General features: G+C 61.7%; 48 protein-coding genes (2 of these 48 running past the window's edge). 32 read left to right on the top strand and 16 right to left on the bottom strand.

What is annotated here, in order from left to right; genetic code table 11:
* The 3 genes in view from mfd to BLL38_RS02960 are tightly spaced (at most 10 nt apart) and all read left to right on the top strand, a layout consistent with a single transcriptional unit that may run on beyond the window.
* Positions 1 to 2917: the 3' portion of a transcription-repair coupling factor gene (mfd, locus tag BLL38_RS02970; RefSeq protein ID WP_076961275.1), read on the top strand. It extends 533 nt beyond the left edge of the window; the window shows 2917 of its 3450 coding nt (coding positions 534–3450); its start codon lies off the left edge, out of view; its stop codon occupies positions 2915 to 2917.
* A gap of 10 nt (positions 2918 to 2927) precedes the next feature.
* Complete coding sequence (locus tag BLL38_RS02965) at positions 2928 to 3497, top strand: CsiV family protein (protein WP_076961274.1); 570 nt, start codon at positions 2928 to 2930, stop codon at positions 3495 to 3497.
* A gap of 9 nt (positions 3498 to 3506) precedes the next feature.
* The gene (locus BLL38_RS02960; RefSeq protein WP_076961273.1) at positions 3507 to 6200 is read left to right on the top strand and encodes a DEAD/DEAH box helicase; all 2694 of its coding nucleotides are present in this window, start codon (positions 3507 to 3509) and stop codon (positions 6198 to 6200) included.
* Between the two features lie 97 nt (positions 6201 to 6297).
* Here the strand turns inward: BLL38_RS02960 and nagZ are convergent, their stop codons facing one another.
* Together nagZ and BLL38_RS02950 are read right to left on the bottom strand one after the other, a co-directional pair.
* Positions 6298 to 7308 carry a beta-N-acetylhexosaminidase gene (gene nagZ / locus BLL38_RS02955; protein WP_076961272.1) on the bottom strand — a complete coding sequence of 337 codons (1011 nt, stop codon included), beginning with the start codon at positions 7306 to 7308 and terminating at the stop codon, positions 6298 to 6300.
* Between the two features lie 140 nt (positions 7309 to 7448).
* The gene (locus tag BLL38_RS02950) at positions 7449 to 8156 is read right to left on the bottom strand and encodes a TetR/AcrR family transcriptional regulator (RefSeq protein WP_076961271.1); all 708 of its coding nucleotides are present in this window, start codon (positions 8154 to 8156) and stop codon (positions 7449 to 7451) included.
* 263 nt (positions 8157 to 8419) lie between these two features.
* Between BLL38_RS02950 and lexA the strand changes: the two genes are divergently transcribed.
* Complete coding sequence (gene lexA, locus BLL38_RS02945; RefSeq protein ID WP_029300096.1) at positions 8420 to 9028, top strand: transcriptional repressor LexA; 609 nt, start codon at positions 8420 to 8422, stop codon at positions 9026 to 9028.
* A 10-nt stretch (positions 9029 to 9038) separates the two neighbouring features.
* A complete protein-coding gene (gene sulA, locus BLL38_RS02940; RefSeq protein WP_076961270.1) occupies positions 9039 to 9518 on the top strand; it encodes an SOS-induced cell division inhibitor SulA in 480 nt (159 codons plus the stop codon).
* 148 nt (positions 9519 to 9666) lie between these two features.
* On the opposite strand, the gene BLL38_RS02935 is transcribed toward sulA, so the two are convergent.
* The 7 genes from BLL38_RS02935 to BLL38_RS02905 form a co-directional block, all read right to left on the bottom strand.
* Positions 9667 to 9900 carry a hypothetical protein gene (locus BLL38_RS02935; protein WP_026136850.1) on the bottom strand — a complete coding sequence of 78 codons (234 nt, stop codon included), beginning with the start codon at positions 9898 to 9900 and terminating at the stop codon, positions 9667 to 9669.
* A 198-nt stretch (positions 9901 to 10098) separates the two neighbouring features.
* On the bottom strand, positions 10099 to 10620 hold the full coding sequence (locus BLL38_RS02930; RefSeq protein WP_076961269.1) for a DUF6586 family protein: 522 nt from the start codon (positions 10618 to 10620) through the stop codon (positions 10099 to 10101).
* 129 nt (positions 10621 to 10749) lie between these two features.
* Entirely contained in the window at positions 10750 to 13371 is a 2622-nt protein-coding gene (gene topA, locus BLL38_RS02925; RefSeq protein ID WP_076961268.1) for a type I DNA topoisomerase, read from the bottom strand.
* 114 nt (positions 13372 to 13485) lie between these two features.
* Positions 13486 to 13722, bottom strand: a complete 237-nt coding sequence (locus BLL38_RS02920; protein WP_076961267.1) for a DUF1653 domain-containing protein — start codon at positions 13720 to 13722, stop codon at positions 13486 to 13488.
* A 95-nt stretch (positions 13723 to 13817) separates the two neighbouring features.
* The gene (gene fadA, locus BLL38_RS02915) at positions 13818 to 14993 is read right to left on the bottom strand and encodes an acetyl-CoA C-acyltransferase FadA (protein WP_003172567.1); all 1176 of its coding nucleotides are present in this window, start codon (positions 14991 to 14993) and stop codon (positions 13818 to 13820) included.
* Positions 14994 to 15022: 29 nt separating this feature from the next.
* Positions 15023 to 17170: a fatty acid oxidation complex subunit alpha FadB gene (fadB, locus tag BLL38_RS02910; RefSeq protein WP_076961266.1), complete on the bottom strand. Its 2148-nt coding sequence runs from the start codon at positions 17168 to 17170 to the stop codon at positions 15023 to 15025.
* Positions 17171 to 17643: 473 nt separating this feature from the next.
* Positions 17644 to 18081 (bottom strand): hypothetical protein, encoded by a 438-nt coding sequence (locus BLL38_RS02905; protein ID WP_076961265.1) that lies wholly within the window; start codon positions 18079 to 18081, stop codon positions 17644 to 17646.
* A 105-nt stretch (positions 18082 to 18186) separates the two neighbouring features.
* On the opposite strand from BLL38_RS02905, the gene BLL38_RS02900 reads away from it, so the two are divergent.
* Entirely contained in the window at positions 18187 to 18624 is a 438-nt protein-coding gene (locus tag BLL38_RS02900; RefSeq protein WP_076961264.1) for a universal stress protein, read from the top strand.
* Between the two features lie 178 nt (positions 18625 to 18802).
* Here the strand turns inward: BLL38_RS02900 and BLL38_RS02895 are convergent, their stop codons facing one another.
* Positions 18803 to 20719: an ATP-binding cassette domain-containing protein gene (locus BLL38_RS02895; RefSeq protein ID WP_076961353.1), complete on the bottom strand. Its 1917-nt coding sequence runs from the start codon at positions 20717 to 20719 to the stop codon at positions 18803 to 18805.
* Positions 20720 to 20931: 212 nt separating this feature from the next.
* Between BLL38_RS02895 and BLL38_RS02890 the strand changes: the two genes are divergently transcribed.
* Entirely contained in the window at positions 20932 to 22860 is a 1929-nt protein-coding gene (locus BLL38_RS02890; RefSeq protein WP_076961263.1) for a transglycosylase SLT domain-containing protein, read from the top strand.
* Positions 22861 to 22923: 63 nt separating this feature from the next.
* On the opposite strand, the gene BLL38_RS02885 is transcribed toward BLL38_RS02890, so the two are convergent.
* Positions 22924 to 24699: an ABC transporter transmembrane domain-containing protein gene (locus BLL38_RS02885; protein WP_162493916.1), complete on the bottom strand. Its 1776-nt coding sequence runs from the start codon at positions 24697 to 24699 to the stop codon at positions 22924 to 22926.
* Positions 24700 to 24944: 245 nt separating this feature from the next.
* Between BLL38_RS02885 and BLL38_RS31075 the strand changes: the two genes are divergently transcribed.
* Positions 24945 to 25118, top strand: a complete 174-nt coding sequence (locus BLL38_RS31075) for a PA1571 family protein (RefSeq protein ID WP_162843708.1) — start codon at positions 24945 to 24947, stop codon at positions 25116 to 25118.
* Positions 25119 to 25171: 53 nt separating this feature from the next.
* Here BLL38_RS31075 and pdxB read toward each other — a convergent pair whose 3' ends face one another.
* The gene (gene pdxB / locus BLL38_RS02880) at positions 25172 to 26320 is read right to left on the bottom strand and encodes a 4-phosphoerythronate dehydrogenase PdxB (protein WP_076961261.1); all 1149 of its coding nucleotides are present in this window, start codon (positions 26318 to 26320) and stop codon (positions 25172 to 25174) included.
* 142 nt (positions 26321 to 26462) lie between these two features.
* Between pdxB and BLL38_RS02875 the strand changes: the two genes are divergently transcribed.
* On the top strand, positions 26463 to 27848 hold the full coding sequence (locus BLL38_RS02875; protein ID WP_076961260.1) for an MATE family efflux transporter: 1386 nt from the start codon (positions 26463 to 26465) through the stop codon (positions 27846 to 27848).
* Here the strand turns inward: BLL38_RS02875 and tusA are convergent.
* Positions 27845 to 28096: a sulfurtransferase TusA gene (gene tusA / locus BLL38_RS02870; RefSeq protein WP_076961259.1), complete on the bottom strand. Its 252-nt coding sequence runs from the start codon at positions 28094 to 28096 to the stop codon at positions 27845 to 27847. The genes BLL38_RS02875 and tusA overlap by 4 nt on opposite strands.
* A 143-nt stretch (positions 28097 to 28239) precedes the next feature.
* Positions 28240 to 29313 (bottom strand): 23S rRNA (cytidine(2498)-2'-O)-methyltransferase RlmM, encoded by a 1074-nt coding sequence (rlmM, locus tag BLL38_RS02865; RefSeq protein WP_076961258.1) that lies wholly within the window; start codon positions 29311 to 29313, stop codon positions 28240 to 28242.
* Positions 29314 to 29503: 190 nt separating this feature from the next.
* Here rlmM and acnA point away from each other — a divergent pair, with 190 nt between their 5' ends.
* The 9 genes from acnA (at position 29504) to BLL38_RS02820 (ending at position 44238) form a co-directional block, all read left to right on the top strand.
* Positions 29504 to 32245: an aconitate hydratase AcnA gene (gene acnA / locus BLL38_RS02860; RefSeq protein ID WP_076961257.1), complete on the top strand. Its 2742-nt coding sequence runs from the start codon at positions 29504 to 29506 to the stop codon at positions 32243 to 32245.
* A gap of 141 nt (positions 32246 to 32386) precedes the next feature.
* Positions 32387 to 33178 carry a CPBP family intramembrane glutamic endopeptidase gene (locus tag BLL38_RS02855; protein WP_076961256.1) on the top strand — a complete coding sequence of 264 codons (792 nt, stop codon included), beginning with the start codon at positions 32387 to 32389 and terminating at the stop codon, positions 33176 to 33178.
* Positions 33179 to 33397: 219 nt separating this feature from the next.
* Positions 33398 to 34537 carry a non-hydrolyzing UDP-N-acetylglucosamine 2-epimerase gene (wecB, locus tag BLL38_RS02850; RefSeq protein WP_076961255.1) on the top strand — a complete coding sequence of 380 codons (1140 nt, stop codon included), beginning with the start codon at positions 33398 to 33400 and terminating at the stop codon, positions 34535 to 34537.
* A complete protein-coding gene (gene wecC, locus BLL38_RS02845) occupies positions 34534 to 35796 on the top strand; it encodes a UDP-N-acetyl-D-mannosamine dehydrogenase (RefSeq protein WP_076961254.1) in 1263 nt (420 codons plus the stop codon). The genes wecB and wecC overlap by 4 nt, the downstream gene beginning before the upstream one ends.
* Positions 35797 to 35809: 13 nt before the next feature.
* A complete protein-coding gene (locus BLL38_RS02840) occupies positions 35810 to 39442 on the top strand; it encodes a glycosyltransferase family protein (RefSeq protein ID WP_076961253.1) in 3633 nt (1210 codons plus the stop codon).
* Entirely contained in the window at positions 39366 to 40178 is an 813-nt protein-coding gene (locus BLL38_RS02835; protein ID WP_130898189.1) for a hypothetical protein, read from the top strand. Before BLL38_RS02840 ends, BLL38_RS02835 begins: the two co-directional genes overlap by 77 nt.
* 31 nt (positions 40179 to 40209) lie before the next feature.
* On the top strand, positions 40210 to 41418 hold the full coding sequence (locus BLL38_RS02830; RefSeq protein ID WP_076961251.1) for a glycosyltransferase family 4 protein: 1209 nt from the start codon (positions 40210 to 40212) through the stop codon (positions 41416 to 41418).
* Entirely contained in the window at positions 41415 to 42587 is a 1173-nt protein-coding gene (locus BLL38_RS02825) for a glycosyltransferase family 4 protein (RefSeq protein WP_076961250.1), read from the top strand. The genes BLL38_RS02830 and BLL38_RS02825 overlap by 4 nt, the downstream gene beginning before the upstream one ends.
* An 85-nt stretch (positions 42588 to 42672) precedes the next feature.
* Complete coding sequence (locus BLL38_RS02820; RefSeq protein ID WP_076961249.1) at positions 42673 to 44238, top strand: methyl-accepting chemotaxis protein; 1566 nt, start codon at positions 42673 to 42675, stop codon at positions 44236 to 44238.
* Between the two features lie 85 nt (positions 44239 to 44323).
* Here the strand turns inward: BLL38_RS02820 and BLL38_RS02815 are convergent, their stop codons facing one another.
* On the bottom strand, positions 44324 to 45016 hold the full coding sequence (locus BLL38_RS02815; protein ID WP_076961248.1) for an alpha/beta family hydrolase: 693 nt from the start codon (positions 45014 to 45016) through the stop codon (positions 44324 to 44326).
* 79 nt (positions 45017 to 45095) lie between these two features.
* On the opposite strand from BLL38_RS02815, the gene ccoN (BLL38_RS02810) reads away from it, so the two are divergent.
* Genes ccoN (BLL38_RS02810) through ccoP (BLL38_RS02795) form a run of 4 tightly spaced genes read left to right on the top strand, consistent with a single transcriptional unit; the run spans position 45096 to position 48281 of the window.
* Positions 45096 to 46520, top strand: a complete 1425-nt coding sequence (gene ccoN, locus BLL38_RS02810; protein WP_076961247.1) for a cytochrome-c oxidase, cbb3-type subunit I — start codon at positions 45096 to 45098, stop codon at positions 46518 to 46520.
* Between the two features lie 10 nt (positions 46521 to 46530).
* Positions 46531 to 47139: a cytochrome-c oxidase, cbb3-type subunit II gene (gene ccoO, locus BLL38_RS02805; RefSeq protein ID WP_029300055.1), complete on the top strand. Its 609-nt coding sequence runs from the start codon at positions 46531 to 46533 to the stop codon at positions 47137 to 47139.
* 3 nt (positions 47140 to 47142) lie between these two features.
* Entirely contained in the window at positions 47143 to 47361 is a 219-nt protein-coding gene (locus BLL38_RS02800) for a cbb3-type cytochrome oxidase subunit 3 (protein ID WP_076961246.1), read from the top strand.
* Entirely contained in the window at positions 47358 to 48281 is a 924-nt protein-coding gene (gene ccoP / locus BLL38_RS02795; RefSeq protein WP_076961245.1) for a cytochrome-c oxidase, cbb3-type subunit III, read from the top strand. Before BLL38_RS02800 ends, ccoP (BLL38_RS02795) begins: the two co-directional genes overlap by 4 nt.
* A 164-nt stretch (positions 48282 to 48445) precedes the next feature.
* On the opposite strand, the gene BLL38_RS31625 is transcribed toward ccoP (BLL38_RS02795), so the two are convergent.
* Positions 48446 to 48577, bottom strand: coding sequence for a hypothetical protein (locus BLL38_RS31625; protein ID WP_262382965.1), 132 nt, complete (start codon positions 48575 to 48577; stop codon positions 48446 to 48448).
* Positions 48578 to 48817: 240 nt separating this feature from the next.
* On the opposite strand from BLL38_RS31625, the gene ccoN (BLL38_RS02790) reads away from it, so the two are divergent.
* The 10 genes from ccoN (BLL38_RS02790) to ccoS form a co-directional block, all read left to right on the top strand.
* Complete coding sequence (gene ccoN / locus BLL38_RS02790) at positions 48818 to 50260, top strand: cytochrome-c oxidase, cbb3-type subunit I (RefSeq protein WP_076961244.1); 1443 nt, start codon at positions 48818 to 48820, stop codon at positions 50258 to 50260.
* A complete protein-coding gene (gene ccoO / locus BLL38_RS02785; protein ID WP_076961243.1) occupies positions 50260 to 50868 on the top strand; it encodes a cytochrome-c oxidase, cbb3-type subunit II in 609 nt (202 codons plus the stop codon). The genes ccoN (BLL38_RS02790) and ccoO (BLL38_RS02785) overlap by 1 nt, the downstream gene beginning before the upstream one ends.
* 5 nt (positions 50869 to 50873) lie before the next feature.
* Positions 50874 to 51059, top strand: a complete 186-nt coding sequence (locus BLL38_RS02780) for a CcoQ/FixQ family Cbb3-type cytochrome c oxidase assembly chaperone (protein WP_003175465.1) — start codon at positions 50874 to 50876, stop codon at positions 51057 to 51059.
* A complete protein-coding gene (gene ccoP / locus BLL38_RS02775) occupies positions 51056 to 52030 on the top strand; it encodes a cytochrome-c oxidase, cbb3-type subunit III (RefSeq protein WP_076961242.1) in 975 nt (324 codons plus the stop codon). The genes BLL38_RS02780 and ccoP (BLL38_RS02775) overlap by 4 nt, the downstream gene beginning before the upstream one ends.
* 149 nt (positions 52031 to 52179) lie before the next feature.
* Positions 52180 to 52434, top strand: a complete 255-nt coding sequence (locus BLL38_RS02770) for a type II toxin-antitoxin system Phd/YefM family antitoxin (RefSeq protein WP_076961241.1) — start codon at positions 52180 to 52182, stop codon at positions 52432 to 52434.
* On the top strand, positions 52434 to 52844 hold the full coding sequence (locus BLL38_RS02765) for a type II toxin-antitoxin system VapC family toxin (RefSeq protein WP_076961240.1): 411 nt from the start codon (positions 52434 to 52436) through the stop codon (positions 52842 to 52844). Before BLL38_RS02770 ends, BLL38_RS02765 begins: the two co-directional genes overlap by 1 nt.
* Positions 52845 to 53051: 207 nt before the next feature.
* Complete coding sequence (ccoG, locus tag BLL38_RS02760; RefSeq protein ID WP_076961239.1) at positions 53052 to 54467, top strand: cytochrome c oxidase accessory protein CcoG; 1416 nt, start codon at positions 53052 to 53054, stop codon at positions 54465 to 54467.
* A 14-nt stretch (positions 54468 to 54481) separates the two neighbouring features.
* Positions 54482 to 55021, top strand: a complete 540-nt coding sequence (locus BLL38_RS02755; protein ID WP_076961238.1) for a FixH family protein — start codon at positions 54482 to 54484, stop codon at positions 55019 to 55021.
* Between the two features lie 142 nt (positions 55022 to 55163).
* Positions 55164 to 57614, top strand: coding sequence for a heavy metal translocating P-type ATPase (locus BLL38_RS02750; protein WP_076961237.1), 2451 nt, complete (start codon positions 55164 to 55166; stop codon positions 57612 to 57614).
* A gap of 22 nt (positions 57615 to 57636) precedes the next feature.
* Positions 57637 to 57671: the 5' portion of a cbb3-type cytochrome oxidase assembly protein CcoS gene (ccoS, locus tag BLL38_RS02745; RefSeq protein WP_057960320.1), read on the top strand. The gene runs 193 nt beyond the window's last position; the window shows 35 of its 228 coding nt (coding positions 1–35); its start codon is at positions 57637 to 57639; its stop codon lies off the right edge, out of view.

The raw sequence follows: 57671 nt of genomic DNA, 5'->3' as shown, positions 1-57671 counted from the left end.
ACCCTACCGCATCGACCTGTTCGATGACGAAATCGAGACCCTGCGCACCTTCGACCCGGAAAACCAGCGCTCCATCGACAAGGTGCAGTCGATCAAACTGCTGCCGGCCCGGGAGTTCCCCCTGCAAAAAGACGCGGTCACGCGCTTCAAGGCGCGCTTTCGCGAACGTTTTGACGTGGACTTCCGCCGCTGCCCGATCTTCCAGGACTTGAGCAGCGGGATCACCCCCGCCGGTATCGAGTACTACCTGCCACTGTTCTTCGACGAAACCTCGACCCTGTTCGACTACCTGCCCCAGGACACCCAGGTGTTCTCGTTGCCGGGCATCGAGCAGGCAGCGGAAAACTTCTGGAACGACGTACGCAACCGCTATGAAGAGCGCCGCGTCGATCCATCCCGGCCGTTATTGCCGCCTGCCGAGCTGTTCCTGCCGGTAGAAGACTGCTTCGCCCGCCTCAAGAACTGGCCGCGCGTGGTTGCCAGCCAGCAAGATGTGGAAGCCGGCGTCGGTCGCGAACGCTTCCCGGCCCAGACCCTGCCGAACCTGGCCATCGAGGCCAAGGCCAGCCAGCCGCTGCAAGCGTTGTCCGACTTCCTCGGCGACTTCCCCGGTCGCGTGCTGTTTACCGCCGAATCCGCCGGGCGCCGCGAAGTGCTGCTGGAGTTGCTGGAACGCCTGAAGCTGCGGCCAAAAACCGTCGACAGCTGGCCAGACTTCGTGGCTGGCAAGGATCGCCTGGCGATCACCATTGCCCCGCTCAACGAAGGCCTGCAACTGGATGATCCAGCCCTGGCGCTGATTGCCGAGAGCCCGCTGTTCGGCCAACGCGTGATGCAACGCAGGCGCCGGGAAAAACGCGCCGATGCCAACAACGACGCGGTGATCAAGAACCTCACCGAACTGCGCGAAGGCGCGCCGGTGGTGCATATCGACCACGGTGTGGGGCGCTACCTGGGCCTGCAGACCCTGGAGATCGACAACCAGGCCGCCGAATTCCTCACCATGGAATACGCCGAGGGCGCCAAGCTCTACGTGCCGGTGGCCAGCCTGCACCTGATCGCCCGCTACACCGGCAGCGACGACGCCCTGGCGCCGTTGCACCGCCTGGGCTCCGAGACCTGGCAGAAAGCCAAGCGCAAGGCCGCCGAACAGGTGCGCGACGTGGCCGCCGAACTGCTGGACATCTATGCCCGCCGCGCAGCCCGCGAAGGGTATGCGTTCGCCGACCCGAAGGCCGACTACGCCACCTTCAGCGCCGGCTTCGCCTTTGAAGAAACCCCGGACCAGCAAACCACCATCGACGCCGTGCGCGCCGATATGCTCGCGCCCAAGCCCATGGACCGCCTGGTGTGTGGCGATGTGGGCTTCGGCAAGACAGAAGTGGCGATGCGCGCCGCGTTTATCGCGGTGCATGGCGGCCGCCAGGTGGCAATCCTGGTGCCGACCACCCTGCTCGCCCAGCAGCACTACAACAGCTTTCGCGATCGCTTCGCCGATTGGCCGGTGACCGTGGAGGTAATGAGCCGCTTCAAGTCGGCCAAGGAAGTCAACGCAGCCGTCGCCGACTTGGCCGAAGGCAAGATCGATATCGTGATCGGTACGCACAAGCTGCTGTCGGACGATGTGAAGATCAAGAACCTGGGCCTGGTGATCATCGACGAAGAGCACCGCTTTGGCGTGCGCCAGAAGGAGCAACTCAAGGCCCTGCGTAGCGAGGTCGATATCCTGACCCTGACCGCCACGCCGATCCCGCGCACGCTGAACATGGCGGTGTCGGGCATGCGCGACCTGTCGATCATCGCCACGCCGCCGGCGCGACGCTTGTCGGTGCGCACCTTCGTCATGGAGCAGAACAAAAGCACGATCAAGGAAGCCCTGTTGCGCGAATTACTGCGCGGCGGCCAGGTCTACTACCTGCACAACGATGTGAAAACCATCGAGAAATGCGCCGCCGACCTCGCCGAACTGGTGCCGGAAGCGCGGATCGGCATCGGCCACGGGCAGATGCGCGAGCGCGAACTCGAACAGGTGATGAGCGACTTCTACCACAAGCGCTTCAACGTGCTGATCGCCTCGACCATCATCGAGACCGGCATCGACGTGCCGAGCGCCAACACCATTATCATCGAGCGCGCCGACAAGTTCGGCCTGGCGCAACTGCACCAGTTGCGTGGCCGGGTCGGCCGCAGTCACCACCAGGCCTATGCCTACCTGCTAACGCCACCGCGCCAGCAAATTACCGGCGATGCCGAAAAGCGCCTGGAAGCCATCGCCAACACCCAGGACCTGGGCGCGGGCTTTGTGCTGGCCACCAACGACCTGGAAATCCGTGGCGCCGGCGAACTGCTGGGCGACGGCCAGAGCGGGCAGATCCAGGCCGTGGGCTTTACCCTGTATATGGAGATGCTGGAGCGGGCGGTGAAGGCCATCCGCAAAGGCGAGCAACCGAACCTCGACCAACCCCTGGGCGGCGGCCCGGAAATCAACCTGCGCCTGCCGGCATTGATTCCCGAGGACTATCTGCCGGATGTGCATGCCCGGCTGATCCTGTACAAGCGCATCGCCTCGGCCACCGACGAAGAAGGCCTCAAGGACCTGCAAGTGGAGATGATCGACCGCTTCGGCCTGCTGCCGGAACCGACCAAGAACCTGGTGCGCCTGACCCTGCTCAAGTTGCAGGCCGAGCAATTGGGCATCAAGAAGGTCGATGCCGGCCCCCAGGGCGGGCGTATCGAGTTTGAAGCGCAGACGCCGGTGGACCCGTTGGTACTGATCAAGTTGATCCAGGGCCAGCCCAACCGTTACAAATTCGAAGGTGCCACGCTGTTCAAGTTCATGGTGCCGATGGAACGTGCCGAAGAACGCTTTAATACATTGGAGGCGTTGTTTGAGCGCCTTATCCCGAAATCTGCTTGAAGGACATCCCATGCGCCTGCTTCGTATCCTGAGCCTGTTGTGGGTAGTAGTCGCACCTTCGGCGTTTGCCGACAGCCTCTACCAGGTGGAAATGATCCTGATCCGCCAGAATGCGGAGCCGCCGGTCAACAGCCGGCCGGCCCCGGAAAACTGGGATGCCGGCCTACCCCGCCAGGGGGGCGAAAAAATCAGCCCGCCGCGCCTGAACAACATCGTCGACAAACTCCAGGCCAGCGGCGACTACACTGTGCTGCTGCACAAGGCCTGGGAACAGACCCTGGGCGAACAGCCGGTGAAGGTGAAAATCACCGACGGCCAGGAACAGTTCGGCCAGTACCCGATCCAGGGCACCCTGGAGCTGAAACTGGGGCGCTTCACCAGCATTGATGCGAGCTTCTGGCTCAACCAGTTCGACAACAACGGTAGCGTGATTGCCAGCGAACACCTGAGCCAGCCGGACGTGCGCACCAAGAACAACCAGCTCAACTACCTCGATGGCGGCCACCTGGCCTTGCTGATCAAGATCACCTCCCTCACCGCCAAGCCACCGAGCGCACCGCCGCCCGGCCTGGCAGACTGATCCAGCGCCATGTCCCTGCCGTCGCCGCTGACCAAGCCCCTGGCCCCTTCCTGGGCCAACCGTTTCAAGGAACAAAGCCTGGAGCGCGGCCGGCGCTACGCCCTGGAAAACCGCGTGCGGATTGTCGAGTCCGGCGACAGCACCATTATCGCAAGCTGCGAAGGCTCGGGCGGCAATGTGTATCGCCAGACCATCTCCCTGCGCGAATCAGCCAAGGGCGCCCTGATCCTGGTGGACAGCCGTTGCACCTGCCCGGTGCACACCAATTGCAAACATATCGCGGCGGTGCTGCTGCAAGTCCAGGAAACCCTGGCCTACCCGGCGGCGGCCAAGGATGCCGAGCTGCTGGAAAAGCTGCAGGCCGTGCTGGATAACCGCGTGGTCCTGCCGCAAGTGATGCTTGAGGATGTGCAGCCGATTCCCCGGCTGTGGCTGGCCAGTATCGAGTTCAGCGCCTTTGAGCCGCGCAACGGCAAGATGCAGCGCTATATCCAGCACCGGGCGGCGCTGTCGTTCAACTACCTGGGCAACTACGTCAGCGGCCAGAAAAACGCCGATATCATGGTGCGCCAGGAGACCCAGAGCCTGCGGATCAAGCGTCACCCCGAGGTCGAGCAAGGGTTTCGCGAGCAACTGCGCCTGATGGGCTTCAAGATCGCCACCCGCCAGAGCAAGGCCTTGCCGGAAAGCGCCGGCGAGCTATTTGAGATGGTCAATGACAGCGCCTGGCTGAACTTCACCCTCAATGCCTCACCGACCTTGCGTGCCGAGGGCTGGGAGTTGCAGATCGATGAGGATTTCGGCTTCGACCTGAGCCCGGTCGATGACTGGTACGCCAGCGTCGATGAAGTGCCGGAGCGCGATTGGTTCGACCTGGAGCTGGGGATTATCGTCAATGGCGAACGCCTGAGCCTGCTGCCGATCCTGTTGAACCTGATGCGCTCCCACACCGAAATCCTCAACCCGGAAAAGCTCGCGCGCCGCCGCGACGACGAACTGATCCTGGTGAACATCCCCGGCCTGCCCAATGGCGGCCACGGCCCGCTGCAAGTCGCCCTGCCCTATGGCCGGCTCAAACCGGTGCTGGCGACCCTCGGCGAGTTCTACCTGCAAGAGCCCGGCACCACCGTCTTGCGCCTGGCCAAGGCCGACGCCATTCGCCTCAACCCGCTGGAAGACCTGCCCCTGCAATGGGAAGGTGGCGAGCAGATCCGCAGCTTTGCCCAGCGCCTGCGCGACATCAAGGACTTCACCTGCACCGCCCCCGAAGGCCTGAACGCCACGTTGCGCCCCTACCAGCTCGAAGGCCTGAGCTGGATGCAGTCCCTGCGCCAACTGGAAGTGGGCGGGATTCTCGCGGACGACATGGGCCTGGGCAAAACCCTGCAGACCCTGGCGCATATTCTCAGCGAAAAAATCGCCGGGCGCCTGGACCGGCCATGCATGGTGGTGATGCCCACCAGCCTGATCCCCAACTGGCTCGACGAAGCCGCGCACTTCACCCCGCAGCTCAAGGTGCTGGCGCTGTACGGTGCCGGGCGCAAGAAGCACTTCGCCCAGTTGCACGATTACGACCTGCTGCTGACCACCTACGCCCTGCTGCCCAAAGACATCGAGCAACTGGCCGCGCAGCCGCTGCATGTTTTGATTCTCGACGAAGCCCAATACATCAAGAACCCCACCAGCAAGGCCGCCCAGGCCGCCCGCGAGCTGAATGCACGCCAGCGCCTGTGCCTGAGCGGCACGCCCCTGGAAAACCACCTGGGCGAGCTGTGGTCGTTGTTCCACTTCCTGCTGCCGGGCTGGCTGGGCGATGTAAAAAGCTTCAACCGTGATTACCGCGTGCCCATCGAAAAACGCGGCAGCGACGTGCGATTGCAACACCTCAACGGTCGGATCAAGCCGTTCCTGCTGCGCCGCACCAAGGAGCAGGTGGCGACTGAATTGCCGCCCAAGACTGAGATCATCCACTGGGTCGATCTCAACGAAGCCCAGCGCGATGTGTACGAAACCATGCGCCTGGCCATGGACAAAAAGGTGCGCGACGAGATCACCCGCAAGGGCGTGGCTCGTAGCCAGATCATCATTCTGGAAGCGCTGCTCAAGCTGCGCCAGGTCTGCTGCGACCTGCGCCTGGTCAACGATGCCACCCTGCCCACGCGCGGCAGCAGCTCCGGCAAGCTCGACAGCCTGATGGAGATGCTCGACGAACTGTTTGCCGAAGGACGCAGGATTTTGCTGTTCTCGCAGTTCACTTCGATGCTCAGCCTGATTGAAATCGAGCTGAAAAAACGCGGGGTCGCCTATGCCTTGCTGACCGGCCAGACCCGCGATCGGCGCGCGCCGGTCAGGGACTTCCAGAGCGGCAAGCTGCAAATCTTCCTGATCAGCCTCAAGGCCGGTGGCGTGGGGCTTAACCTGACCGAAGCCGACACCGTGATCCACTACGACCCCTGGTGGAACCCGGCCACGGAAAACCAGGCCACCGACCGTGCGTACCGCATTGGCCAGGAGAAGCCGGTGTTTGTGTACAAGATGATTGCCCGCGGCACCGTAGAAGAGAAAATCCAGGCCTTGCAGCAGGAAAAATCAGACCTGGCGGCGGGCGTACTGGAGGGTCGTACCACGGGCGACTGGAAGCTGGGCAACGAGGAGATCGAGGCGCTGTTTGCGCCACTGCCCAATAAGCAAGAGAAGCGTTGACCGTTAGGTCGCTATCGCAGGCAAGCGCCCACATTTTGCGCTGTGAATACATTCAAAATGTGGGAGCTGGCTTGCCTGCGATAGACGCGCCTCAGCCTTATTCGATCAACTGAGCATCGCGAAGCGCACCGAGCGCCGCCAGCCAACGCGGGTCCTGCTTATAGTCAGTCGACGCCATCGCCGGCCCACGCATCCGGGCAATGCGGGCCGACGGCGTGACCTTCATGCGCTGGGCGGCACTCAGGGCCAGCTCGGCGGCCGCGCGGTCATTGCACACCAGGCCCATGTCGCAGCCAGCACTTAAAGCAGCCTCGATCCGGCTCGCCGCGTCCCCCACCACATGGGCACCGGCCATGGACAGGTCATCACTGAAAATCACCCCGTCGAACTGCAGTTCGCCGCGCAGGATGTCCTGCAGCCAACGGCGCGAGAAGCCGGCCGGCTGGTTATCCACCTGCGGGTAAATGACATGGGCCGGCATGACGGCGGCCAAGTGCTTGCTCAGGCGCGCGAACGGCACCAGGTCATGAGCACGAATCTGTTCCAGGCTGCGCTCATCATTGGGAATGGCGACGTGGGAATCTGCCTCGGCCCAACCGTGACCCGGGAAGTGTTTGCCGGTGGCGGCCATGCCGGCGCTGTTCATGCCCCGGATAAAGGCGCCGGCCAACAGCGCGGCGCGCTCGGGATCGCCCTCGAACGAGCGTGTGCCCACCACTGCGCTGCGCTGGTAGTCGAGGTCCAGCACCGGGGCGAAGCTCAGGTCCAGGCCAACCGCCAGCACTTCCGTGGCCATGACCCAGCCGCACTGCTCGGCCAGGTATTCGGCATTGGCATTGTCCGCCAGCGCCCGCATGGCCGGCAGGCGGACAAACCCCTGGCGCAGGCGCTGGACCCGACCGCCTTCCTGGTCAACGGCCAGCAACAGGTCCGGGCGCACCGCACGAATGGCGGCGCTCAATTCCCGCACCTGGCGCGGATGCTCGATATTGCGCGCAAAAATGATCAGGCCACCCACTTCAGGCTGGCGCAACAAGTGGCGATCTTCAGCCGTCAGCCAGGTGCCGGCGACGTCCACCATCAAAGAGCCTTGCAGGGCAGCAGTCATAAATTTTCCTTGAATGACGCGCGCGCGCCACCACCTCGCCTGGTCGAGCCGGGCAAGGCGGTGGGGTGCGGGTAACGAGTTGAAATCGGCATGGGCGGCTAGCTTAGCGGATGCAAGCAGTTGCGCCCAGACGCCAGCGGTTAAACCTTGGCGGCCACGGGGACGGACTTGCTGCGCGGGCGCAGTTGGGCGGCCGCCATGGCCGCGTCGGTAACCCCGCTTTCCGCGCGCATGCCGGCCGCCAGGAACGGCACCATCAGGCGCATCACCTGCTCAATGGAGGTGTTGACGCCGAAATCGGTTTCGGCAATGGCGCGCAAGGCCTTGATCCCGGACATGCTGAACGCCGCGGCACCGAGCATGAAGTGCACGCGCCAGAACAATTCGATGGGGGGAATACGCGGGGCGGCTTCGTTGACCAGCAACATGTAGCGACGGAATACCTTGCCGTACATGTCTTCGAGGTAACGGCGCAAGTGGCCCTGGCTCTGACTGAAGGCCAGGCCCAAGAGGCGCATGAAAATCGACAGGTCGTTGCCGCTGCGCGGCTGTACCACCAGGGCTTGCTCGACGAGGATTTCCAGCAGGTCTTCCAGGCTCGGCTTGTTGTCGGGCTTGGCCTGGCGTCGCTCCAGCTCACGGTCGAGGCTAACGCAGAACGGCCCCAGAAAGCGTGAGAACACCGCCTGGATCAGGGCTTTTTTCGAGCCGAAATGATAGTTCACTGCCGCCAGGTTGACCCCGGCCTTGCTGGTGATCAGCCGCAATGAAGTTTCAGCAAATCCTTTTTCCGCGAACAACTGCTCGGCAGCATCGAGAATGCGTTCAACGGTTTCCGACTGGGCCATGGCTACTCCGCCTGACAAACACTTGTTTGAAACATACGTTTCACCTTGTGCAATGTCAAGCCTGCAGGTCCGTTTTCCGGCCGGGCAGTCACCCGATTCGCACCTATTTAATCACATCTTCAACAACCTGTAGGCAGCGCTGTCTCCAGGCTTTGCAAGGGCCGACAGATGACCGTCCGGCGGAGTCGGCAAAAACGATGATTGCCAAGCGCAGTTCACTGTATATAATCCCAGTCACTGTATAAAAAGACAGAGCGATCAACATGCTAAAACTGACGCCACGCCAAGCTGAGATTCTCGCTTTTATCAAGCGCTGCCTCGACGACAACGGCTATCCGCCGACCCGGGCAGAAATCGCCCTGGAGCTGGGGTTCAAATCCCCCAATGCTGCCGAAGAACACCTGAAGGCCCTTGCTCGCAAGGGCGCGATCGAAATGACCCCGGGTGCATCCCGTGGCATTCGTATTCCCGGCTTTGAAGCCAAGGCCGACGAATCGACGCTGCCGATCATTGGCCGGGTCGCTGCCGGTGCGCCGATTCTGGCACAACAGCACGTCGAGGAATCCTGCAATATCAACCCGACCTTCTTCCACCCTCGCGCCGACTACCTGTTGCGGGTCCATGGCATGAGCATGAAGGACGTGGGCATCTTCGACGGTGACCTGCTGGCCGTGCACACCACCCGCGAAGCGCGCAACGGCCAGATCGTCGTGGCCCGCATTGGCGACGAAGTGACGGTCAAGCGCTTCAAGCGCGAAGGCAGCAAAGTCTGGCTGCTGGCAGAAAACCCCGAGTTTTCGCCGATTGAAGTCAACCTGAAGGATCAGGACCTGGTGATCGAAGGCTTGAGTGTCGGCGTTATTCGCCGCTAACGGAGGCATCATGCAGTTCCCACACGCGCAACAACACACACAACTGCCGCTGTTTGAGGCCTTTTTGGCCCAGCCACTTGCCCCCCTCCTCAGCGAGGCGGTGGAGTCCCCATGGACCGCCCCCGCTGAACCTGAGGTATTCAGTGAATTGTCGTTGCGCGGCGCTGCCGGGAACTGCCTGAGCCTGCTGGCGCCGATCCTGCGCGAATTGAGCGAGGAGCAGGACGCCCGCTGGCTGACCCTGATCGCCCCACCCGCCAGCCTGACCCAGGCCTGGTTACGCGATGCGGGCCTGAACCGCGAGCGTATCCTGCTGTTGCAACCACGCGGCACCCAGAGCGCTCAGCAACTGACCTGCGAGGCATTGCGCCTGGGGCGTAGCCACACCGTCGTCAGTTGGCTGAACCCGCTGGGTGCTTCGGCCAAGCAGCAGTTGATCAGCGCAGCGCGCACGGGCGATGCACAAAGCTTGAATATTCGATTGGGATAAGCCCGAGACTGACGCGCAACGCGTTATCGGGAGCACTGCAGGTCGTCCGATTGCAGCCTGACGTCAGGTCAGTGCCTGCGATGGACACAAGGCTTCTACAGAACCAAGAAGCCGATTGAGTATTTGAATCTTAAAACGACAAACGGGCTCAGTGAAGAACCCGTGGACCGTCGTCTTTCTCTGGTTCGCCTTCAGCCAGACGCCCCGCCATCTGCACACCTACGCTCAACATGGCTTTTGCCACTTCCACGTGCTGGCCTTGCAGGAACGCCTTGGCGTCTTCGGAAAAGTCCAAAGTCACCAGAGAACCCTCGTCCTCAGCCCTGCGCAGCTCGATTCGGCCGTCGGGCAATTCAACAATTTCCAGAAAGGACGTTGGCATAAAAATCTGTTCTCCACGAAAGGCCGGCATTATATCAGTCATCAACGCGGCCTCGCTCAGGATCTGAACAGCTTTCTTTACGGCTTGATGAATGGTCTGTAGGCGTTGGCTTGCCAGCGATAGCGCTCTGGCAGTCAACTTGGCATTGCTTGATCAATTGTTATCATCGGCAAGCCGGCACCTACATTGTCCTGCCGATCAGCACTCGTTCAAGCCATCCCGAAAGCGGATCGCCAGCTTCTTCAGCTCCTGGCGCCAGCTCTCCAACTCAGCCCGGCTCAGCGGCTCCGGCCCTTCTTCTTCCAGGCTAACCGCAACGATCAACGGCTGGGTCACATCGCCCTTGGGCTTGTGCGGCACACGCGGCGGCTGGAACAGCGCCGAATGGGCAGCCAACAAGCGGGCCAGCCAACTGTCAGGGCTGCGGGCCATTTCCACCAGTTCGGCCAACTCGGGGATGGCCATAGACTCGAGCACCTCACGGGTCAGGATATCCTCGGCCCGAGGCGCATTCGCCTGGGGTAGGCGATAAAATCCGGCAATTTCATGGCACAACCCCAGCAAAGCCCCATATAGATGGAACAAGGCCGACTCTCGCCCCGCCTGGACCAGCGCAATAGCATTCATCTCCTTCCCTTCCTCGGCACGACCAAGGGCTTCCAGGGACAAACCCGCGAAGTAAATTTTCTGATTGGTACGGGTATAGAGTTCGTTGGCCATGACGGCAGTCTCCACAACGACATAAACGTGATGCTGGCTGAACAGTGTCACGGATGAGACAAGCCCACTGCAAGCGCAAAACAAAAGGCCGCCTGTGAAGGCGGCCTTTATTTCAATGCAGGAGCGGGATCAAGCGCCCTGGCGCTTGTCCTCCACCTTCCACTTGCCACCGTCGTAGAACGCCTTCCAGCCCGTAGGCTTGCCGTCCACCTCGGTCTGCACGTATTGCTCCTTGGTCTTGCGGCTGTAGCGGATCACCGCCGGACGACCGTCGGGATCCTTCTTCGGCGCTTCGCACAGGAAGTGGTACTTGGGATCGATCTCATCCTTGTGCGGCACGATTTCCAGCACCAGGGGCGCACGGGTCTCGCGGTTTTTCGGGAACTGGCTGGCGGCCAGGAACAGGCCCGAAGCGCCGTCACGCAGGATGTAGGTGTCGTTGACCTTCTCGCACTTGAGCTCGGGCATCTTCACCGGGTCCATCTTCGGCGGCGCCGCGTCACCACTTTTCAGCAGTTTGCGGGTGTTCTTGCAGGTTGGGTTGGTGCAACCGAAGAACTTGCCGAAACGGCCGGTCTTGAGTTGCATCTCGCTGCCACACTTGTCGCACTCCAGGCTTGGACCTTCGTAGCCCTTGATGCGGTAGGTGCCCTCTTCGATCTCGTAGCCGTTGCAATCCGGGTTGTTACCGCAGATGTGCAGCTTGTGCTTCTCGTCCAGCAGGTAGGCATCCATCGCCGTGCTGCAGATCGGGCAACGGTGCTTGCCACGCAGCACCAACGACTCGGATTCACCCTCGTCGTCGGCAGCAATTTCATCACCCGGTACCAGGTTGACCGTGGCCTTGCAGCGCTCTTTGGGCGGCAGGCTGTAGCCCGAGCAACCCAGGAACACCCCGGTAGACGCGGTGCGGATCTGCATCGGCCGCCCGCAGGTGGTGCACGGAATATCCGTCATCACCGGCTGGTTGGCGCGCATGCCGTTTTCCGGGCTCTCGGCGACTTCGAGTTTTTTCTTGAAGTCACCATAGAATTCGTCGAGTACGTTTTTCCAGTCGCGCTCGCCCTGGGCCACGTCATCGAGGTTCTCTTCCATGCCGGCGGTAAAGCCGTAGTCCATCAGGTTGGAGAAGCTCTCGGACAAACGTTCGGTAACGATATCGCCCATCTTTTCCGAATAGAAACGACGGTTATGCAGGGCCACGTAGCCACGGTCCTGAATGGTAGAGATGATCGCCGCGTAGGTCGAAGGACGACCGATCCCGCGCTTTTCCATCTCCTTGACCAGGCTGGCTTCCGAATAACGGGCCGGCGGTTTGGTGAAGTGCTGGCTCGGATCAAGCTTGATCAGCTTCATCACATCGCCCTGGGCCATATCCGGCAGCACGTCGTCATCGCCCGGCTTGGCGATTTGCGGCATTACGCGGGTGTAGCCGTCGAACTTGAGGATACGGCCCTTGGCACGCAGCTCGAAGTCCCCAGCTCCCACCGTGACGGTGGTGGACAGGTATTGCGCCGGCAGCATCTGGCAAGCCAGGAACTGGCGCCAGATCAGCTCGTAGAGGCGCTCAGCGTCACGTTCCATGCCCGTGAGCTTGCTTGGCTCGGTATTGGCATCGGAGGGGCGGATCGCTTCGTGAGCCTCTTGTGCGCCTTCCTTGCTGCTGTAGACGTTTGGCTTCTCCGGCAGGTACTTCTTGCCGAACTCGCTTTCAATATAGGTACGCGCCATCGCCACCGCGTCCACCGACAGGTTGGTGGAGTCGGTACGCATATACGTGATGTAGCCCGCTTCGTACAGACGCTGGGCCATCATCATCGTCTTCTTCACGCCAAAGCCCAGGCGGTTGCTCGCGGCCTGTTGCAGGGTGGACGTGATGAACGGCGCCGACGGCTTGCTGCTGGTGGGCTTGTCTTCGCGCTTGACGATGCTGTAGCTGGAAGCCTTGAGCTTGTCCAGCGCAGCCATGGCCTGGGCTTCGTTGAGCGGCTTGAAGGCCTCGCCTTTCTCGCGGGCCACGTCAAAGCGCACGGTAGCGCCCTTGGCGGTACCGAGGTCCGCGTGGACTTCCCAGTACTCTTCAGGGTTGAACGCACGAATCTCGCGCTCACGCTCCACCACCAGCTTGACCGCTACCGATTGCACACGGCCAGCGGACAGGCCACGGGCAATCTTGGCCCACAGCAATGGCGAGACCATGTAGCCGACGACGCGGTCGAGAAAGCGCCGCGCCTGCTGGGCATTGACGCGGTCAATGTCCAGTTCGCCCGGCTTGGAGAAGGCTTCCTGGATCGCCTTCTTGGTGATCTCGTTGAACACCACGCGTTTATAGCGGCTGTCATCCCCACCGATGGCTTCGCGCAGGTGCCAGGCAATGGCTTCCCCTTCGCGGTCCAAGTCCGTCGCCAGATAAATGGTGTCGGCATCCTTGGCGAGCCGGCGCAGCTCCTCGATCACCTTTTCCTTGCCCGGAAGGATTTCGTACTTGGCCTTCCAGCCATGATCCGGGTCCACACCCATGCGCGAGACCAGCTGCTTGCGCGCCTTCTCTTTAGGCGAGAGCACCGGACCTTCGCCCGCAGCCGCCTTGCCGCGCTTGGCAGCAGGCTCCTTGCTGGCGCTAGCCGAACCGCTGGTGGGCAGGTCTCGGATATGGCCGATACTCGACTTCACCACGTACTCGTTGCCCAAGTACTTGTTGATGGTCTTGGCCTTAGCCGGGGATTCCACAATGACCAGCGATTTGCCCATGGATCGGAAAATTCCTGAATTCGAGAAGAGAAAGGCGGTTGGCGCCTGACGCGGCAACGCTATATATAGTGGCAACACAGTGAGGTCAAGCGCGGCATTGCGCGCAACCTGCCGTTATTGCCCTGAAAAAAGACTGGGTTCGACCTGCACCAAAGCAAAGCGCGGGACCTGCTTGCCGTCAACTTCAACGGTCTCCAGGAACATGCTCAAGGGGCGTACCCAAAAGCCGTAATCGCCATACAACGCTTGGTAGAACACCACTTCTTCTTCGGTCTCGGAGTGCCGCGCCACATTAAAAACGCGGTACTCGGGACCTTTATAATGCCGGTAGAGCCCTGGTTCGACTTGCATGCTCTGGCCCTCTTACAAAATTTGTTAAAAAAAAATTAAAAATTCCAAAAAACAAAAACCGGGGCACTGGGCCCCGGCTTCCGTCAACCCAACGCTTAGACGCGTTCGAAGACGGTGGAAATGCCTTGGCCGAGACCAATGCACATGGTTGCAACCCCAAGGTTGCCGCCATTTTGCTTCATCACGTTAAGCAAAGTGCCGGAAATACGTGCACCGGAGCAACCGAATGGGTGGCCCAGGGCGATCGCACCGCCGTGCAGGTTAACCTTCTCGTTCATCTTGTCGAGCACTTTCAGATCTTTCAGCACGGGCAGGGCCTGTGCGGCGAAAGCTTCGTTGAGCTCGAAGAAGTCGATGTCGGAGATGCTCAGACCTGCGCGCTTCAAGGCTTTTTGTGTGGCCGGTACTGGACCATAGCCCATGATCGCCGGGTCCACACCCGCCACGGCCATGGAACGGATCACTGCCAGAGGCTGGATCCCCAGGTCCTGGGCACGCTGGGCCGACATCACGATCATGCACGAAGCACCATCGGTGATCTGCGACGACGTACCGGCTGTCACGGTGCCGCCCTTTGGATTGAACGCCGGCTTCAAGGCCGCCAGGCTTTCCAGGGTGGTGTCTGGACGAATGGTTTCGTCGTAGTCGAACAGTTTCAGGAAACCGTTCTCGTCGTAGCCGTTCATCGGGATGATTTCATCCTTGAACTTGCCTTCCACGGTGGCCTTGTGGGCCAGTTGGTGGGAACGCACGCCGAATGCATCCTGGGCTTCACGGGTGATGCCGTGCATCTTGCCGAGCATTTCCGCGGTCAGGCCCATCATGCCCGAGGCTTTTGCCGCGTACAGCGACATGTGCGGGTTGGGGTCGACGCCGTGCATCATGCTGACGTGGCCCATGTGCTCCACGCCGCCGACCACAAACACATCACCGTTGCCGGTCATGATCGCCTGGGCGGCTGTGTGCAGCGCGCTCATCGACGAGCCACACAGGCGGCTGACGGTCTGGCCGGCAGCAGTGTGCGGGATCTGCGTCATCAAGGAGGCCATGCGCGCGATGTTCCAGCCCTGCTCCAGGGTCTGGTTGACGCAGCCCCAGATCACGTCCTCGACTTCGTTCGGGTCGACCTTGACGTTGCGTTCCAGCAGTTTGCTGATCAGGTGCGCCGACATGTCTTCGGCACGGGTGTTGCGGTGCATGCCGCCCTTGGAGCGGCCCATCGGAGTACGACCGAAGTCGACAATCACGACGTCTCTTGGATTCAAGCTCATAAATATTCTCGCTCTAGTCGTTTGGGCGCTTAACCGAAGAAGCTCTGGCCGTTCTTGGCCATCTCGCGCAGCTTCGCGGTCGGGTGGTACAGCGGGCCCAGATCAGCGTACTGATCAGCCAGGGCAACGAACTCGGCCACACCGATCGAGTCGATGTAACGCAGCGCACCGCCACGGAATGGAGGGAAACCAATGCCGTACACCAGGCCCATATCGGCCTCGGCGGCGGTTTCGACGATGCCGTCTTCCAGGCAGCGCACGGTTTCCAGGCACAGGGCGATCATCATCCAGTTGATGATGTCCTCGTCGGACACTTCACGCTGCTCGTAGACGATGGGAGCCAGCACTTCGTGAACCGATGGGTCGGCAACTTTCTTCTGCTTGCCCTTCTTGTCGGTCTCGTAGGCGTAGAAGCCCTTGCCATTCTTCTGGCCCAGGCGCTTGGCTTCGTAGAGTGCATCGATGGCCGAGCGACGGTCGTCTTTCATGCGGTCCGGGAAGCCTTCAGCCATAACGTCGCGACCGTGGTGGCCGGTGTCGATACCGACCACGTCCATCAGGTACGCCGGGCCCATGGGCCAGCCGAATTTTTCCATGACCTTGTCGATCCGCACAAAGTCCACGCCAGCGCTGACCAGCTTGGCGAAACCGCCGAAGTACGGGAACAGCACGCGGTTGACCAAAAAGCCCGGGCAGTCGTTGACCACGATCGGGTTCTTGCCCATTTTCTTGGCGTAGGCAACGGTGGTGGCAACGGCCAGCTCGCTGGACTTCTCGCCACGGATCACTTCCACCAGCGGCATCATGTGCACCGGATTGAAGAAGTGCATGCCGACGAAATTTTCCGGGCGCTTGAGGGCCTTGGCCAGCAAGGTGATGGAAATGGTCGAGGTGTTGGACGCCAGGATCGTGTCTTCTTTGACCTGGGCCTCAACTTCAGCCAGTACCGCCTGCTTGACCTTCGGGTTCTCGACAACGGCTTCGACCACCAGGTCGACGTGGCCGAAATCACCGTAGGACAGCGTAGGACGAATGCCGTTAAGCACTTCAGCCATTTTCGCAGCGGTCATGCGGCCTTTATCAACGCGGCCTACCAGCAGCTTGGCGGCTTCGGCCAGGCCTTGCTCGATCCCGTGCTCATTGATGTCTTTCATCAGGATCGGCGTGCCTTTGGACGCCGACTGATAGGCAATACCGCCGCCCATGATCCCGGCGCCGAGGACGGCAGCCTGTTTCACGTCTTTAGCAATGGCGTCGTAGGCCTTGGCCTTTTTCTTCAGTTCCTGATCGTTCAGGAACAGGCCGATCAGGCTCTGTGCAGCCGAGGTCTTGGCCAGTTTGACGAAGCCGGCGGCTTCGATCTCCAGGGCCTTGTCGCGACCGAAGTTCGCGGCTTTCTGGATGGTCTTGATCGCTTCGACCGGGGCCGGGTAGTTAGGACCCGCTTGACCGGCGACAAAACCCTTGGCGGTTTCAAACGACATCATTTGTTCGATGGCGTTGAGCTTGAGTTTTTCCAGCTTCGGCTGACGCTTGGCCTTGTAGTCAAATTCGCCGCTGATGGCGCCCTTGATCAGGTTCAGTGCCGCTTCTGCGAGTTTTTCCGGGGCAACCACAGCATCCACGGCGCCCACTTTCAGCGCGTCTTCAGCACGGTTTTCCTTGCCAGCGGCAATCCACTCGATGGCGTTATCGGCACCGATGATGCGCGGCAGGCGCACAGTACCGCCGAAGCCCGGGTAGATGCCCAGCTTGACTTCCGGCAGGCCGATTTTCGCGCTGGAGGCCATGACGCGGAAGTCCGCGGCCAGGCACATTTCCAGACCGCCGCCCAGCGCGATGCCATTGATCGCGGCAACGGTCGGTACGTTGAGGTCTTCGAAATCGCTGAAAATCTTGTTGGCTTCGAGGTTGCCAGCCACAAGCTCGGCATCGGGCAGCTTGAAGTTGTCGACGAATTCGGTGATGTCGGCGCCGACGATAAACACGTCCTTGCCACTGGAGACGATCACACCCTTGATCGATGCATCAGCCTTGATGGTGTCTACGGCCTGACGCAGTTCGTTCAGGGTTAGACGGTTGAACTTGTTGACGGACTCACCCTTGAGGTCGAATTTCAATTCGACGATGCCACTTTCAAGAGCCTTAACCGTGATGGCTTTACCTTCGTAAATCATCAACTGATCTCCACGATATGGAAGCTGAACAGTACACATCGGACGCTGGCCCCTGGTCGGGCATTGATCATGTCGTCAATGCTCACGCCAACGCGCCAGGCACACCCGCCAATGCGATAGTCGGGATTATGTATGAGATGCCTTACAGACAAACACTCAATTCATACGCCCGTTTGATTTGGGTACGCCACCTTCAGTCAATTCCTGGCAATTGTCAATCGCCCGAAAGGGCCACCAAAACGCGACTTTTCAGTCATTTCAGAACCGCCAAGACGAATCAATGCGCAGGTATTCACAGAATCAATAATCGAAAAAGCCTGGAAAGTGCCTGTACAGCGACAGATATCCGGCTAGGCTAGCGGCACGTTTGAACGCCTGGGCGAATGCACGGCGCGATGGATTGCACAATTTACCGGCCTGCCTGGCCAACTCCAGCCCGATGATGATGTCGGGCTTTTTATTGCGGCGAGGTATCAGGCCAGGGCCTTGAGCAAGGTGTTGATGGCCTGTAAGTCACTGAATTCGCCCTTCTCGCCCCAATACAAGGCAATCATTTGCCCGTCGGCTTCGATTTTGTAGACGTTATCGGGCAGCGTTGCAAAATGCGGCAACAACTTCTCGTCAACGCAGATTTCCTGCCATTGATTGACCCACACACCCAGCTCCAACTGCCAGTAAACCCACAGCGCGGGTTTGCTGCCGCGCCGTGGCCGACAGTACTGCGCACAAGGGCTGGGCGGCTCCTGCTTGAGCCAGTGCGGCCATTCCTGGGGCGACAGCTGCATGGCCAGGCCGATGCGTCGCGCTTCCATGCGCAGGGCCATGCGCCCGCTCTGGTGGCGCGAGGGGCGCAGCCAGGCCAGGGGGCTCAAGACCACGAGAAGGATTGACACCACTATCCAGACCGTCATATGTGTACTCCCGAATTTCTAGATGAGCGGATTTGACCTGACTCAACCCCATCCGCTTGAAAGCAGCCATACTGAACTTATTGCAGTCCCCTGGAGGAACGCCTCATGACTTACGAACATATTCTGGTCGCCGTGGACCTGACCGAAGAGTGCGATCCGGTGATCAAGCGCGCCATGGCCGTTGCCGGCGATAGCGCCAAGCTATCCCTGGTGCATATCGTCGAACCCATGGCCATGGCCTTTGGCGGCGACGTACCGATGGACCTTTCGCAACTGCAACAGCAGCAGTTCGACCAGGCCAAGGAGCGCCTGGGGCGGCTGACCGATAAGTATCCCGCGTTGAAAGCAGAGCAAAACCACCTCAAATATGGCCAGCCGCGCCAGGAAATCCACGAACTGGCCAAGGAGCAACAGTGCGACCTGATCGTGGTGGGCAGCCATGGCCGTCACGGCCTGGCGTTGCTGCTGGGCTCCACTGCCAACGATGTACTGCACGGCGCACCGTGCGACGTACTGGCAGTGAAGCTGGTAAAAAGCTCGTAAGAACACTGCAAATCAAATGTAGGAGCTGGCTTGCCTGCGATAGCAGTCTGTCAGTTGATACATCTGGTGGCTGGCATACCGCTATCGCAGGCAAGCCAGCTCCTACCTATTGAAGTGCATTTCATATAAAAAAACCGGTGCTCGTAAGAGCGCCGGTTTTTTATTGCTGCGAAATCATTCAGGCATCCAGCTCGGCCCAACGCTCAACCAATACTTCCAGCTCCTGGTTCAGCTTCTCCAGGGACTCGATAACCTTGGCCGTTTCCGCCGCAGGACGCAGGTAGAAACCCGCGTCAGCCATTTCGGCCTCCACGGCAGCGATCTGCTGCTCCTTGGCGTCGATATCACCCGGCAAGGCTTCCAGCTCACGCTGCAACTTGTAGCTGAGCTTTTTCTTGGCCGCCGGCGCAGCGTCCTGAACAGGTTCGGCAGCGGCAGGTGCAACCACCGCAGAGTTCAAGTCGGCCTTGCCAGACTTGCTCTCGGTCACGCCCAGCAGGCGCGGCGAGCCGCCCTGGCGCAGCCAGTCCTGGTAACCACCGACGTATTCGCGCACTTTGCCCTCGCCTTCAAAGACCAGGGTGCTGGTGACCACGTTGTCGAGGAATGCCCGGTCGTGGCTGACCATCAGTACGGTGCCGTTGAAGGTCAACAGGACCTCTTCCAGCAGTTCGAGGGTTTCCACGTCGAGGTCGTTGGTCGGTTCGTCGAGCACCAGCAGGTTGGCCGGTTTGCTGAACAGCTTGGCCAGCAGCAGGCGCGCACGCTCACCGCCAGACAGGGCCTTGACCGGCGTGCGGGCACGTTGCGGGCTGAACAGGAAGTCGCCCAGGTAGCTCAGCACGTGGCGGCTCTGGCCGTCGATATCGATAAAGTCGCGGCCTTCGGCGACGTTGTCGATCACGGTCTTTTCCAGGTCCAACTGGTGGCGCAACTGGTCGAAGTAGGCCACGTCGATGCGCGTGCCCTCTTCCACGGTGCCGCTGGTCGGTTGCAGGCCGCTGAGCATCAGCTTGAGCAAGGTGGTCTTGCCGGTGCCGTTGGCGCCCAGCAGGCCGATGCGGTCGCCGCGCTGCAGGACCATGGAGAAGTCCTTGATCAGGAACGGGCCGTCCGGGTGATGGAAGCTGACGTTCTCCAGGACCATCACCTGCTTGCCCGACTTGTCGGCGGTATCGAGCTGGATATTGGCCTTGCCGGTGCGCTCGCGACGTTCGCTGCGCTCCACACGCAAGGCTTTCAGGGCGCGTACGCGGCCTTCGTTACGGGTGCGGCGGGCCTTGATGCCCTGGCGGATCCAGACTTCTTCCTGGGCCAGTTTCTTGTCGAACAGCGCGTTGGCGGTTTCTTCAGCGGCCAGGCTGGCTTCCTTGTGCACCAGGAAGCTGGCGTAGTCGCCATTCCAGTCGATCAGGCCGCCGCGATCCAGTTCGAGGATGCGCGTGGCGAGGTTCTGCAGGAAAGAACGGTCGTGCGTGATAAACAGCACGGCGCCCTGGAAGTCCTTGAGGGCTTCTTCCAGCCAGGCAATCGCGCCGATATCCAGGTGGTTGGTCGGTTCGTCGAGCAGCAGCAGGTCCGGTTCGGATACCAGGGCCTGGGCCAGCAGCACGCGGCGACGCCAGCCACCGGACAATTGGGCCAGGGTCTTGTCGGCCGGCAGTTGCAGGCGGCTCAGGGTGCTGTCGACCAGTTGCTGCAAGCGCCAGCCATCACGGGCTTCGAGGTCTTGCTGGACGTGCATCAGTTTGTCCAGGTCTTCCTCGGTGACGCAGTTCTGCGCCAGGTGATGGTATTGGGCAAGCAGTTCGCCCACGCCATCGAGGCCTTCGGCAACCACGTCGAACACGGTCCGTTCGTCGGCCACCGGCAATTCTTGCGGCAATTCGCCGATCTTCAGGCCCGGGGCGCGCCACACGGAGCCGTCATCGGGCTTCTGGTCGCCTTTTACCAGCTTCATCATGCTGGACTTGCCGGTGCCGTTGCGGCCGATGATGCACACCCGCTCACCACGGGCGATCTGCCAGGACACCTTGTCCAACAACGGCATAGCGCCGAAAGCAAGGGACACATCGCTGAATTTGAGCAGGGTCATACGCTTCTCCAAAAACTGGGCGCGCATTCTACCTGAGTTGGGGGGTGAAGCGGCCGGCATTTTCATGCCCGACACGTTCTGTAGGACATTTCTTGAGAACTTCAGCGAAGCGCCCTGCAAAGCTTTCACCGGCTGTAGGCAAAAGGCTAAGCTAGGAGCAATCAGTGTCGGCGGCGCCGGCACTAGTCCTGATTTCTTTGCACGGACGTCTCATGCGCAGTCGCCTTTTCAGCTTTTTATCTTGCCTGCTTCTTTCCTCCACTGCCGTTCAGACCGCCCAGGCCGTGGACCTGACCACCCAACGCCAATATTACGACCAGGCCAAGCGCGCCCTGGCCAAGGGTGACACCGGCCCCTATATGCAATACCGCCAGGCCCTGGCCGATTACCCGCTGACGCCGTACCTGGCCTACGACGAACTGACCGCCCGCCTGAAGACTGCGAGCAACCAGGAAATCGAACAGTTCCTGGCCAAGCATGGCGACCTGCCCCAGGCCAACTGGATGAAACTGCGCTGGTTGCGCTGGCTGGCCGAGCGTGGCGATTGGCAGACCTTTGAAAAGTACTACGACGCCAAGCTCAACTTCACCGAACTGGACTGCCTCCACGGCCAGTACCAACTGAGCCACAACCTCAAGGCCGAAGGCTACAAGACCGCCGAAGCCCTGTGGATGACCGGCAAATCCCAGCCGGCCGCCTGTGATGCCACCTTTGGCCAGTGGGCCGCCGCCGGGCAATTGACCGAACAGAAAATCTGGGACCGCGCCAAGCTGGCCGCCGAAGCCCGTAACTACCCGCTGGCCAACAGCCTGGTGAAAACCTTGCCGACCCTGGGCGCCCAGGGCCGCCTGATGGTGGACGTGGCGCAAAAACCCACCCTGCTCAGTGACCCATCGCGCTTCCTGCCGGCCACCGAAGCCATGGCCGACGCCGTCGGCCTGGGCCTGCGCCGCCTGGCGCGCCAGGACCCGGAACAAGCCATGGCCCTGCTGGATGGGTATGCCAGCAGCATGCACTTCTCGCGCGGCGAAAAAGTGTCCATCGCCCGGGAAATCGGCCTGACCCTGGCGCGCCGCTACGACCCCCGCGCCCTGGACGTGATGAGCAAATACGACCCGGAACTGCGTGACAACACCGTCTCCGAATGGCGCCTGCGCCTGTTGCTGCGCCTGGCCCGCTGGGAAGATGCCTACCAGTTGACCCGCAAGCTGCCCCAGGACCTGGCCACCACCAATCGCTGGCGCTACTGGCAGGCCCGCGCCCTGGAGCTGGCCGAGCCGAAGAACCCGCAAGCGCTGGTGCTGTACAAGGGCCTGGCACGGGAACGGGACTTCTATGGCTTCCTCGCGGCGGATCGCTCCCAGGCCCCGTATCAGTTGAATAACCAGCCTCTGGTCATGAGCCACGCCCTGGTCAACAAGGTGCGCAACACCCCGGGTGTGCGCCGCGCCCTGGAGTTTTATGCCCGTGGCCAGATCGTCGACGGCCGCCGTGAGTGGTATCACGTCAGCCGCCACTTCAACCGTGACGAAATGGTCGCCCAGGCCAAGCTCGCCTACGACATGAAGTGGTACTTCCCGGCGATCCGCACCATCAGCCAGGCCAAGTACTGGGACGACCTGGACATCCGCTTCCCCATGGCCCACCGCGATACGCTGGTGCGTGAAGCCAAGGTCCGTGGCCTGCATTCGAGCTGGGTGTTTGCTATCACCCGCCAGGAAAGCGCCTTTATGGATGACGCCCGTTCCGGCGTCGGTGCCAGCGGCCTGATGCAACTGATGCCCGCCACCGCCAAGGAAACCGCGCGTAAGTTCAGCATCCCGCTGGCGTCACCGCAGCAGGTGCTGGACCCGGACAAGAACATCCAGCTCGGCGCCGCCTACCTGAGCCAGGTGCACAGCCAGTTCAACGGCAACCGCGTGCTCGCCTCCGCCGCCTACAACGCCGGACCCGGCCGCGTACGCCAATGGCTGCGCGGCGCCGATCACCTGAGTTTCGACGTGTGGGTGGAAAGCATCCCGTTCGACGAAACCCGCCAGTATGTGCAGAACGTGCTGTCTTATTCGGTGATCTACGGGCAGAAGCTCAACTCGCCACAGCCGTTGGTGGATTGGCACGAGCGTTATTTTGATGATCAGTAAAAACAGCCGAAAGCTGCACACTTGAAGCTGCAAGTGCCCGCGTTGTGAGACGCGGGCATTTTTTTAGAGTTCGTCGTGGCCATCGTTGAATTGCAGGGCCGCCAGCCGCGCATACAGCGGGTTGCTGGCGATCAACTGCTGGTGGGTGCCCACTGCGACCAACTTCCCCTGATCCATCACCGCAATCCGGTCGGCGTTTTTTACCGTGGCCAGACGGTGGGCAATCACCAGGGTGGTACGCCCCTGCATCAATTGCGGCAAGGCCTGCTGGATCAGGTGCTCGCTCTGGGCGTCCAGGGCGCTGGTGGCCTCGTCCAGCAACAGGATGGGCGCGTCCACCAACAAGGCCCGGGCAATGGCCAGGCGTTGGCGCTGGCCGCCGGAAAGGCCCAGGCCGCCATCGCCCAGATGGGTCTGGTAACCGTCAGGCATTTGCAGGATGAAATCGTGGGCGTGGGCAATGCGCGCCGCGGCTTCGACCTGGGCAAAGGTAGCCTGCGGGTTGCCGTAGCGGATGTTGTCTTCGACGCTGCCAAAAAACAGCGCCGGGCTTTGGGACACCAAGGCAAAACAGCGGCGCAGGTCCAGCGGGTCGAGACGGGTAAGCGGCTGGCCTTCGAGCAGCACCTGCCCCTGTTGCGGGTCGTAGAAGCGTAGCAGCAAATCGAACAAGGTGGATTTGCCCGCTCCGGATGGCCCGACCAGGGCCAGGGTTTCGCCGGCCTTGACGCTCAGGTTCAGGCCTTCGATGGCATAACGGTCGGGACGCGATGGGTAGGAGAAATACAGGTCTTGCAGCTCCAGGCGGCCACTGACCCGCTGCGCCAACGTAATCACGCCCGTGGCCGGCGCCTGGATGTCATTGCTCGACTGCAACAGTTCGGCGATCCGCTCCGCCGCCCCGGCAGCCCGTTGCAACTCGCCGATCACCTCGCTCAAGGTGCCAAAGGCACTGCCGACGATCAGGCTGTAGAACACAAAGGCCGCCAGCTCGCCGCCGGAGATGCGCCCGGCGATCACGTCCATGCCGCCCACCCACAGCATCACGCCGACGGCCCCCAGTACCAGCACAATCACCAGGGTGATCAGCCAGGCGCGCTGGACGATGCGTTTGCGCGCCGTGGCGAACGCCTCCTCCACCGTCCGCGCGAAGCGTTGCTCATCCTGCACCTGATGGTTGTAGGCCTGCACGGTCTTGATCTGGCCCAGGGTCTCGGACACATAGCTGCCGACGTCGGCAATCCGGTCCTGGCTCTGGCGCGACAGACTGCGCACGCGGCGGCCGAAGACCAGGATCGGCGCCAGCACCAGCGGCAATGCCACCACCACAATACTGGTGAGCTTGGGGTTGGTGATAAACAGCAACACAATCCCGCCGATCACCATCAGCGCATTGCGCAGGAACAGCGACAGGGATGAGCCGATCACCGATTGCAGCAAGGTGGTGTCGGCGGTCAAGCGTGACTGGATTTCCGAGCTGCGGTTGTGCTCGTAGAACCCCGGATGCAGGTAGATCAGGTGATTGAACACCTGCCGGCGAATGTCCGCCACCACCCGCTCGCCGATCCACGACACCAGGTAGAAGCGCGTAAAGGTGCCCACCGCCAGGCCCAACACGAGGATCATAAACAGGCCGATGGACTGGTTGAGCAGGTGCGGCGATTGGGTCATGAAGCCCTGGTCCACCAACAGGCGGATGCCCTGGCCCATGGACAAGGTAATGCCTGCGGTGACGATCAGTGCGAGCAAGGCGCCGACGGCCTGCCAGCGATACGGGGCGATAAAGCGCATGGCCAGGCGAATGGCGCGGCGTTGACGGGCTGACAGCATGGAGAGCATCACCTGAGGAAGACAAACCCAAGCCTACACCGCAATCGGATTGAACTTGGGTAAATCACAATGAGTCAGGTTAATTATGCCCCGCATGACTAGGCCCTAGAGGCTATCGGTCTAAACTGCGGCTGGAAATCCGCAGCGATTTCTGCTGGAGTGGGCATTCAAGCCGCCGCCTGAGCCAGGCGTTGTCACAGCTCGGTCATACGGCGCAATTAGAGTCGCTACACACCCTGATGAGGAGACAGGCCATGTCCTTGCAAACCCGCAGCACTGACAAAGTTGAAGTAATCCGCCAGCCACAGCCGTTGCCTTGCTCGTATATCGATGCCCAGGGTCGCGAAGTGCAGATTACCGAAGAGATGATCCAGGGCGCCTGCGCCGAACTGGAACGCAAACTGGTCAAGCCTGCCCAGCAAGGCTGATATGCCCAAGCTCTTTCAGACCCGGCCCTGGTGGCCGGTTTTTTTATGCGCGCCTACCAAGGTGACGGGGTTGCGCCCAGGGCGTTGACGATGGCGTGCAAGGCTGCCGACTCGCCATGGATCCGCACCTGCAAGCCATCGATCTCCCGGCGCTCCGGGTAGTGTTTGCGCAACAGGTCGAATGCCTTGCGCTGTTCTTCCACCGTTCCTACCAGGCTACGGCGAAAGTCCGCATCGTCGCGGCGCGGGTCGTAGACGCTGCGGCACAGCATCGCCAGGGCCCAGGCCGGGTCGGTGCTGGCATTGAGGTTGACCCCGGCCAGCCATGGCTCGGGCAACAAGTCGCTCAACTGAATGTTCGCCGGCTGACCAAGGTGCGCGCACAACGCCTGGTAGATCTGCGCCGTGCCGCGCTGCTTGCCGTCCAGGCTGTAGCCGGCGATATGCGGGGTCGCCAGCACGCACAACTCGGCCAACGCCACATCCACTTGCGGCTCGCCTTCCCAGACGTCCAGCACCGCCTGCAGGTCTTCGCGCGCCAGCAACACCTCACGCAGCGCCGCGTTATCCACCACCGGGCCACGGCTGGCGTTGATCAGCCAGGTGCCCGGCTTGAGCTGCTCAAGCCGCTGGCGATCGAGCAGGTGCCAGGTCGAGCCACTGCCGGATTTTTTCAGCGGGGTGTGCAGGCTGATCACATCACAGTGTTCGATGATCTGGTCCAGGCTGGCGTAATCACCGTCTTCGGCGGCCTGGCGTGGCGGATCGCAGACCAGCACCTTCCAGCCCAGGCCCTTGAGTACCTTGACCAGGCGCCCGCCCACTTCACCGGCACCGACGATGCCATAGGTACGCTGGGTCAGGTCTGCGCCCTCGATTTCGGCCAGGGTCAGCAGGCTGCCCAGCACATAATCCACCACGCCACGGGCATTGCAGCCCGGCGCGCTGGACCACTGGATACCGGCCTTTTGAAAGTAGTCGAGGTCCAGGTGGTCGGTGCCGATGGTGCAGGTGCCGACAAACCGTACCGGCGTACCTTCCAGCAGCGCACGGTTGACATTGGTCACCGAGCGCACCAACAGCACATCGGCCTGTTCAAGGGCGGCGCGGTCGATGGCACGCCCCGGCACCCGGCGGACCTCGCCAAACCCTTCAAAGAACGCATCGAGCAGCGGGATATTTTCGTCGGCAACAATCAGCATGGCAGGCTCCTTTGGCGGACCCGCAGTGTACAGGCACCCGCCTGCGGTGCGTTTACAAATCCGCTACACAGGTATTTTCCTGACCCATCCGTCAACGCGTAGAATGCGCCGTCCTGCGCTCCTCCTTATCGGACATCTGTACGTGAACACTGCCACCCTGCCCCTTTCCCGCCCTGCCCGCGTTCGCCGGGAAGTCCACAGCCTGCTGGCGCTGGCCCTGCCGATCATGATCGGGCAACTGGCAACCACCGCCATGGGCTTTGTCGATGCGGTAATGGCCGGGCGCGTCAGTGCGCGGGACCTGGCGGCGGTGGCCCTGGGCAACTCCATCTGGATCCCGGTGTATCTGTTGATGACCGGCACCTTGCTGGCCACCACCCCCAAAGTCGCCCAACGCTTTGGCGCCGGCAGCCACACGCAGATCGGCCCGCTGGTGCGCCAGGCGTTGTGGCTGGCGCTGGTGGTGGGGTTTACCGCGTCATTGCTGCTGGTCAGTGCCGAACCAATCCTGCATGCAATGAATGTCGATCCCGAACTGATCGCGCCCTGCATGGGCTACCTGCACGGCATCGCGGCGGGCATGCCGGCGGTGGCGCTGTACTACGTGCTGCGCTGTTTCAGTGATGGCCTGGGCCGCACACGCCCGAGCATGATCCTCGGCCTGGGCGGGCTGGCATTGAACATTCCGTTGAACTACGTGTTCATCTATGGCCATTTCGGGGTGCCGGCCATGGGCGGCGTGGGTTGCGGCTGGGCCACCGGGATTGTGATGTGGGCGATGATGCTGGGCTTCGTCGGGTGGACGCGCTGGGCCCCGGCCTATCAGGCCAGCGAGCTGTTCAAGCGCTTTGACTGGCCGCAGTGGGCGGTGATCAAGCGCATCCTGGGCATTGGCCTGCCGATCGGCATCGCGATTTTTGCCGAATCGAGCATCTTTGCGGTGATCGCCCTGCTGATCGGCAGCCTGGGCGCAACCGTGGTCGCCGGGCACCAGATCGCCCTGAACTTCAGCTCCCTGGTGTTTATGATCCCCTACTCCCTGAGCATGGCCGTGACCGTGCGGGTCGGCCAGGCCCTGGGCCGTGGCGAACCCCGTGAAGCGCGCTTCGCCGCCGGCGTGGGGATGGGCACCGCACTGGTGTATGCCTGCCTGTCGTGCAGCCTGATGCTGCTGTTTCGCGAGCAGATCGCCACGATCTACACCGCCGACCCGCGAGTGGTGCAGGTGGCGGCGATGCTGATTGTGTTTGCGGCGCTGTTCCAGTTCTCCGATGCGATCCAGGTGACCGCCGCCGGTGCCCTGCGTGGCTACCAGGACACCCGGGTGACCATGGTCCTGACCCTGTTCGCCTATTGGGGCGTGGGCCTGCCGGTGGGTTACTTGCTGGGGCTCACCGACTGGCTGGGCCAGGCCAACGGCCCAAGCGGCTTGTGGCAGGGGCTGATCGTCGGCCTCAGCTGCGCGGCGGCGATGCTGGTGGTGCGCCTGGCACGCAGTGCGCGCAAGCGCATCCGCGCGGCGGGTTAAGCGAGCTTCTTGCGGATCCAGTACAGGTAAGTCCCCGCCTCTTCGCGCTGTTCCACCAGTTCATGGTCGAGGAACACGCAGAACTTGGGGATATCGCGACGGGTCGAGGGATCGGTCGCGATAACCTTGAGCAGGCCACCGGGCGCCAGGTCGCGGATGTGCTGGTGCAGCATCATCACCGGCTCCGGGCAGTTGAGGCCGGTGGCGTCGAGGGTGCCGTCGACGGGTACATCCGAAAACTGACTCATACTTCACTCCGAAAACAGATCCGCCCCTGTGTGGGAGCGGGCTGCCCGCGATGACGTGGGCACATTCAACATTGATTTCGATTGTTATAAAGCTATCGCGGGCAAGCCCGCTCCCACATTTTGGAGCGGCGCCCGCCATAGGATCAACGGGCCTTGGGTTTCTTTACGTCCAGGCGGCGCAGGTGGCAGGTCACTTCCTCGCGGTCGTGGTACAGCTGCTTGCAACCGATTTCCACGCGGATGCCCCGCGCCTTGAAGCCTTCTTCGATGCGCTCCAGCAGGCGCTTCACTTCGGCGTAACGCTGCTTCATCGGCAACTTGAGGTTGACCACCGCTTCGCGGCAATGGCCTTCGCCAATCCAGGTTTCCAGCAGGGCCGCGTTGCGCGCCGGTTTCTCGACGATATCGCAGACCATCCAGTCCACCGGTTGCTTGGGGGTGAAGGTAAAGCCATCCGCCATCAAGTGTTGCACCAGGCCAGTGTCCATCAGGCTTTCGGCCATTGGGCCGTTATCAATCGCGGTCACCAGCATGCCACGGTTGACCAGTTGCCAGGTCCAACCGCCCGGCGCGGCGCCAAGGTCCACGCCGGTCATGTCGCCGTGCAGGCGCTCGTCCCACTGGTCGCGGGGGATAAAGTGGTGCCAGGCCTCTTCCAGCTTCAGGGTCGAGCGGCTGGGCGCGTCGCGGGGGAATTTCAGGCGCGGGATGCCCATCGGCCACATGGCCGAGTTATTTGACTCGGCCAGGCCCATAAACACTTCGCGACCGCTCTTGAAAGTCAGCAGCAGGCGCGGCTTGCCCGGGTCTTCGACCAGTTTGCCGGCGGCCAGCAGAGCCTTGCGCAGGTGCACTTCAAATTTCTTGCAGAAGTTCGACAGCTCCTTGCCATCGTTGGTATCGACCATTTCCAGCCACAGGCTGCCGCACACCGGGAAATCCCGCAGGTGCGCGAGGATCACGCTGATGCGGTCGGTTTCCGGCAAATCGATGAACACCCCACGCGCCCACTGCCTCGGGAAGATCAGCTCGGCAAAGCGCTGGCCGCGCATCAGGCGCTGGGCGCCGTCTTCTTCAGTGCAGACAAATTCGGCGCAGGCGCTGCCGGTCTTGGCCTTGGCATAGCCCGAAACGTTCAGGCGCGCGGCGTGTTCCGCGATCTCGGAACAGACTTCGCCTTCAAAACCCGGGCGGCAGTGCATAAAAAGGGTGTTCATTGAATCTCCTGGCAACTGGCTTGCTGTAGCGCAAGGCCTGTCATGAAAACGCGCGCATGATAGCCGAGTTCGGAACCTTGGACTTATCCATAGAGTCCAGTAATTAGCCTGCTACTCAAAACCGGGCTAGCTTATAAGCTCTGTTCGTCCCGTCAGGTCCGTAGCCGTGCGGACCATAAGGAGTCATGTAATGTCATCCGTTGATAGCCTGAGAACCCTTAAGACCCTGCAAGTCGACAGCCAAACCTACCACTACTTCAGCCTACCCGAAGCCGCCAAGAGCCTGGGTGACCTGGATAAGCTGCCGATGTCCCTCAAGGTGCTGCTGGAAAACCTGCTGCGCTGGGAGGATGAAAAAACCGTAACCGGTGCCGACCTCAAGGCGCTGGCCGCCTGGCTCAAGGAGCGCCGCTCCGACCGCGAGATCCAGTACCGCCCGGCCCGGGTGCTGATGCAGGACTTTACCGGCGTGCCCGCCGTGGTCGACCTGGCCGCGATGCGCGCCGCCGTGGCCAAGGCCGGTGGCGATCCACAGCGCATCAACCCGCTGTCGCCGGTGGACCTGGTGATTGACCACTCGGTGATGGTCGACAAGTTCGGCAATGCCGACGCCTTCGAGCAAAACGTCGATATCGAAATGCAGCGCAACGGCGAACGCTATGCGTTCCTGCGCTGGGGCCAGAGCGCCTTTGATAATTTCAGCGTGGTCCCGCCGGGCACCGGCATCTGTCACCAGGTCAACCTGGAATACCTGGGCCGCACGGTGTGGACCAAGGACGAAGACGGTCGCACCTACGCCTTCCCCGACACCCTGGTGGGCACCGACTCCCACACCACCATGATCAACGGCCTCGGTGTGCTGGGCTGGGGCGTGGGTGGGATCGAGGCGGAAGCGGCGATGCTCGGCCAGCCGGTGTCGATGCTGATCCCGGAAGTGATCGGCTTCAAGCTCACCGGCAAATTGAAAGAAGGCATCACCGCCACCGACCTGGTGCTGACGGTCACGCAGATGCTGCGTAAAAAAGGCGTGGTGGGCAAATTCGTCGAGTTCTATGGCGACGGCCTCGCCGACCTGCCCCTGGCCGACCGCGCCACCATCGCCAACATGGCCCCGGAGTACGGCGCCACCTGTGGCTTTTTCCCCGTCGATGAGGTGACCCTGGACTACCTGCGCCTGTCGGGCCGGCCGGCCGCCACCGTCAAGCTGGTGGAGGTGTACACCAAGGCCCAGGGCCTGTGGCGCAATGCCGGGGAAGAACCGGTGTTCACCGACAGCCTGGCCCTTGACATGGGCAGCGTCGAAGCCAGCCTGGCCGGGCCCAAACGCCCCCAGGACCGGGTCTCGCTGCCGGATGTGAGCCAGGCGTTCACTGACTTTCTCGACTTGCAGTTCAAACCCGCCAGCAAGGAAGAAGGTCGCCTGGAAAGCGAAGGCGGCGGCGGTGTTGCAGTGGGCAATGCCGACCTGGTGGGCGAAGCCGACTACGACTTTGAAGGCCAGACCTATCGCCTGAAAAACGGCGCGGTGGTGATTGCCGCGATTACCTCGTGCACCAACACCTCCAACCCAAGCGTGATGATGGCCGCAGGCCTGGTGGCGAAAAAAGCCGTGGAAAAGGGCCTGACCCGCAAACCCTGGGTGAAAAGCTCCCTGGCGCCTGGCTCCAAGGTGGTCACCGACTACTACAACGCTGCCGGCCTGACGCAATACCTGGATCAACTGGGCTTTGACCTGGTGGGCTATGGCTGCACCACCTGCATCGGCAACTCCGGGCCATTGCCCGAGCCTATCGAGAAAGCCATCCAGAACGCCGACCTGACGGTAGCGTCGGTGCTGTCCGGCAACCGTAACTTTGAAGGCCGCGTGCACCCGCTGGTCAAGACCAACTGGCTGGCCTCGCCGCCGCTGGTGGTGGCCTATGCCCTGGCCGGGACCGTGCGTATCGATATCAGCCGCGAGCCCCTGGGCACCGGCAAGGATGGGGCGCCGGTCTACCTGCGCGATATCTGGCCCAGCAGCCAGGAGATTGCCGACGCCGTGGCGCAAGTCAGCACCAGCATGTTCCACAAGGAATACGCCGAGGTGTTTGCCGGCGACGAACAGTGGCAAGCCATTGAAGTGCCGCAGGCCGCGACCTATGTGTGGCAAAAAGACTCCACCTATATCCAGCACCCGCCGTTCTTCGATGACATCGCCGGGCCATTGCCGGTGATCAAGGATGTACAGGGCGCCCATATCCTGGCCCTGCTCGGCGACTCGGTGACCACCGACCACATCTCCCCTGCCGGCAATATCAAGGCCGACAGCCCGGCCGGCCACTACCTGCGCGAACAGGGCGTGGAACCCCGGGACTTCAACTCCTACGGCTCGCGCCGTGGCAACCATGAAGTGATGATGCGCGGCACCTTCGCCAACATCCGTATCCGCAACGAAATGCTCGGCGGCGAAGAAGGGGGCAACACCCTCTACATTCCCACCGGCGAGAAGATGCCGATCTACGATGCGGCGATGAAGTACCAGGCCTCCGGCACGCCGCTGGTGGTGGTCGCAGGCCAGGAATACGGCACCGGCTCCAGCCGCGACTGGGCCGCCAAGGGCACCAACCTGCTGGGGGTCAAGGCGGTGATTGCCGAGAGTTTCGAGCGCATCCACCGTTCCAACCTGGTGGGCATGGGCGTGCTGCCGTTGCAGTTCAAGCTGGACCAGAACCGCAAGGCGCTGCAACTGACCGGCAAGGAGAAGATCGATATTCTCGGCCTGACCGATGCCGAGATCGAGCCGCGCATGAACCTGACGCTGGTGATTACCCGCGAAGATGGCCGCAGTGAGAAGGTCGAAGTGCTGTGCCGGATCGATACCCTCAATGAAGTTGAATACTTCAAGGCGGGCGGGATCCTGCATTACGTGCTGCGCCAGTTGATTGCTTCATAACGCGTCAAGCCCGACAAAACACCGCCCTCGGGCGGTGTTTTCATTTTTGCCGCCCGCGACAGCCGCTATAATCGCGCGCCCATCCCTCCTGTAGGCGCGAGCGGGCTCGCCCCTGCATCGACCTGTTACAAGGATTTCCCGATGTTCGCTTTACCCTGGCTATACCTGGCCCTTCTTTCCATTGGCTATGGATTGGCCCTGGCCTACGGGCAACTGGGGTTACTGGCCCTGGTCTCCATCGGCCTATTACTGGTGGCCGGTTATGCCGTGCGCCAGCAACACATCCCCTGGGCGCGCTACCTCGGCCACGGCCTGTTCATCGTCCTGGCCCTGGGCCTGGCAATGCACTGGCTGCCGGGTTTCTACAACGGGCGCGGGATCGACCCGCAGCGCTTCACGGCCGATGCCGTGCCCTTCTCGCTGTACCTGAACCAGGACAAGCCGCTGATCGGCTTCTGGCTGCTGCTGGCCTGCCCGTGGATCGTCGCCCGCCGCCCGTTGCGCCTGTCGATCTACGCCACGGCGCTGGCCTTGACCCTGACCACCCTCGCCGCCCTTGGCGGGGCAGTGCTGCTGGGCATGATCAGTTGGGCCCCCAAATGGCCGGACCAGGCCTGGCTCTGGGTGTTGAACAACCTGTTGTTGGTGACCCTGGTTGAAGAGGCGCTGTTTCGCGGCTATATCCAGGGCGGCCTGAGCCGGCGTTTCCAACAGTTGCCCTATGGCGAAAACCTCGCTTTGCTGCTGGCCTCGCTGCTGTTTGGCCTGGTGCATGTGGGCGCGGGCTGGCAGTGGGTGCTGCTGGCCAGTATCGCCGGCGCGGGGTATGGCCTGGCGTATCGATTCGGTGGCCTGGGCGCCGCGATTGCCACGCACTTTGGCTTGAACCTGCTGCATTTCGGCTTGTTTACCTACCCGATGCTGGCGGGCTGAACCGACCCTCTTCCTGGACCCTACGGCCGCCTTCGGGCGGCTTTTGTGTTTTCGGCCGCCAAAAAACCTAACCGAACGGTCAGTGGTCGCCCATCACCCTATTCGGCAAGAATGCCCAGGCGCTTTCGCACTCACCCAACCAGCACAGGCTTCACGTGCTGGGACTGTGTTGAGGGAACCCACGCCTTTACACCAGGCACCGAATAAGAACCCATGCCCATGCCTCTCAAGACCCTGTCCATCTTCGGTACCCGTCCAGAGGCCATAAAAATGGCGCCGCTGGCCATCCAACTGGCAAACGACCCCCATTTCGACTCGAAAATCTGTGTCACCGCGCAGCATCGCGAAATGCTGGACCCGGTGCTTGAGCTGTTTGAGCTGGTGCCTGACTACGACCTGAACATCATGAAAGCCGCGCAGAACCTGCCGGATGTGACCACCGCCATCATCCAGGGGCTGCAGGCGGTGCTGGACGACTTCAAGCCGGATGTGATCCTGGTCCATGGCGACACCGCCACCACCTTCGCCGCCAGCCTGGCGGCCTATTACCGGCAAATCCCGATTGCGCACATCGAAGCCGGGCTGCGCACCAACGACCTGTATTCGCCCTGGCCGGAGGAAGGCAATCGGCGCCTGACCGGCAGCCTGGCGACCCTCCACTTTGCGCCCACACAGACGTCGCGGCAGAACCTGCTCAATGAGGGGGTGGCCCCGCAAAACATTCATGTCACCGGTAACACCGTGATTGATGCACTGCTCAGTGCCGTGGAAAAACTGGTGCCAATGCGCGCCAGGTTTGATCGGCAGTTTTCCTTCCTGCCCCCAAAACAACGCATGGTGCTGGTGACCGGCCATCGCCGCGAGAACTTTGGCGAGGGCCTGGAGCGAATCTGCCGGGCCCTGGCTGACAGCGCCCGCTACTTTCCAGAGGTGGCCTTTGTCTACCCGGTGCACCCGAACCCCAATGTGCAGCAGCCCGTAAAACGCCTGTTGGCCGGGATCGACAATGTGTACCTGATTGCCCCTCAGGATTACCTGCCCTTCGTGTACCTGATGACCCGTGCCTACCTGATCCTCACCGATTCGGGCGGCATCCAGGAAGAAGCGCCCGCCCTGGGCAAGCCGGTGCTGGTGATGCGCGATACCACCGAGCGCCCCGAAGCGGTCGAGGCGGGGACCGTCAAGCTGGTGGGCACCGATGTCATGCGCATTACCCAGCACCTCAATATGTTGCTCAACAACCAGGCCGCCTATCGAACCATGAGCATTGCCCATAACCCTTATGGCGATGGCAATGCTTGCCTGCGTATCCGCGCAGCGCTGCTGGACTTTCCCCAAAAAAACGAAGCCGCCGCATGAGTGTCGAGCAGATTTGCGTCATTGGCCTTGGCTACATCGGCCTACCCACGGCCGCCATTTTTGCCTCGCGCAAAAAACAGGTGATCGGCGTGGATATCAACCCGCACACCGTGGATATCATCAATCGCGGGGCCGTGCATATTGTCGAGCCCGAGCTGGAGCAACTGGTTCACGCGGTGATCACCCAAGGCTACCTGCGGGCAACCACCACGGTGGAACCTGCGCAGGCGTTCCTGATCGCCGTCCCCACCCCGTTCAAGGACCCGCATGAGCCCGACCTGAGCTACATCAGGGCCGCCGCCGAAGCCCTGGCCCCCGTGCTGAAAAAACGCGACCTGGTCATCCTCGAATCCACCTCGCCAGTAGGCACCACCGAACGCATGGCCCAGTGGCTCGCCCGGGCGCGCCCCGACCTGAGCTTTCCGGCGACCCACGGCGAAGCCAGCGATATCCGGGTTGCCCATTGCCCGGAGCGCGTGTTGCCAGACAATGTACTGCGCGAGCTGGTGAGCAACGACCGGATCATCGGCGGCCTGACGCCGGCCTGTTCTGCCGCCGCCGCACAGCTGTACCAGACGTTCGTCGAGGGGCAATGCCTGGTGACCGACGCGCGCACGGCCGAGATGTGCAAGCTCACGGAAAACAGCTTTCGCGACGTCAATATCGCCTTCGCCAATGAGCTTTCCATGATCTGCGCACCGTTGAAGATCAACCCCTGGGAGCTGATTCGCCTGGCCAACCATCACCCGCGGGTGAACATACTCCAGCCAGGTCCGGGGGTCGGTGGGCACTGCATTGCCGTCGACCCGTGGTTTATTGTCAGCCAGGCCCCGGAACTGGCGCGGTTGATCCGCACCGCACGCGAGGTCAATGACTACAAGCCGCAGTGGGTGATCCAGCAGGTCAAGCTGGCGTTGGCCACCCTGCTGCTCAAGCGCACGGACCTGTCGGCAGGGAGTGTGCAGATTGCCTGCTATGGCCTGGCATTCAAGGCCGATATCGATGACCTGCGCGAGAGCCCCGCCCTGTGTATCGCCCGGCAGCTGGGCCAGGAGCTGGGGGTAAGGCTGCTGCTGGTGGAGCCGAATATCGAGGCGTTGCCCGCCGACCTGTCGATGCACGCGCTGACCGATGCCGCCGACGCCCTTGAGCGGGCGCAGATTCATGTCTTGCTGGTCAGGCACCGCGAATTCATGTCAATGCCCGCCCTGCGCGATGACCTTCTGGTGATTGATGCTGGCGGTGTGCTGGCGGCTTGAGGAAATACCGAGAATGAATGCGATGGAACGCTCTTTACGCAAACAACTGGCCCAGGCCCGTGAGCAAATCGCCACGCTCAACGACCACCTGCACAGTGCCAACGCCAAGCGCCACCTGGCCGAACAGCGGCTGATCAAGACACGCGCCAGCTTGACCTATCAGTTGGGCTATCAGCTAAAGACCGCCAGCCAATCGTTGGGCGCACTGCTGCGCCTGCCAGCGGTCTTGCTCAGGCTGTACCGGCAAGCCCGCAGGCGTCGCACGCTCACCCGACAGGCAGGGGGCGACCAGACGCGCCAGTCCCTGCCGGCCCCGGCGCCCCTGGTCGCAACACCCGCACCGCGCCCGCTGGCAGAGGCCGACTATATCCACAGCCACCTGTTGCCAGGCGCGCAGGACAATGCCCGGCCATTAAAAGTGGCCTGTGTAATGGACAGCTTTACCTACGATGCGTACCGCCATGAATGCCAGCTGCTGCAACTGACCCCGGCCCACGGCCTGGCGGAACTTGAAGCCTTCCAGCCCGAGCTGCTGTTTATCGAATCGGCATGGCGCGGCCAGGACGACTTGTGGCGCAACAAGGTCGGGCACAACGGCGAAGAGCTGCGAAAGATCGTGCAGTGGTGCAAGGACCACGGCGTGCCCACGGTGTTCTGGAACAAGGAAGACCCCGTGCACTATGAAACCTTCCTCAACACGGCCAAGCAGTTCGACTGGGTGTTCACCACGGATATCGACTGCATCCACCGCTACAAAGGCGCCCTGGGGCACGAGCGCGTCTACCTGCTGCCCTTTGCCTGCCAGCCGGCGGTGCACAACCCGATCGAACTGTATGAACGCAAGGATGGGTTCTGCTTTGCTGGCGCCTACTACGTGCGTTATCCCGAGCGGACCCGCGATCTGGTCAACCTTATCAGCGAGCTGCCACGCTTGCGGCCCCTGGAGATCTTCGACCGCAACCTCGGCAAACAAGACCCCCGCTACCAATTCCCCAGCGAGTATCAGCCTTACATCGTCGGCACGCTGAGCAGCGCGCAAATGGACCTGGCCTACAAAGGCTATCGTTACGGGGTCAACCTCAATTCGATCAAGCAATCCCAGTCCATGTTTGCGCGGCGCGTCTTCGAGCTGCTGGGCTCCAACACCCTGACGGTCAGCAATTTCTCCCGGGGCCTGCGCGTATTGCTGGGTGACCTGGTGATCACCACCGACAACAGCGCGCACCGGCTCAACCGGCTCCAGGCGCTGGCGGACAACCCACAACACAGCGCCAAATTGCGCCTGGCCGGCTTGCGCAAGGTGATGCAGGAGCATACCTACGCGCATCGCTTGCGCTATGTCATGGCCAAAGTCACCGGCACCCCTCAAGCCGATCCCTTGCCCACGATTTGCATCCTCGCCAACGCGGTCAATAACGCCGAGCTCCTGGCTCTGACCCGGCACCTGCAGCGGCAGCGCTACAGCAATGTCATCATGCAGGTCGTGGTCAACGTCGGTGCAACCGCCACAGACCCACGATTGCGCCTGATCAGCCGCAAACACTTGAACGCCGTGACCGTGGCCGAACTGGCCAACGGCGCAGACTGGGTGGGCGGGATGATGGCCGAGGACTACTACGGCCCCCACTACCTGCTCGACCTGGCCCTGGCCACACGCTACAGCCAGGCCAACGTGATCGGCAAGGTGGCGCACTACATGGCCGACGAGCATGGCATCCACCTGCGCAACGCCGGGCAAGACTACCGGTGCGCCCGCGCCATTGCCGCCCGCTGCGCACTGATCAAGCCCTCGGCGCTGGCCGGGCAAACGGCTTGCGCTTGGCTCCACGCCCTGCCCACCCTTGCCTACCAAGACCCGCAGGCCCTGGCGATTGACGCCTTCAACTACTGCAAGGACGCGGCTGGCACCAACCCACAGCACCTCAGCGCCAGGGTGGATGATCTTGGGGTGGACAGCGGTATCAGCCTCGACGCACTTCAACGTCACGCAGAAAGCATCCCACCGCTGCACGTGAGTGCCAGTACGCCCCACATCAGCGGTGCAGCCTTGGCCAAACTGTTTGGCCCAATCGGCAGCCGGTTGCTGCAAACCGAGGTTGAGGCCGATACCTGGCACATCCGTTCATCCCTCGCGGACGGTCGCCACGAGTACCACTACGCCAGGCAGGAACTGCCCGTGGCCCAGCTGGCGAGCAGTGCGCCCCTGAAACTGTTCCTCGACACCACCCCAGGCCTGAACATTCAATTGGTCATCCTGTTTCTTGATGCCCAGCAACAACGCATCAGCACGCTGCTGCACACGGCCAACCGCAACCAGAGCTGCGACGTACCGCCTGAAGCCGCCTATGTGCGCCTGGGGGTCCGCGTTTATGCAAGCGGCAGTACAACGCTCAAGGCACTGGTCCTGGGCCATCGCGATATCCAGCCGTCGACCCTGCTGGCCAAGGCCGGGCACCTACTGCTGACCAACCATTACCCGGCCTATGACGACCTGTACCGCAACGGTTTCTTGCACACCCGTGTGAGCGCCTATCAAGCCCAAGGGCTGGCGGTGGATGTGTTCCGCCTGCGGCCCAATGAGCCGGTCAGCTACCAAGAGTTTGAAAATGTGGATGTCATCACCGGCGCCCAGGCGGCCCTGGCCACCCTGCTCGGGTCGGGGGCATACCCCTCGGTGCTGGTGCACTTCCTGGACCCGCAGATGTGGGAAATCTTGCGCCTGCATGTGCACAGCCTGCGCATGATCGTCTGGGTCCACGGCGCCGAAATCCAGCCCTGGTGGCGACGGGCGCACAACTACGCCAGCGAAGAGCAACGGCAACTGGGCAAACTTGAAAGCGACCGGCGCCTGGCGTTCTGGCGCACGCTGCTGAACCCCATGCCGGCCAATTTGCAATTGGTCTTCGTCTCGCGCCACTTTGCCGAGGAAGTCATGGAGGACCTGGGCTTTCGCCTGCCGAACAACCAGTACCGGATCATTCATAACCCGATCAATACCCAGTTGTTTTCCTATCAGGAAAAACCGCCTGAGCAACGCAAGAAAATCCTCTCGATCCGCCCCTATGTCTCGCGCACCTATGCCAATGACCTGAGTGTCAAGGCCATCCAGTTGCTGGCGCAAAAACCCTGGTTCAATGAACTGGAGTTTCGCCTGATCGGCGATGGGCCGTTATTTGAGGAAACACTGGCCCCCCTGCGCCAATACCCCAATGTACGGATTGAAAAGGGTTACCTGAAACAATCCGAAATCGCTGAACTGCATAAACACTATGGGGTGTTCCTGTGCCCCAGCCGTATGGACACCCAAGGTGTTTCCCGCGACGAGGCAATGGCCTCGGGCCTGGTGCCCGTCACCAATCGGGTCGGCGCAATACCGGAATTTGTCGATGACGACAGTGGTTTCCTGGCGGCCCCGGACAGTTTCACCGAACTGAGCGATGCCATTGAAAGCCTGTTCCTGAACCCGGGCATTTTCCAGGAAAAATCCCTGAACGCCAGGCAACGCGTGGTCAGGCAAAGCGACACGCTGCAGATTTCCAGGGCAGAACTCAACCTCATACGAGATGCAAATGACCATCGAGAAAGCGTCGACCCTACAGATCATCCTGCTCTCGACACTCGGTTGGTGCATGTCATTGGCTCGTAAATTCATGCGGGTCACTCCAACCGCCACCTTGACCGCACATACCGCACACTTCTGCGCACAAGGCCTATTGATCGTCACGTTCTTGTTGCCGATCAAAATCCTCATCCTGCTGGGCTCCGACTCGATACCCGAGTATTTACCGCCGGCATTCAAGGCGTTCAGCAAGCCCTGGCTGATTATCGGCCTCAGTGTGTTGACCGCTGTGTTTTACGGCCTGTATCTAGTCTCGGAACTCATCGCGTCGCGCTATTCAAGAACGGGCGCCGACCAACTGATGAACCGCCACCCAAAGCCGGCCCCTTTAAATAATCAGCGCCCCTTGGCAGTGCTGGTGTTTTCCAGGTTCACCCGCGGTTTGTCCGCGGCCACCTTTGTGACAACCGCCCTCGGCACCCTGCTGTATATCTACCCGGCGTTACTGACCATTGCCCTGCTCTATATTGTCGTGGCCACAGCACTGGTCATCGTTTTATACAATCGCCAAGCGCGCATTCGCTCACTTGTGCAGCGCCACCACAACCCACTGCTCAATGCCCTGTCCTCCTTGGGTTTCCTGGGAACCTTTGCCTTTATGGTCATGGACTTCCTGTACATGAACCCTGCCCCCATTTATATCGCCCTGATCTCGTTGATCCTGGTCCGGCAAAGTCTTGCCCGGCTCAAGGCGCTGATCGAGGACGCGATCTATCTGAAAAGCCACCAACACAAAATCAATGCCCTGTTTTTGGCCCATTGATTTGCAACTGCCCGAACAGGAGTGGGTTCACGTGCCCCGTATTGCCATGATCGTCTGGAACGAATTCCGTCACGACGCCCGGGTCTTGAAACAGGCCCAGACACTGCAGTCGGCGGGCTATCACGTCACGGTATTCGCGCTGCATACCCCCGGCGTGACCCGTAGTAAAGAAACCCTCACGGAGGGTATCCAGGTGATACGGGTAGCCCGCCGTCCGCTATGGCGATGGCGCGGCGCCAAGGTGCCCCCATCGACGGGCGCGCCGGCTGCCGGCAACCCCATGACCGCCCTGCGCGTCGTGGCGCGGCTGTGGACCCATATCGGCCTGGTAACGCGTATCGCCTGGCATCGCGCAAGCGTGATCCACGCCCATGACGTCAATACCCTGCCCAGTGCCTGGCTCGCCGCCCGGCTCAGTGGCGCAAAGCTGGTGTATGACGCCCATGAGCTCAGCACCAGCCGCGAAGGTTACGGGCGCTATCGCCAGTGGGTGGCGCGGGTCGAGCGCACGTTGATGCCCAGGACTGACGGCAACATCACCACCACCCAGGCCCGGGCGAAGTTCTTTGCCCGGGCCTACGCCATTGCCCGCCCGCAGGTGCTGCAGAATCGGCCACGGTTCAGCAACAGCCCGCCGACACAACGGATCCGCGCGGAACTGGGGCTGTTGCAGCCCTGGCCGATCGTCGTCTATCAGGGCGGACTGCAGCAGGGACGCGGGCTGGAGCGCCTGCTGCGGGTAGCAGCCAGCGTACAGAATGCGTACTTTGTGCTGATCGGCGGCGGAAAACTGAGCGTACCGCTGATGACATTGCGCGATGAACTGGGCTTGACTGAACGCGTGCATTTTATCCCGGTGGTGCCCCTGGCGGAGTTACCCAGCTACACCGCATCGGCCGACATTGGCGTACAGCCCATCGAAAACACCTGCCTGAACCACTTCACCACCGACTCCAACAAACTGTTCGAGTACGTGATTGCCGGGCTGCCGGTGATCGCCACGGACTTCCCGGAAATTCGTCGGATTGTCAGGACCCATGACATCGGGCTGCTGGTGCCGGCGGGCGACGACCTGCCACTGCAAACGGCTCTCACGCGCCTGCTGAATGATCCCGCGCTACGCCGCCGGTATGCCGGCAACACACGAATTGCCGCCAGATACTTGAACTGGGAACAGCAGGAGGCAGAGCTGGTGACGCTGTACCAGCGGTTGGCGGGCAAGGGCCGGGGGCATCCATGACCACCCGTATCCTGCTCTTGAGCTTCTACTACCCGCCTGACCTGGCAGCCTTCCGTGTCGAAGCGATGGTCGAGGCCCTGCTGGCGCACCCTGGCGGCGAGGTGCAGATCGACTTGCTCACCACTCACCCCAACCGCTATGCCACCTCCTACACCGCCGACAGCGCTGACCCGCAGCGCCCGGGGCTTTGTATTACGCGCATAGCCCTGCCCAGGCACGCCAACAACTTCTGCGATCAGGCCTGGGGGTTCACGGCCTATGCCCGTGGGGTGCGCCAGGCGATAAAAGGCAAGGCGTACGACTTGATCCTTGCTTCGTCCTCGCGGCTGATGACCGCCGCTCTGGCCGCCGCTATCGCCCACACGCGCAAGACTGCGCTCTATCTGGATATCCGCGATATTTTCGTCGATGTGTTGCCCGAGCTTTTCCCCGGTATCCGGGGCAAGGTCCTGGCCCGGCTGTTTGCCGTGGTCGAACGACTGACGATCAACCAGGCGTCGCGGGTCAACCTGGTGTCACCGGGGTTTCTCGCTTATTTCGTCGAGCGCTATCCGCACAAGACGTTTTCCACCTTTACCAATGGCGTGGACGATGCCTTTTTCAAGCCACCGCTCCCACAGGGCCCAGCCCGCGCACCCACCGACCGACTGAAAATTGTCTATGCTGGCAATATCGGTGCTGGCCAGGGCCTGGAAAAAATCATCCCGCCGCTGGCACAAAGGCTGGCTGACAGCGCCTGCTTCTCGGTGATTGGCCATGGCGGCACCCTGCAAAAGCTGCGCGACGAGCTGCAACGCCTGCAGATCACCAATGTCGAGCTGATTGCCCCCAGGCCCCGCTCCCAACTCATTGATGACTATCAAGAGGCCGATGTGCTCTTTTTGCACCTCAATACATTCCAGGCGTTCCTCAAGGTCGTCCCCTCCAAACTGTTCGAGTACGCCGCCACCGGCAAGCCGATCCTGGCAGGCCTGGCCGGCTATCCAAAACACTTTGCTACCACTCATATCGCCAACGCTTCGGTGTTTACCCCCGCCGACCTGGAGGCAGCCATCGCCGCCCTGGCCCGCTTGAAACTGGAGCCCACCGACCGCTCGGCCTTCATCCGCGACTACGCCCGGACCACCATCCAACAGCGTATGGCTGTCGACATCCTGGGCACCCGCTGAGGCCGCGCCGATTATTGCAAAAATTAAGTTAAATAAAAGCCCGCCGCGGCCGACAACCCGTCAAAGCCTTGCGGATTGATCAATCATGCGTAATAACCAACCCGTTACCCAGCGCGAACGTACCTTCCCGGCTCAACAAAGGTTGATCTCCACGACCGATGCCAAAGGCGTGATCACTTACTGCAACGACGCGTTTGTCGAGATCAGTGGGTTTTCCCGGGAAGAGCTGATGCGCGCCCCACACAACCTGGTTCGTCACCCCGACGTGCCGGCGGCCGTGTTCGGGCACATGTGGGCGACGCTCAAACAAGGCTTGCCATGGATGGGCATCGTCAAGAACCGCTGCAAGACCGGCGATCACTACTGGGTCAACGCCTATGTGACCCCGGTGTTCGACGGCGAACAGGTGGTCGGCTACGAATCGGTACGGGTCAAGCCGACCGCCGAGCAGATCCGCCGCGCCGAAGCGCTGTACCTGCGGATCAACCAGGGCAAGTCGGCGATCCCACGCAGCGACCAATGGCTGCCGGTGCTCCAGGACTGGCTGCCGTTTATCCTGGTCAGCCAGCTGGGCTTCCTGATCGGCATCTGGTTCAACTCGCACTGGGGCTTTGCCCTGGCCGCCGCCTTGTCGGTGCCGCTGGGCCTGCTTGGCCTGAGCTGGCAACAGCGCGGCCTCAAGCGCCTGCTGCGCCTGGCCGAACAGACCACCTCCGACCCGCTGATCGCGCAGATGTACACCGACAGCCGTGGCGCGCAAGCACGCCTGGAGATGTCGATCCTCAGCCAGGAAGCCCGCCTGAAGACCTGCCTGACCCGTTTGCAGGACACCGCCGAGCATCTGAACGACCAGGCGCGGCAGTCCAACACCCTGGCCCACAACAGCTCAACGAGCCTGGAGCGCCAGCGCGTGGAGACCGAACAGGTGGCCACCGCGGTCAACCAGATGGCCGCCACCACCCAGGAAGTCGCCAGCCATGTACAGCGCACGGCCGATGCGACCCAGGAAGCCAATCGCCTGACCAGCCGTGGCCGCGACATTGCCGGGGAAACCCGCGAAGCCATCCAGCGCCTGTCGGTGGTGGTCGGGGAGACCGGGAGCACCGTGACCCAACTGGCCAAGGACAGCGACGAAATCGGCGGTGTGGTGGATGTGATCAAGGGCATTGCCGACCAGACCAACCTGCTGGCCCTGAACGCCGCCATCGAAGCGGCACGTGCCGGTGAGATGGGCCGCGGGTTTGCGGTGGTGGCCGATGAAGTGCGGCAACTGGCGCAACGCACCAGCGAGTCCACCGGGCAGATCCATGCCCTGATCGCCAAGTTGCAACAGACCGCCAGCACCGCCGTGCAGACCATGGATGCCGGGCATCGCCAGGCTGAAGAAGGCGTGGCCCGGGTGATGGAGGCTGACGCAGCGCTGGTGGGGATCAGCGAGGCGGTGGCGCACATCACCGACATGACCACCCAGATCGCCGCCGCGACCGAGGAGCAAAGCTCGGTGGCCGAAGAGATCAGCCGCAATATCAGCACCATTGCCTTGTTGGCGGACCAGACGTCGGAGCAGGCGTTGAACTCGGCGCAGTTGAGTGAGGAGCTGACCCATACGGCCAATACGCAGTATTCGCTGGTGGAGCGGTTTAACCGCTAGATCGCTATCGCAGGCAAGCCAGCTCCCACATTTTGATCTGTGAATACATTCAAAATGTGGGAGCTGGCTTGCCTGCGATGAGGCCCTAACAGCCGCCGAGAAACCCAGCCACCTTCCCCGCCGCAGCCTCCAAATGCTGCTCATGGGTAAACCCCGAAGCCTTCAACGGCTTCAGATCATGATCCCCCGCCACCAGCCACATCACCTCGATGCCCGGCGACAGCACATAACCCTGCACCGCCGCCCGATTGCCCAACGCATCGCGCTCGCCCTGCACAATCAAGGTCGACGTCTTCAGCCCGGCCAAGTGCTCGACCCGGGGCTTTTGCGGCTTGCCCACCGCATAGAACGGATAACCCAGGCACACCAGCGCATCAACCGCCAGTTCATCGGCCAGTAAACTGGCCATTCGCCCGCCCATGGACTTGCCGCCGATAGCCAGCGGCCCAGCGACATGACGTCGCACCTGGGCATACACCTCGCGCCAGCATTCCAACAGTCTGGGGGCCGGGTTCGGTGGGCGTTTGCCACCGTCCACACGGCGCTGGGCCATGTAGGGAAACTCGAAGCGCAACACGTTGACCCCATGCCCGGCAAGGCGTGCAGCCATGTCGCCCATAAAGCCCGAATCCATCGGCGCACCGGCACCGTGAGCCAGGATCAGCGTCGGTGATTGGCCCGCGTCAACGCTCGTGGCCGCATTCCACAACCACCCGTGTTCACGCACACACTGCGCCCATTGATCCCCGTCAATACTGGCCTTGTGCTCTTTGCCCATGCTTACCTCGCTTTTTAGTCTGCCTATAACTCCAGCCCAAGTGCCGTATCTGCTTGGGTTGAACCGTGGATGGGGAACCATGAACACTACTTTAAGTACCGCCTATAACTACAAGGTGGTCCGCCAATTCGCCATTATGACGGTGGTGTGGGGCATCGTCGGCATGGGGCTCGGGGTTTTTCTCGCTGCCCAGTTGGTATGGCCCGAACTCAACTTCAACCTGCCTTGGACCAGTTTCGGTCGATTGCGCCCACTGCACACCAACGCGGTGATTTTCGCGTTTGGTGGCTGTGCGCTGTTTGCCAGCTCCTTCTACGCGGTACAACGCACCTGCCAGACCCAGCTGTTCGCGCCGAAAGTCGCCGCGTTCTGCTTCTGGGGCTGGCAGTTGGTGATTGTACTGGCAGCGGTCAGCTTGCCACTGGGCTACACCAGCTCCAAGGAATACGCCGAGCTGGAATGGCCGATCGACATCCTGATCACCATCGTCTGGGTCGCCTATGCCATCGTGTTCTTCGGCACCGTGGCCAAGCGCAACACCAAGCACATCTACGTGGGCAACTGGTTCTTCGGTTCGTTCATCATCACCGTGGCGATCCTGCATATCGTCAACAACCTGGAAATCCCGGTCAGCCTGACCAAGTCCTACTCCCTCTACGGTGGTGCGACGGATGCCATGGTGCAGTGGTGGTACGGCCATAACGCCGTAGGTTTCTTCCTCACTGCGGGCTTTTTGGGGATGATGTACTACTTCGTGCCGAAACAGGCCGAGCGTCCGGTCTACTCCTATCGCCTGTCCATCGTGCACTTCTGGGCACTGATCACCCTGTACATCTGGGCCGGTCCGCACCACCTGCACTACACCGCGCTGCCGGACTGGGCACAGTCCCTGGGCATGGTGATGTCACTGGTTCTGCTGGCGCCAAGCTGGGGCGGCATGATCAACGGCATGATGACCCTCTCGGGCGCCTGGCATAAGCTGCGCAGCGACCCGATCCTGCGCTTCCTCGTTGTATCGCTAGCGTTCTACGGCATGTCGACCTTTGAAGGGCCGATGATGGCGATCAAGACCGTTAACGCCCTGTCCCACTACACCGACTGGACCATCGGCCACGTACACGCCGGCGCTCTGGGTTGGGTGGCGATGATTTCCATCGGCGCGCTGTACCACATGATCCCGAAAGTCTTCGGTCGCGAGCAGATGTACAGCCTCGGCCTGATCAACGCGCACTTCTGGCTGGCCACTATCGGCACCGTGCTCTACATCGCCTCGATGTGGGTCAACGGCATTGCCCAGGGCCTGATGTGGCGTGCGGTCAACGAAGACGGCACCTTGACCTATTCCTTCGTCGAAACCCTGGTGGCCAGCCACCCAGGCTTCATCGTGCGGTTGGTGGGCGGGGCGATCTTCCTCAGCGGCATGTTCCTGATGGCTTACAACACTTGGCGCACCGTGCGTTCGGCACAACCTGCCGAAGTGGCCGCTGCGGCGCAGATGGCCTGAGGAGTCGATGATGAAACACGAAACGATTGAAAAGAACGTCGGCCTGCTGATGCTGCTGATGGTGCTCGCCGTGAGTATCGGCGGCCTGACGCAGATCGTCCCGCTGTTCTTCCAGGACGTGACCAACAAGCCGGTCGAAGGCATGAAGCCCTACACCGCGCTGCAACTGGAAGGCCGTGACATCTACATCCGCGAAGGCTGTGTACAGTGTCACTCGCAGATGATCCGGCCGTTCCGCGCCGAGACCGAACGCTACGGCCACTACTCGGTCGCCGGCGAAAGCGTGTGGGACCACCCGTTCCTGTGGGGCTCCAAGCGTACCGGGCCGGACCTGGCCCGGGTGGGCGCACGCTACTCCGACGACTGGCACCGCGCGCACTTGTACAACCCGCGCAACGTCGTGCCTGAGTCGAAGATGCCGGCCTACCCATGGCTGGTCACCGCCCAGGTCGACAGCAGCCACACCGAAACCAAGCTCAAGGTCATGCGCACCCTCGGCGTGCCGTACACCGACGCGGACATCACCGCGGCCGTGGACAGCCTCAAGGGCAAGACCGAAATGGACGCTCTGGTCTCCTACCTGCAAGTGCTCGGCACTGCAATCAAGAGCAAGAGGTGAACCATGGGTTTTGAACTGGATACCGGAATGATCCGCGGCCTCGGCACGCTGGTGGTGGCGATTGCCTTCATCGGCCTGTCGCTGTGGGTGTTCAACGCCAAGCGCAACCCGGAGTTCGCCGAGGCCTGCCTGCTGCCATTTGCCGATGAGCCTAAGCCTGACGCCATCGACACCCCATCCGACGCTCAAGAAGAGCCTGTAACAAGGAGCATTCGGCCATGACTACCTTTTGGAGTACATGGATCTGTGTACTGACCCTGGGCAGCCTGATCGGCCTGACCTGGCTGCTGTTCGGCACCCGCAAGGGCGAGACCAAGGGCAGCGTCGACCAGACCATGGGCCACGCCTTCGACGGGATTGAGGAGTACGACAACCCCCTGCCCCAATGGTGGTTCCTGTTGTTCGCCGGCACCCTGGTGTTTGCCGTCGGCTACCTGATCCTCTATCCCGGCCTGGGCAACTGGAAAGGCGTCTTGCCGGGCTATGAAGACGGCTGGACGCAAAACAAGGAATGGGACAAGGAAATGGCCAAGGCCGACGCCAAGTTTGGGCCGATCTTCGCCAAATTTGCTGCCATGCCCGTGGAAGAAGTGGCTAAGGACCCGCAAGCGTTGAAAATGGGCGGCCGCCTGTTTGCCTCCAATTGCGCGGTGTGCCACGGCTCTGACGCCAAGGGTGCCTATGGCTTCCCGAACCTGGCGGACAACAACTGGCGCTGGGGTGGTTCGGCCGATGCAATCAAGCTGACCATCATGAACGGTCGCCATGCCGCCATGCCGGCCTGGGGTGAAGTGCTGGGCGAAGACGGAGTGAAAAACGTCGCCGCCTATGTACGCCAAGACCTGGCCAAGTTGCCGCTGCCGGCTGACAGCAAGGTCGACCTGGCCGCTGGCAAGCAAGCGTTCGACACCACCTGCGTGGCTTGCCACGGCCCAGAGGGCCACGGTGTCGAAGCCATGGGCGCGCCGAACCTGACACAACCTGCCGGGTTCATCTACGGCACCAGCCTGGCGCAGTTGCAACAGACCATCCGTCACGGCCGCCAGGGCCAGATGCCGGCGCAGGAGGCCCTGCAAGGCAATGACAAGGTTCATCTGTTGGCGGCTTACGTCTACAGCCTGTCACAGAAGGAGCAGAAGTAAGCTACAAGCTGCAAGCTGCAAGAGAAGGGTTCTCAACTCGGCTCTTGCAGCCCTCTCCCTCCCCGCTCCAAACTTTCCGCTTGCAGCTTGCTACTCACCACTGCGCCCTGCGCCCCATTGTCGCACCCTTCCAAAGCACACCTTTCCCCTCTCGCCATTCGGGTCTACGCTTGTTTCGACAGTGGGCCGGCGTTGGTCGGTCGCAGCTCGACTTGCACGCGACGAGTCAGACGCTCCAGCAGGGTGACAGGCGCAAAGGCTGGCAGTGACCGGCTATCGCGCCATTGACCGCTCATCCCCCCGCCAGCGTGTTTGCACTGACCTCGGCGCAAGGACCTGCGTCCGCTCAAAATTCCTGTCCAACCCGTCAGCTTTTCATTTTGGATTTTGTCCTTACGCCAAACATGGAAAGGGCGCAGAATCTGGTTTGTAAAGCATTGACGCAGGTCAGCGTTACGTTGCAATGGCACCTCGCTTTCTCCATACTTGCGACCGATTTTTATCCTAATAAAACACCTAAACCGTGGAACCTTAGAATGAGCACAGCAATCAGTCCGACTGCTTATAACTATAAGGTAGTCCGCCAGTTCGCCATCATGACGGTGGTCTGGGGGATCCTTGGCATGGGGCTCGGTGTCTTCATCGCCTCGCAACTGGTCTGGCCGGAGTTGAACTTCGACCTGCCATGGACGACGTTTGGACGCCTACGCCCACTGCACACCAACCTGGTGATCTTCGCCTTCGGCGGATGTGCACTGTTTGCCACTTCCTACTATGTCGTGCAGCGAACCTGCCAGACGCGACTGATTTCCGACGGTCTCGCCGCCTTCACCTTCTGGGGCTGGCAAGCGGTCATCATCGGCGCCATCATCACCCTGCCAATGGGCTTCACCACCACCAAGGAATACGCGGAATTGGAATGGCCCCTTGCCATCCTTCTGGCGATTGTCTGGGTGGTCTACGGCATTGTGTTCTTTGGCACCATCGTCAAGCGCAAGACCAAGCACATCTACGTCGGTAACTGGTTCTACGGCGCATTCATCGTCGTGACGGCGATGCTGCACATCGTCAACCACGCGTCCTTGCCGGTGAGTTTCTTCAAGTCCTACTCGGCCTACGCCGGTGCGACCGATGCGATGATCCAGTGGTGGTACGGCCACAACGCCGTAGGCTTCTTCCTGACCACCGGTTTCCTGGGGATGATGTACTACTTCGTGCCAAAACAGGCCGAGCGTCCGATCTACTCCTATCGCCTGTCCATCGTGCACTTCTGGGCGCTGATCACCCTGTATATCTGGGCCGGTCCTCACCACCTGCACTACACCGCGTTGCCGGACTGGGCACAATCCCTGGGCATGGCCATGTCGATCATCCTGCTGGCGCCCAGCTGGGGCGGCATGATCAACGGCATGATGACCCTCTCGGGCGCCTGGCATAAGCTGCGCACCGACCCGATCCTGCGCTTTTTGGTGGTGTCGCTGGCGTTCTACGGCATGTCGACCTTTGAAGGCCCGATGATGGCGATCAAGACCGTCAACGCCCTGTCCCACTACACCGACTGGACCATCGGCCACGTACACGCCGGCGCTCTGGGCTGGGTAGCGATGATCTCCATCGGCGCGCTGTACCACATGATTCCCAAGCTCTACGGCCGGGCGCAGATGCACAGCATCAGCCTGATCAATACCCACTTCTGGCTGGCCACTATCGGCACCGTGCTGTACATCGCCTCGATGTGGGTCAACGGCATCACCCAGGGCCTGATGTGGCGTGCGATCAACGACGACGGCACCCTCACCTATTCCTTCGTCGAAGCGCTGCAAGCCAGCCATCCTGGTTTCATCGTGCGTGCCTTAGGCGGCGCGTTCTTTGCCAGCGGCATGCTGTTCATGGCCTACAACGTGTGGCGCACCGTGCGTGCGGCAGACCCTGTAGCCGCTGAAGCCGCCACCAAGATCGCTGTTGTGGGAGCCCACTGATGAAGCATGAAGTAGTCGAGAAGAATATCGGCCTGCTGGCCTTCTTCATGGTCATCGCCGTGAGTATCGGCGGCCTGACCCAGATCGTTCCGCTGTTTTTCCAGGACGTGACCAACAAGCCGGTCGAAGGCATGAAGCCACGCACCGCCCTTGAACTGGAAGGCCGCGACATCTACATCGCCAACGGCTGCGTACAGTGCCACTCGCAGATGATCCGCCCGTTCCGTGCCGAAACCGAACGCTACGGCCACTACTCGGTCGCCGGTGAAAGCGTGTGGGACCACCCGTTCCTGTGGGGTTCCAAGCGTACCGGCCCGGACCTGGCCCGGGTTGGCGGTCGTTACTCCGATGACTGGCAGCGTGCGCACTTGTACAACCCGCGCAACGTGGTGCCCGAGTCGAAAATGCCGGCGTACCCGTTCCTCGTGGAAAACAAGCTCGACGGCAAAGACACTGCCAAGAAAATGGAAGTCTTGCGCACCCTCGGCGTGCCTTACACCGACGAAGACATCGCCGGTGCCCAGGCAGCCGTCAAGGGCAAGACCGAAATGGACGCGCTGGTGGCCTACCTGCAAGGCCTGGGCACCATCATCAAAAGCAAACGGTGATCTGAATGGATATCGGGATGATTCGAGGCCTGGGCACCGTTGTCGTGATGGTGGCCTTTATCGGCCTGGCGTTGTGGGTGTTCAGCCCCAAGCGCAAGTCAGAGTTTGAAGACGCGACCTTGTTGCCTTTTGCGGATGATCCCGAAGCCATCAAGCACGTCGAGCAAGCTTCTAGGAGTAACAAAGAATGACTACGTTCTGGAGTCTGTACGTCACAGTCCTCAGTCTGGGTACCATTTTTGCCCTGACCTGGCTGCTGCTGTCGACCCGCAAGGGCCAGCGCGCCGAACAAACCGACGAGACCGTTGGCCACTCGTTCGATGGTATCGAGGAATACGACAACCCACTGCCCAAGTGGTGGTTCATGCTGTTCGTCGGCACCATCGTGTTTGCCTTGGGTTACCTGGTGCTATACCCCGGCCTGGGCAACTGGAAAGGCCTGCTGCCGGGCTATGCCTACCTCGATAACGACAAGCAAACCCAGTTCGCCAACGGCCAGAGCGGCTGGACCGGCGTGCACGAGTGGGAAAAGGAAATGGCGCGCTCGGACGCCAAGTTCGGGCCGATCTTCGCCAAATTCGCGGCCATGCCCATTGAAGAAGTGGCCAAGGACCCGCAAGCCCTGAAGATGGGTGGCCGCTTGTTCGCCTCCAACTGCTCGGTCTGCCACGGTTCCGACGCCAAGGGCGCCTATGGCTTCCCCAACCTGACCGACGCCGACTGGCGCTGGGGCGGCGAGCCGGAAACTATCAAGGCCACCATCATGGCGGGCCGCCATGCGGTGATGCCAGGCTGGGCTGAAGTCATCGGTGAACAAGGCGTGGCCGACGTGGCCGGCTTCGTGCTGACCAACCTCGATGGCCGCAAACTGCCGGAAGGCGCCAAGGCCGACGTGGCCAACGGCGAGAAGTTGTTCGCCACCAACTGCGTGGCCTGCCACGGCCCGACCGGTAAAGGCACCCCTGCCATGGGCGCGCCGGACCTGACCCACCCGGGCGCGTTCATCTACGGCTCCAGCTTCGCGCAACTGCAGCAGACCATCCGTTACGGCCGCCAGGGCCAGATGCCTGCACAAGAGCACCTGCAAGGTAACGACAAGGTGCATTTGCTGGCGGCGTATGTTTACAGCCTGTCGCACAAAGAGCAGCCAGAGCAGAAGTAAGCTTTAGGCTGCAAGCTGCAAGAAAAAGCTCCGTACAGTGCATGCTGGCGGGGCTTTTTTGTGTCTGGTGAAACGCATCGACCGCTTGAAGCTCGCCACTTCGACGTAGTAACGTAACTACATTCACCCATCCCGCTGGGAGGCGCTCCATGACAATTACGACAATCTCCAGCCGCGAATTTAACCAAGACACAAGCGGTGCCAAAAAAGCCGCGCGCCAAGGACCGGTTTTTATCACCGACCGAGGCAAGCCTGCCCATGTACTGCTAAGTATTGAGGACTACCAAAAATTGACAGGCCTCAACGCCGATATTGTTGACCTGTTGATGATGCCAGAGGCGGCGGACATCGAGTTTGAAACCGAGCGCGCCGTGATCATTGATCGACCCGTGGACCTCTCTTGATGTATCTGCTCGATACCAATGTCATTTCCGAGTTACGCAAACCCCAGGCCGACAAAAATGTGGTGGCCTGGGCCAAAACCGTCGCCGCGCCGCGCCTGTATATTTCAGCGATTACCTTGAAGGAACTGGAGACCGGGGTGCTGCGCATGGAGCGCCGTGACCCCGCGCAAGGCAAGGTCTTGCGCACCTGGCTCAAACGCCATGTCATGCCGGCCTTCGATGCCAGGATCCTGCCGATTGACGCGGCCGTGGCACTGCGCTGTGCCAGCCTGCATGTACCGGATCGAACCAACGAAAGTGATGCACTGATCGCCGCAACCGCTCTGGTTCACGGCCTGACCGTGGTCACCCGCAATGTCGCCGACTTCCAAGGCAGTGGTGTGACACTGATCAACCCATGGGACGAATGACCTTCGGGCCCTGAAAAAACGTCCATACTCATCCTGTCAATTGATTCAAGTCACGTACACCATCAATTGATTTCCCCCAACGCGACCAAAGGTCGCACCCGTTCATCGGTACTACAGGCGTATCATTACGCCACTGCAAGACCCCTATTTTGACCCTGGCCGGCACGTACTGGCCAAGGCAAATCTCCACTGCCGTGGGATGCAATGATGAGCAACCAGATTCCGGTACATGACGTTACCCCGCCTGCCAAAAAAACCAGCGACACCGTCGATCTCTACGCCTCGCGGGAGAAAATCTACACCCGTGCCTTCACCGGGATGTTCCGCAATCTGCGGATGCTCGGCGGCGCCGGGTTGTTCCTGCTGTACTTCGGTACGGTGTGGCTGAACTGGGGCGGGCACCAGGCTGTCTGGTGGAACCTGCCGGAGCGTAAGTTCTTTATTTTCGGTGCGACATTCTGGCCCCAGGATTTTATCCTGCTGTCGGGCATCCTGATCATCTCGGCCTTCGGCCTGTTCTTTATCACCGTGTACGCCGGGCGTATCTGGTGCGGCTACACCTGCCCGCAAAGCGTGTGGACCTGGATCTACATGTGGTGCGAAAAGGTCACCGAAGGCGACCGCAACCAACGGATCAAGCTGGACAAGGCGCCGATGAGCGCCAACAAGTTCCTGCGCAAACTCAGCAAACACACGCTGTGGCTGTTGATCGGCTTTGTCACTGGCATGACCTTTGTCGGCTATTTCTCGCCGATCCGCGAGCTGGTGTTCGAGTTCTTCACCGGCCAGGCCGATGGCTGGTCGTACTTCTGGGTCGGCTTCTTCACCCTCGCCACCTACGGCAACGCCGGCTGGCTGCGCGAGCAAGTGTGCATCTACATGTGTCCGTATGCGCGCTTCCAGAGCGTGATGTTCGACAAGGACACCCTGATCGTGTCCTACGACCCACGTCGTGGCGAAGTGCGTGGCCCACGCAAGAAAGGCATCGACTACAAGGCCCAGGGCCTGGGGGATTGCATCGACTGCACCATGTGCGTGCAGGTCTGCCCCACTGGGATCGACATCCGTGACGGCCTGCAGATCGAGTGCATTGGCTGCGCCGCCTGCATCGACGCCTGCGACACCATCATGGACAAGATGGACTACCCTCGCGGGTTGATCAGCTACACCACCGAACATAACCTGTCGGGGCAAAAAACCCACAAGTTGCGCCCACGCCTGATCGGCTATGCGCTGGTGCTGCTGGCGATGATCAGCCTGCTGGCCACGGCGTTCTTCATGCGCTCGCTGGTGGGTTTCGATGTCAGCAAGGACCGCGTGCTGTACCGCGAAAACGCCGAAGGGCGGATCGAGAACGTCTACAGCCTGAAAATCATGAACAAGGACCAGCGCGACCACACCTATGTGCTGGACGCCAGCGGCCTGCCGGACCTCAAGCTGCAAGGCAAGCGCGAGATCAAGGTTGCCGCCGGGGAAATCTTCACCCTGCCGGTGGAGCTGTCGAGCGCGCCAGAACAAATGCCGTCGAGCACCAACGAGGTGAAATTCATCCTCAAGGATGCTGACGATGACAGCATCCACGTAGAAGCCAAGAGCCGGTTCATCGGCCCACAAATTCGTTAAAAGAGAGCAGAACAATGCCCGTAGCAACTGCCGCAAGCCCCTGGTACAAGCACCTCTGGCCCTGGATCATCATTGCCATCCTGGCCTGCTCGGTGACGCTGACCCTGTCCATGGTGACCATTGCGGTGAACCACCCGGTCAACCTGGTCAACGACAATTACTACGAGGCCGGCAAAGGCATCAACCGCTCCCTGGACCGCGAATTGCTGGCCCAGACCCTGCAAATGCGCGCCAACATGCATTTGGATGAACTGACCGGCGAAGTGGAACTGTTCCTCACCGGCAACAGCGGGCCGACCACCCTGGAACTGAACCTGATTTCGCCGACCCAGCCGGAGAAGGACCGCAAGGTCGTACTCACCCGCAGCCAGAGCGAGCCGGGGCGCTATATTGGCCAGGTGACCGACAAGGTCGAGGGCCGGCGCTTCGTCGAACTGCTGGGGGTGGAAGGCGACCGCACCTGGCGCATGTTTGAGGAAGAAGACGTCAGCCACGGCACGGACCTGAAGCTGGGTGACGAGCCGTTGCAGGGTGCTGAAGACCTGAAGAACTGACAGCCGCGCTTCGCGCATCGCGAGCAAGTCGAATCGTCGCACCGCCGCTCCCACATTTGATCGCGATCTCCTGTGGGAGCGGCGGTGCGACGATTCGACTTGCCGGCGATGCGGCCCTCCCCGCCCACACAGATCCAGAACCATGACCAGCCCAACCCCCTGCTACCACTGCGCCCTCCCCGTCCCGCCTGGCAGCCGCTTCACCGCGGTGATCCTCGGCGAGCCCCGCGAGCTCTGCTGCCCGGGTTGCCAGGCGGTGGCCGAAGCCATTGTCGCAGGCGGGCTGCAAAGCTATTACCAACACCGCAGCGAGGCCTCGGCCAACCCCGAAGCCCTGCCCGTGCAGTTGCTGGACGAACTGGCACTGTACGACCGCGCCGATGTGCAAAAACCCTTCGTGCGCCACGACGGCGACCTGGCCGAAGCCACCCTGTTGATGGAAGGCATCAGTTGCGCCGCCTGTGGCTGGCTGATCGAGAAACACCTGCACAGCCTGCCCGCCGTGGCCGAGGCGCGGCTGAACCTGTCCAACCATCGCCTGCACGTGCGCTGGGCCGACGGGCAATTGCCGTTGAGCCAGGTGCTCAGCGAGTTGCGCCAGATCGGCTACGCCGCCCACCCGTATCAAGCCGACCGCGCCGCCGAACAACTGGCCAGTGAAAACCGCCTGGCCTTGCGCCAACTGGGCATGGCCGGCCTGCTCTGGTTCCAGGCGATGATGGCGACCATGGCCACCTGGCCGGAATTCAATATCGACCTGAGCCCCGAGCTGCACGAGATCCTGCGCTGGGTCGCGCTGTTTCTGACCACCCCCATTGTGTTCTACAGCTGCGCGCCGTTCTTCAAGGGCGCCATGCGCGATCTGCGCACCCGCCATCTGACCATGGATGTCTCGGTGTCGCTGGCCATCGGCGGCGCTTACCTGGCGGGCATCTGGACGGCCATCACGGGGGTGGGCGAGCTGTATTTCGATGCCGTGGGCATGTTCGCCCTGTTCCTGCTGGCCGGGCGCTACCTGGAGCGCCGCGCCCGGGAACGCACCGCCGCCGCCACCGCCCAACTGGTCAACCTGCTGCCCGCCTCGTGCCTGCGCCTCAAACACGATGGCCAGAGCGAGCGTATTCTGCTCACCGAACTGGCCCTGGGCGACCGGGTGCTGGTGCATCCGGGTGCCATCCTGCCGGCCGACGGGGTGATCCTGGAGGGACAGTCGAGCATCGATGAATCCCTGCTCACCGGCGAATACCTGCCACAACCGCGACAGGCCGGCGACAGCATCACCGCCGGCACCCTCAATGTCGAAGGCCCGTTGACCGTGCAAGTGCGCGCCCTGGGCCACGACACCCGCTTGTCGGCCATCGTGCGCCTGCTGGAACGGGCCCAGGCCGAAAAACCACGCCTGGCCCAAATCGCCGACCGCGCCGCACAATGGTTCCTGCTCTGCTCGCTGATCGCCGCCGCGGTGATTGGCCTGTTGTGGTGGGAGCTGGATGCATCGCGGGCGTTCTGGATTGTCCTGGCGATGCTGGTGGCAACCTGCCCGTGCGCCCTGTCTCTGGCAACCCCCACCGCACTGACCGCCGCCACCGGCACCCTGCACAAACTCGGCCTGCTGCTGACCCGTGGCCATGTGCTCGAAGGCTTGAACCAGATCGACACGGTGATTTTCGACAAGACCGGCACCCTCACTGAAGGCCGCCTGGCCCTGCGTGCCATCCGGCCACTGGGCGCGATGAGCAGCGACCTGGCCCTGGCCCTGGCCGCCGCCCTCGAAAACCGCTCCGAACACCCGATTGCCCGGGCTTTTGGCCGTGCCCCGCTGGCGGCTGATGAGGTGCTCAGCACCCCGGGCCTGGGGCTCGAAGGCCGGGTCGGCGAACGCCTGCTGCGCATCGGCCAGCCTGGTTTCGTGTGTGAATTAAGCGGCTGTGCGATGCCCGATTCGCCGCAAGATGCCGGCCAATGGCTGCTACTGGGCGATACCGGCGGCGCCCTGGCCTGGTTTGTCCTGGATGATCGCCTGCGCAGCGATGCGCCGGCACTGCTGGCCGCGTGCAAGGCGCGAGGCTGGCGCACCTTGCTGCTGTCGGGCGACAGCTCGCCGATGGTCGCCAGCGTGGCCGCCGAATTGGGCATCGATGAAGCCCGTGGTGGCCTGCGCCCGGATGACAAGCTGCAAGTGCTGCAACAGCTGCACAAGGAAGGCCGCAAGGTATTGATGCTCGGTGACGGAGTGAATGACGTGCCGGTCTTGGCCGCCGCGGATATCAGCGTGGCCATGGGCTCGGCCACTGACCTGGCGAAAACCAGCGCCGATGCGGTGCTGTTGTCCAACCGCCTGGATGCCCTGGTGCAAGCCTTCAGCCTGGCCCGGCGCACGCGCCGGGTCATCATTGAAAACCTACTGTGGGCCGGGCTGTACAATGGCCTGATGTTGCCGTTTGCCGCCCTCGGTTGGATCACGCCGATCTGGGCCGCGATCGGCATGTCCCTCAGTTCGTTGACCGTGGTGCTCAACGCCCTGCGCCTGACTCGCTTGCCGCCTGCCAGCGCCGCGAGCGCCACCCCACAGCCCCGCCCGCTGCCGGCTTGAGCCGCGCGGGCCTGGAGTAGCGATGCCAGCTCTTTACGTAATGATTCCTGCGGCGCT

Source organism: Pseudomonas gessardii (assembly GCF_001983165.1).
In the GTDB taxonomy this organism is placed as follows: Bacteria; Pseudomonadota; Gammaproteobacteria; order Pseudomonadales; family Pseudomonadaceae; genus Aquipseudomonas; species Aquipseudomonas gessardii.
The sequence above is the reverse complement of the archived record's forward strand: the minus strand, read 5'-3'. Positions and strand labels throughout refer to the sequence as shown.

What these genes read in the sequence shown, in the direction of transcription:
- BLL38_RS31625 (WP_262382965.1), bottom strand. Translation starts at nt 48,577, where the DNA reads ATGAGCGGTCAATGGCGCGATAGCCGGTCACTGCCAGCCTTTGCGCCT.
- ccoN (WP_076961244.1), top strand. Translation starts at nt 48,818, where the DNA reads ATGAGCACAGCAATCAGTCCGACTGCTTATAACTATAAGGTAGTCCGC.
- BLL38_RS02770 (WP_076961241.1), top strand. Translation starts at nt 52,180, where the DNA reads ATGACAATTACGACAATCTCCAGCCGCGAATTTAACCAAGACACAAGC.
- BLL38_RS02950 (WP_076961271.1), bottom strand. Translation starts at nt 8,156, where the DNA reads ATGGCCCAGTCGGAAACCGTTGAACGCATTCTCGATGCTGCCGAGCAG.
- ccoP (WP_076961242.1), top strand. Translation starts at nt 51,056, where the DNA reads ATGACTACGTTCTGGAGTCTGTACGTCACAGTCCTCAGTCTGGGTACC.
- BLL38_RS02765 (WP_076961240.1), top strand. Translation starts at nt 52,434, where the DNA reads ATGTATCTGCTCGATACCAATGTCATTTCCGAGTTACGCAAACCCCAG.
- lexA (WP_029300096.1), top strand. Translation starts at nt 8,420, where the DNA reads ATGCTAAAACTGACGCCACGCCAAGCTGAGATTCTCGCTTTTATCAAG.
- BLL38_RS02895 (WP_076961353.1), bottom strand. Translation starts at nt 20,719, where the DNA reads ATGACCCTGCTCAAATTCAGCGATGTGTCCCTTGCTTTCGGCGCTATG.
- BLL38_RS02930 (WP_076961269.1), bottom strand. Translation starts at nt 10,620, where the DNA reads ATGGCCAACGAACTCTATACCCGTACCAATCAGAAAATTTACTTCGCG.
- BLL38_RS02825 (WP_076961250.1), top strand. Translation starts at nt 41,415, where the DNA reads ATGACCACCCGTATCCTGCTCTTGAGCTTCTACTACCCGCCTGACCTG.
- fadA (WP_003172567.1), bottom strand. Translation starts at nt 14,993, where the DNA reads ATGAGCTTGAATCCAAGAGACGTCGTGATTGTCGACTTCGGTCGTACT.
- BLL38_RS02920 (WP_076961267.1), bottom strand. Translation starts at nt 13,722, where the DNA reads ATGCAAGTCGAACCAGGGCTCTACCGGCATTATAAAGGTCCCGAGTAC.
- BLL38_RS02780 (WP_003175465.1), top strand. Translation starts at nt 50,874, where the DNA reads ATGGATATCGGGATGATTCGAGGCCTGGGCACCGTTGTCGTGATGGTG.
- nagZ (WP_076961272.1), bottom strand. Translation starts at nt 7,308, where the DNA reads ATGACTGCTGCCCTGCAAGGCTCTTTGATGGTGGACGTCGCCGGCACC.
- BLL38_RS02840 (WP_076961253.1), top strand. Translation starts at nt 35,810, where the DNA reads ATGAATGCGATGGAACGCTCTTTACGCAAACAACTGGCCCAGGCCCGT.
- BLL38_RS02800 (WP_076961246.1), top strand. Translation starts at nt 47,143, where the DNA reads ATGGGTTTTGAACTGGATACCGGAATGATCCGCGGCCTCGGCACGCTG.
- BLL38_RS02820 (WP_076961249.1), top strand. Translation starts at nt 42,673, where the DNA reads ATGCGTAATAACCAACCCGTTACCCAGCGCGAACGTACCTTCCCGGCT.
- fadB (WP_076961266.1), bottom strand. Translation starts at nt 17,170, where the DNA reads ATGATTTACGAAGGTAAAGCCATCACGGTTAAGGCTCTTGAAAGTGGC.
- wecB (WP_076961255.1), top strand. Translation starts at nt 33,398, where the DNA reads ATGCCTCTCAAGACCCTGTCCATCTTCGGTACCCGTCCAGAGGCCATA.
- ccoN (WP_076961247.1), top strand. Translation starts at nt 45,096, where the DNA reads ATGAACACTACTTTAAGTACCGCCTATAACTACAAGGTGGTCCGCCAA.
- BLL38_RS02855 (WP_076961256.1), top strand. Translation starts at nt 32,387, where the DNA reads ATGTTCGCTTTACCCTGGCTATACCTGGCCCTTCTTTCCATTGGCTAT.
- BLL38_RS02900 (WP_076961264.1), top strand. Translation starts at nt 18,187, where the DNA reads ATGACTTACGAACATATTCTGGTCGCCGTGGACCTGACCGAAGAGTGC.
- BLL38_RS02815 (WP_076961248.1), bottom strand. Translation starts at nt 45,016, where the DNA reads ATGGGCAAAGAGCACAAGGCCAGTATTGACGGGGATCAATGGGCGCAG.
- BLL38_RS02755 (WP_076961238.1), top strand. Translation starts at nt 54,482, where the DNA reads ATGCCCGTAGCAACTGCCGCAAGCCCCTGGTACAAGCACCTCTGGCCC.
- BLL38_RS02890 (WP_076961263.1), top strand. Translation starts at nt 20,932, where the DNA reads ATGCGCAGTCGCCTTTTCAGCTTTTTATCTTGCCTGCTTCTTTCCTCC.
- BLL38_RS31075 (WP_162843708.1), top strand. Translation starts at nt 24,945, where the DNA reads ATGTCCTTGCAAACCCGCAGCACTGACAAAGTTGAAGTAATCCGCCAG.
- ccoP (WP_076961245.1), top strand. Translation starts at nt 47,358, where the DNA reads ATGACTACCTTTTGGAGTACATGGATCTGTGTACTGACCCTGGGCAGC.
- ccoO (WP_029300055.1), top strand. Translation starts at nt 46,531, where the DNA reads ATGAAACACGAAACGATTGAAAAGAACGTCGGCCTGCTGATGCTGCTG.
- BLL38_RS02960 (WP_076961273.1), top strand. Translation starts at nt 3,507, where the DNA reads ATGTCCCTGCCGTCGCCGCTGACCAAGCCCCTGGCCCCTTCCTGGGCC.
- BLL38_RS02905 (WP_076961265.1), bottom strand. Translation starts at nt 18,081, where the DNA reads ATGACGGTCTGGATAGTGGTGTCAATCCTTCTCGTGGTCTTGAGCCCC.
- BLL38_RS02750 (WP_076961237.1), top strand. Translation starts at nt 55,164, where the DNA reads ATGACCAGCCCAACCCCCTGCTACCACTGCGCCCTCCCCGTCCCGCCT.
- topA (WP_076961268.1), bottom strand. Translation starts at nt 13,371, where the DNA reads ATGGGCAAATCGCTGGTCATTGTGGAATCCCCGGCTAAGGCCAAGACC.
- rlmM (WP_076961258.1), bottom strand. Translation starts at nt 29,313, where the DNA reads ATGAACACCCTTTTTATGCACTGCCGCCCGGGTTTTGAAGGCGAAGTC.
- ccoG (WP_076961239.1), top strand. Translation starts at nt 53,052, where the DNA reads ATGAGCAACCAGATTCCGGTACATGACGTTACCCCGCCTGCCAAAAAA.
- BLL38_RS02835 (WP_130898189.1), top strand. Translation starts at nt 39,366, where the DNA reads ATGACCATCGAGAAAGCGTCGACCCTACAGATCATCCTGCTCTCGACA.
- BLL38_RS02935 (WP_026136850.1), bottom strand. Translation starts at nt 9,900, where the DNA reads ATGCCAACGTCCTTTCTGGAAATTGTTGAATTGCCCGACGGCCGAATC.
- acnA (WP_076961257.1), top strand. Translation starts at nt 29,504, where the DNA reads ATGTCATCCGTTGATAGCCTGAGAACCCTTAAGACCCTGCAAGTCGAC.
- sulA (WP_076961270.1), top strand. Translation starts at nt 9,039, where the DNA reads ATGCAGTTCCCACACGCGCAACAACACACACAACTGCCGCTGTTTGAG.
- pdxB (WP_076961261.1), bottom strand. Translation starts at nt 26,320, where the DNA reads ATGCTGATTGTTGCCGACGAAAATATCCCGCTGCTCGATGCGTTCTTT.
- BLL38_RS02965 (WP_076961274.1), top strand. Translation starts at nt 2,928, where the DNA reads ATGCGCCTGCTTCGTATCCTGAGCCTGTTGTGGGTAGTAGTCGCACCT.
- wecC (WP_076961254.1), top strand. Translation starts at nt 34,534, where the DNA reads ATGAGTGTCGAGCAGATTTGCGTCATTGGCCTTGGCTACATCGGCCTA.
- tusA (WP_076961259.1), bottom strand. Translation starts at nt 28,096, where the DNA reads ATGAGTCAGTTTTCGGATGTACCCGTCGACGGCACCCTCGACGCCACC.
- ccoO (WP_076961243.1), top strand. Translation starts at nt 50,260, where the DNA reads ATGAAGCATGAAGTAGTCGAGAAGAATATCGGCCTGCTGGCCTTCTTC.
- BLL38_RS02885 (WP_162493916.1), bottom strand. Translation starts at nt 24,699, where the DNA reads ATGCTCTCCATGCTGTCAGCCCGTCAACGCCGCGCCATTCGCCTGGCC.